Source organism: Rothia sp. HMSC078H08 (assembly GCF_001808955.1).
Lineage (GTDB): Bacteria > Actinomycetota > Actinomycetes > Actinomycetales > Micrococcaceae > Rothia.
Genome location: NZ_KV795254.1, coordinates 264,236 through 321,906, shown reverse-complemented (window position 1 = coordinate 321,906; position 57,671 = coordinate 264,236). Strand labels below are relative to the sequence as shown.

At 61.2% G+C, this 57,671-nt stretch carries 45 protein-coding genes; 5 read left to right on the top strand and 40 right to left on the bottom strand.

Translation table 11 applies throughout. The features are described from left to right. Positions 1–158: 158 nt before the first annotated feature. Positions 159–860 carry a translation initiation factor IF-3 gene (gene infC / locus HMPREF2528_RS04875; RefSeq protein ID WP_005507875.1) on the bottom strand — a complete coding sequence of 234 codons (702 nt, stop codon included), beginning with the start codon at positions 858–860 and terminating at the stop codon, positions 159–161. 293 nt (positions 861–1,153) lie between these two features. Here infC and HMPREF2528_RS04870 point away from each other — a divergent pair, with 293 nt between their 5' ends. Next, complete coding sequence (locus HMPREF2528_RS04870; RefSeq protein ID WP_005507125.1) at positions 1,154–1,576, top strand: DUF1844 domain-containing protein; 423 nt, start codon at positions 1,154–1,156, stop codon at positions 1,574–1,576. 166 nt (positions 1,577–1,742) lie between these two features. Here HMPREF2528_RS04870 and HMPREF2528_RS04865 read toward each other — a convergent pair whose 3' ends face one another. The 3 genes from HMPREF2528_RS04865 to HMPREF2528_RS09025 all read right to left on the bottom strand — a co-directional run bounded on the left by HMPREF2528_RS04865 (position 1,743) and on the right by HMPREF2528_RS09025 (position 4,070). Next, the gene (locus HMPREF2528_RS04865; protein WP_070542787.1) at positions 1,743–2,528 is read right to left on the bottom strand and encodes a HisA/HisF-related TIM barrel protein; all 786 of its coding nucleotides are present in this window, start codon (positions 2,526–2,528) and stop codon (positions 1,743–1,745) included. After that, positions 2,528–3,295 carry a type 1 glutamine amidotransferase family protein gene (locus HMPREF2528_RS04860; protein ID WP_083297873.1) on the bottom strand — a complete coding sequence of 256 codons (768 nt, stop codon included), beginning with the start codon at positions 3,293–3,295 and terminating at the stop codon, positions 2,528–2,530. The genes HMPREF2528_RS04865 and HMPREF2528_RS04860 overlap by 1 nt, the downstream gene beginning before the upstream one ends. Positions 3,296–3,413: 118 nt before the next feature. Continuing rightward, positions 3,414–4,070: a LysM peptidoglycan-binding domain-containing protein gene (locus HMPREF2528_RS09025; RefSeq protein WP_049361758.1), complete on the bottom strand. Its 657-nt coding sequence runs from the start codon at positions 4,068–4,070 to the stop codon at positions 3,414–3,416. 829 nt (positions 4,071–4,899) lie between these two features. Here HMPREF2528_RS09025 and lexA point away from each other — a divergent pair. Then, positions 4,900–5,574: a transcriptional repressor LexA gene (gene lexA, locus HMPREF2528_RS04850; RefSeq protein WP_005507121.1), complete on the top strand. Its 675-nt coding sequence runs from the start codon at positions 4,900–4,902 to the stop codon at positions 5,572–5,574. Positions 5,575–5,819: 245 nt separating this feature from the next. Here the strand turns inward: lexA and HMPREF2528_RS04845 are convergent, their stop codons facing one another. Together HMPREF2528_RS04845 and hflX are read right to left on the bottom strand one after the other, a co-directional pair. Then, positions 5,820–7,892, bottom strand: coding sequence for an ATP-dependent DNA helicase (locus tag HMPREF2528_RS04845; RefSeq protein ID WP_070507689.1), 2,073 nt, complete (start codon positions 7,890–7,892; stop codon positions 5,820–5,822). Between the two features lie 6 nt (positions 7,893–7,898). Beyond that, the gene (gene hflX, locus HMPREF2528_RS04840; RefSeq protein WP_070542785.1) at positions 7,899–9,611 is read right to left on the bottom strand and encodes a GTPase HflX; all 1,713 of its coding nucleotides are present in this window, start codon (positions 9,609–9,611) and stop codon (positions 7,899–7,901) included. Positions 9,612–9,754: 143 nt separating this feature from the next. Here hflX and HMPREF2528_RS04835 point away from each other — a divergent pair, with 143 nt between their 5' ends. Then, complete coding sequence (locus HMPREF2528_RS04835) at positions 9,755–10,378, top strand: class I SAM-dependent methyltransferase (protein ID WP_070542782.1); 624 nt, start codon at positions 9,755–9,757, stop codon at positions 10,376–10,378. Positions 10,379–10,518: 140 nt separating this feature from the next. On the opposite strand, the gene dapF is transcribed toward HMPREF2528_RS04835, so the two are convergent. The 3 genes from dapF to miaB all read right to left on the bottom strand — a co-directional run bounded on the left by dapF (position 10,519) and on the right by miaB (position 14,071). Further along, positions 10,519–11,454 (bottom strand): diaminopimelate epimerase, encoded by a 936-nt coding sequence (gene dapF, locus HMPREF2528_RS04830; protein ID WP_049351775.1) that lies wholly within the window; start codon positions 11,452–11,454, stop codon positions 10,519–10,521. A gap of 96 nt (positions 11,455–11,550) precedes the next feature. Continuing rightward, positions 11,551–12,471, bottom strand: a complete 921-nt coding sequence (miaA, locus tag HMPREF2528_RS04825) for a tRNA (adenosine(37)-N6)-dimethylallyltransferase MiaA (RefSeq protein ID WP_070542778.1) — start codon at positions 12,469–12,471, stop codon at positions 11,551–11,553. A gap of 85 nt (positions 12,472–12,556) precedes the next feature. Continuing rightward, entirely contained in the window at positions 12,557–14,071 is a 1,515-nt protein-coding gene (gene miaB / locus HMPREF2528_RS04820) for a tRNA (N6-isopentenyl adenosine(37)-C2)-methylthiotransferase MiaB (protein ID WP_049351777.1), read from the bottom strand. Positions 14,072–14,106: 35 nt separating this feature from the next. On the opposite strand from miaB, the gene HMPREF2528_RS04815 reads away from it, so the two are divergent. After that, complete coding sequence (locus HMPREF2528_RS04815; RefSeq protein WP_070507700.1) at positions 14,107–15,489, top strand: hemin ABC transporter substrate-binding protein; 1,383 nt, start codon at positions 14,107–14,109, stop codon at positions 15,487–15,489. A 162-nt stretch (positions 15,490–15,651) separates the two neighbouring features. Here HMPREF2528_RS04815 and HMPREF2528_RS04810 read toward each other — a convergent pair whose 3' ends face one another. The 11 genes from HMPREF2528_RS04810 to dapB form a co-directional block, all read right to left on the bottom strand. After that, positions 15,652–17,616 carry a regulatory protein RecX gene (locus HMPREF2528_RS04810; protein WP_070507702.1) on the bottom strand — a complete coding sequence of 655 codons (1,965 nt, stop codon included), beginning with the start codon at positions 17,614–17,616 and terminating at the stop codon, positions 15,652–15,654. Positions 17,617–17,825: 209 nt separating this feature from the next. Next, a complete protein-coding gene (recA, locus tag HMPREF2528_RS04805; RefSeq protein ID WP_049351794.1) occupies positions 17,826–18,929 on the bottom strand; it encodes a recombinase RecA in 1,104 nt (367 codons plus the stop codon). Positions 18,930–19,332: 403 nt separating this feature from the next. Continuing rightward, positions 19,333–19,554 carry a DUF3046 domain-containing protein gene (locus tag HMPREF2528_RS04800; RefSeq protein ID WP_049351797.1) on the bottom strand — a complete coding sequence of 74 codons (222 nt, stop codon included), beginning with the start codon at positions 19,552–19,554 and terminating at the stop codon, positions 19,333–19,335. A gap of 145 nt (positions 19,555–19,699) precedes the next feature. Next, a complete protein-coding gene (locus HMPREF2528_RS04795; protein WP_012903910.1) occupies positions 19,700–20,107 on the bottom strand; it encodes a helix-turn-helix domain-containing protein in 408 nt (135 codons plus the stop codon). Between the two features lie 285 nt (positions 20,108–20,392). Further along, positions 20,393–20,983, bottom strand: a complete 591-nt coding sequence (locus tag HMPREF2528_RS04790) for a CinA family protein (protein WP_070542774.1) — start codon at positions 20,981–20,983, stop codon at positions 20,393–20,395. Between the two features lie 100 nt (positions 20,984–21,083). Then, positions 21,084–21,731 carry a CDP-diacylglycerol--glycerol-3-phosphate 3-phosphatidyltransferase gene (gene pgsA, locus HMPREF2528_RS04785; RefSeq protein WP_049341715.1) on the bottom strand — a complete coding sequence of 216 codons (648 nt, stop codon included), beginning with the start codon at positions 21,729–21,731 and terminating at the stop codon, positions 21,084–21,086. A 199-nt stretch (positions 21,732–21,930) separates the two neighbouring features. After that, positions 21,931–25,140, bottom strand: a complete 3,210-nt coding sequence (locus HMPREF2528_RS04780; RefSeq protein ID WP_070542771.1) for an FtsK/SpoIIIE family DNA translocase — start codon at positions 25,138–25,140, stop codon at positions 21,931–21,933. 266 nt (positions 25,141–25,406) lie between these two features. After that, positions 25,407–27,122 carry a ribonuclease J gene (locus HMPREF2528_RS04775; protein ID WP_049355133.1) on the bottom strand — a complete coding sequence of 572 codons (1,716 nt, stop codon included), beginning with the start codon at positions 27,120–27,122 and terminating at the stop codon, positions 25,407–25,409. A 392-nt stretch (positions 27,123–27,514) separates the two neighbouring features. Continuing rightward, positions 27,515–28,450, bottom strand: coding sequence for a 4-hydroxy-tetrahydrodipicolinate synthase (gene dapA / locus HMPREF2528_RS04770; protein WP_005507104.1), 936 nt, complete (start codon positions 28,448–28,450; stop codon positions 27,515–27,517). Between the two features lie 197 nt (positions 28,451–28,647). Beyond that, on the bottom strand, positions 28,648–29,310 hold the full coding sequence (locus HMPREF2528_RS04765) for a tetratricopeptide repeat protein (RefSeq protein WP_070542766.1): 663 nt from the start codon (positions 29,308–29,310) through the stop codon (positions 28,648–28,650). 9 nt (positions 29,311–29,319) lie between these two features. Next, the gene (dapB, locus tag HMPREF2528_RS04760) at positions 29,320–30,090 is read right to left on the bottom strand and encodes a 4-hydroxy-tetrahydrodipicolinate reductase (RefSeq protein WP_070542762.1); all 771 of its coding nucleotides are present in this window, start codon (positions 30,088–30,090) and stop codon (positions 29,320–29,322) included. A 253-nt stretch (positions 30,091–30,343) separates the two neighbouring features. Between dapB and HMPREF2528_RS04755 the strand changes: the two genes are divergently transcribed. Then, the gene (locus HMPREF2528_RS04755; protein WP_070542759.1) at positions 30,344–32,290 is read left to right on the top strand and encodes an acyltransferase family protein; all 1,947 of its coding nucleotides are present in this window, start codon (positions 30,344–30,346) and stop codon (positions 32,288–32,290) included. 227 nt (positions 32,291–32,517) lie between these two features. On the opposite strand, the gene HMPREF2528_RS04750 is transcribed toward HMPREF2528_RS04755, so the two are convergent. From HMPREF2528_RS04750 to HMPREF2528_RS04655, 20 genes are all read right to left on the bottom strand, one after another. Beyond that, on the bottom strand, positions 32,518–33,849 hold the full coding sequence (locus tag HMPREF2528_RS04750; RefSeq protein ID WP_005507100.1) for a M16 family metallopeptidase: 1,332 nt from the start codon (positions 33,847–33,849) through the stop codon (positions 32,518–32,520). A gap of 22 nt (positions 33,850–33,871) precedes the next feature. Then, positions 33,872–34,918 carry an acyltransferase family protein gene (locus HMPREF2528_RS04745; protein WP_168160859.1) on the bottom strand — a complete coding sequence of 349 codons (1,047 nt, stop codon included), beginning with the start codon at positions 34,916–34,918 and terminating at the stop codon, positions 33,872–33,874. Positions 34,919–35,060: 142 nt separating this feature from the next. After that, positions 35,061–37,280, bottom strand: coding sequence for a polyribonucleotide nucleotidyltransferase (locus HMPREF2528_RS04740; protein ID WP_070542755.1), 2,220 nt, complete (start codon positions 37,278–37,280; stop codon positions 35,061–35,063). Positions 37,281–37,681: 401 nt separating this feature from the next. Next, complete coding sequence (gene rpsO, locus HMPREF2528_RS04735) at positions 37,682–37,951, bottom strand: 30S ribosomal protein S15 (protein ID WP_005507098.1); 270 nt, start codon at positions 37,949–37,951, stop codon at positions 37,682–37,684. Between the two features lie 303 nt (positions 37,952–38,254). Beyond that, entirely contained in the window at positions 38,255–39,661 is a 1,407-nt protein-coding gene (locus tag HMPREF2528_RS04730; protein ID WP_070507720.1) for an amino acid permease, read from the bottom strand. 252 nt (positions 39,662–39,913) lie between these two features. After that, positions 39,914–40,252: a hypothetical protein gene (locus HMPREF2528_RS04725; RefSeq protein WP_070507722.1), complete on the bottom strand. Its 339-nt coding sequence runs from the start codon at positions 40,250–40,252 to the stop codon at positions 39,914–39,916. 210 nt (positions 40,253–40,462) lie between these two features. Next, positions 40,463–41,356 (bottom strand): 5'-methylthioadenosine/S-adenosylhomocysteine nucleosidase, encoded by an 894-nt coding sequence (mtnN, locus tag HMPREF2528_RS04720; RefSeq protein WP_070507724.1) that lies wholly within the window; start codon positions 41,354–41,356, stop codon positions 40,463–40,465. Beyond that, positions 41,356–41,814 (bottom strand): S-ribosylhomocysteine lyase, encoded by a 459-nt coding sequence (locus tag HMPREF2528_RS04715; protein ID WP_005507094.1) that lies wholly within the window; start codon positions 41,812–41,814, stop codon positions 41,356–41,358. The genes mtnN and HMPREF2528_RS04715 overlap by 1 nt, the downstream gene beginning before the upstream one ends. A gap of 179 nt (positions 41,815–41,993) precedes the next feature. Then, positions 41,994–43,010 carry a bifunctional riboflavin kinase/FAD synthetase gene (locus tag HMPREF2528_RS04710; protein ID WP_070542752.1) on the bottom strand — a complete coding sequence of 339 codons (1,017 nt, stop codon included), beginning with the start codon at positions 43,008–43,010 and terminating at the stop codon, positions 41,994–41,996. A 164-nt stretch (positions 43,011–43,174) separates the two neighbouring features. After that, positions 43,175–43,945 carry a DUF4345 domain-containing protein gene (locus HMPREF2528_RS04705; RefSeq protein WP_070542749.1) on the bottom strand — a complete coding sequence of 257 codons (771 nt, stop codon included), beginning with the start codon at positions 43,943–43,945 and terminating at the stop codon, positions 43,175–43,177. A gap of 190 nt (positions 43,946–44,135) precedes the next feature. After that, positions 44,136–45,233 carry a tRNA pseudouridine(55) synthase TruB gene (gene truB, locus HMPREF2528_RS04700; protein ID WP_070542746.1) on the bottom strand — a complete coding sequence of 366 codons (1,098 nt, stop codon included), beginning with the start codon at positions 45,231–45,233 and terminating at the stop codon, positions 44,136–44,138. Further along, positions 45,234–45,674, bottom strand: a complete 441-nt coding sequence (gene rbfA / locus HMPREF2528_RS04695) for a 30S ribosome-binding factor RbfA (RefSeq protein ID WP_005507090.1) — start codon at positions 45,672–45,674, stop codon at positions 45,234–45,236. It lies immediately after the preceding gene. A gap of 172 nt (positions 45,675–45,846) precedes the next feature. Beyond that, entirely contained in the window at positions 45,847–48,711 is a 2,865-nt protein-coding gene (gene infB / locus HMPREF2528_RS04690; RefSeq protein ID WP_070542742.1) for a translation initiation factor IF-2, read from the bottom strand. A 219-nt stretch (positions 48,712–48,930) separates the two neighbouring features. Further along, on the bottom strand, positions 48,931–49,272 hold the full coding sequence (locus HMPREF2528_RS04685; RefSeq protein ID WP_049360583.1) for a YlxR family protein: 342 nt from the start codon (positions 49,270–49,272) through the stop codon (positions 48,931–48,933). A gap of 251 nt (positions 49,273–49,523) precedes the next feature. After that, the gene (gene nusA, locus HMPREF2528_RS04680) at positions 49,524–50,621 is read right to left on the bottom strand and encodes a transcription termination factor NusA (RefSeq protein WP_049328007.1); all 1,098 of its coding nucleotides are present in this window, start codon (positions 50,619–50,621) and stop codon (positions 49,524–49,526) included. Between the two features lie 109 nt (positions 50,622–50,730). Next, positions 50,731–51,402 carry a ribosome maturation factor RimP gene (rimP, locus tag HMPREF2528_RS04675; RefSeq protein WP_012903936.1) on the bottom strand — a complete coding sequence of 224 codons (672 nt, stop codon included), beginning with the start codon at positions 51,400–51,402 and terminating at the stop codon, positions 50,731–50,733. Between the two features lie 100 nt (positions 51,403–51,502). Further along, positions 51,503–53,335: a proline--tRNA ligase gene (locus HMPREF2528_RS04670; protein WP_044150662.1), complete on the bottom strand. Its 1,833-nt coding sequence runs from the start codon at positions 53,333–53,335 to the stop codon at positions 51,503–51,505. A 111-nt stretch (positions 53,336–53,446) separates the two neighbouring features. Next, positions 53,447–54,607 carry a GNAT family N-acetyltransferase gene (locus HMPREF2528_RS04665; RefSeq protein ID WP_246823878.1) on the bottom strand — a complete coding sequence of 387 codons (1,161 nt, stop codon included), beginning with the start codon at positions 54,605–54,607 and terminating at the stop codon, positions 53,447–53,449. A 267-nt stretch (positions 54,608–54,874) separates the two neighbouring features. Next, positions 54,875–56,017 (bottom strand): flavodoxin-dependent (E)-4-hydroxy-3-methylbut-2-enyl-diphosphate synthase, encoded by a 1,143-nt coding sequence (gene ispG, locus HMPREF2528_RS04660; protein ID WP_044142245.1) that lies wholly within the window; start codon positions 56,015–56,017, stop codon positions 54,875–54,877. 139 nt (positions 56,018–56,156) lie between these two features. After that, the gene (locus tag HMPREF2528_RS04655; protein WP_070507738.1) at positions 56,157–57,512 is read right to left on the bottom strand and encodes a M50 family metallopeptidase; all 1,356 of its coding nucleotides are present in this window, start codon (positions 57,510–57,512) and stop codon (positions 56,157–56,159) included. Positions 57,513–57,671 lie beyond the last annotated feature (159 nt).

The window sequence follows — 57,671 nt, the reverse complement described above, 5'->3', positions numbered from 1 at the left end:
CGGGGGAGCTTAGTGGGGTTGAGCGATACACGCATCAGCCCCAAGGACCAAAGGTGAGGCACCCCTGACGAGGTGCCTCGGAACCGGCACCGGGTGAACCCGCAACACCCACCCAACGGTGGAGGCGCGTGCCCATCCTAAAGTGACGACCCGGTTCCCTACTCGGCGGAAGCCTGTGCCTTCAGCTCGGCAGGCATAGCGTCTGCCAGAGAATTAGTTACGGGCTTCGCCTTGGTCGTGTCAATACGCTCGCGACCCTTGCGACCGCCGGCGCCCTGCTCACGGCGAGCCTCTGCCTTACCGCGAAGCGGAGCCAGAACCATCACCATGTTGCGGCCATCCTGACGGGGGCGAGACTCAACGGTGCTCACCTCAGCCAGCTCAGCCGCCAGACGCTCCAGCAGACGCACACCCATCTCGGGGCGCTGCTGCTCACGACCACGGAACTGAATCATTGCCTTGACCTTGTCACCACCGGAAAGGAAACGACGAGCGTGTCCAACCTTGGTTTCGTAGTCGTGGGTATCAATCTTCAGGCGGAAACGGATCTCCTTCAGAACGGCATTAGCCTGCTTCTTGCGGGATTCACGAGCCTTGATCGCGGCTTCGTACTTGTACTTACCGTAATCCATGAGCTTGCACACGGGCGGCTTCGCGTTCGGGGCAACCTCGACCAGGTCGAGTTCGGCGTCCTCAGCCAGACGCAGAGCGTCCTTCAGAGGGACAACGCCTACCTGCTCGCCACCGGGACCGACAAGACGGACCTCGGGAACGCGGATACGATCGTTAATGCGTGGTTCGCTAATGACTAGCTCCTGTGCTCTGTGGGTTTCCCCGTGAATACTATCCGTTGCGGGCACTAAAAAAGCCCCCGCAGTTACACAAGCGGAGGCACAAACCAGCGTACGCCGAAAGCGGCGGACGAACCCGTTCACCTCAAAACTCGCAAACAAACGTCTACGGCGGTCAACCGGGTGGGAGACATGCTCCACTTGCAAACTGCCTACAACCATACCGCAGAATCCCCGACAGACGCAAGGAATTAGACGCAAAACACCATAAAAATTGCGGGGACTCCCCCAGAAAGTCCACAGAAGCACCCACTCTTAAGGACGCATTTACCGAAACAAACGAAATATGAGATTCTAAGACTATGAGCACTGAAAACACGAACTTCCGCTTCACCGCGGAAGAAGAAACCCCCGTACACGGCCACACCGAACTCACCGAAGAGCAGGTCGAAGCCGTCAACGAACAGCTGCGCGACATCGCAGACGTACCCGCCATCGAAATCATCAGCTCCGCAGCCATCCACATGATGAGCGCCGCAGCCGTCAAGTGCGGCCTGGCAGCAGACGAAAACGCCGACGACCTCAAGGACCTCGACGAAGCACGCAAGCTTATCACCGCACTGGCAGGCCTCGTCACCGCCGCAGCGCCCGAAATCGGCTCCCAGCACGCAGCACCCCTGCGCGACGGCCTGCGCACCCTGCAGCTCGCATTCCGCGAAGCATCTCCCTTCCCGGACGAACCCGGCAAGGGCCCCGGTGAAAAGCTCACCGGCCCGGTGTACTAAACCAACTGGTGTACTAAGCCAGGACGTGCGCTAAACCAGCAGGCCTACTATCTGGTGTATGCCATCACGAAGCCCCGCATCCCTCGTATTGAGGAAGACGGGGCTTCGTCATATATAAAACCTATGCGGATAAGAAATCTACGCGGGCTAAAGCAGAGCGGTAGCTTTAGCGGGAGCCAGCGACCTCAAGAGCCTGTTCAAAACTAAAGTTACCCACATACAGCGCCTTGCCAAGCACCACGCCCTCCAAACCATAAGGCACCATAGAACGCAGCTTCACAAGATCAGCCAGCGACGCCACACCACCGGACGCCACCACCCGACAGGCAGTCTGAGCCAGCACCTCATCCAGCAGCTCCGCACCCGGGCCCGCCAGAGAACCGTCCTTACTCACATCCGTGACGATATAGCGGCGCACACCCGCGCTCTCCAGCCACGCCAGCGCCTCCGCCAAATCAGGCCCCGACCAATCGGTACCGCGAGCCACCGTCACCCAGCCCCGCTCGGGGTTATAACGGGCATCGAGGCCAAGAGCCAGAAGATCAGAATCGGCATAATGAGCCAGAACACCTTCAAGCCAGGAAGAATCCGCCAGAGCCGCACTAGTCACGTTCACGCGGTCCGGATTCAGGCTCAGGGCGCGCTCCAGACTCTCAGCATTACGCACACCGCCACTGACCTGAACACGAACCGGAGCGGAGCCGGTTCGGGTGTTCTCGGCACGGACTGCGGCAACCACCTCAGCCAGAACCTCGGTATTCGTGCCGCGACCAAACGCCAGGTCAAGGTCAACCAGGTGAATCCAGCGGGCACCCGCCTTCACCCAGGTCAGAGCCGCCTCAACAGGGTCGAGGCGTTGCTCACCACCGGACAGGGTGCCGCCCACCGGGCGCACCGCGTAGCCTTCAGAAATATCAACGGCGGGCAGAAGTTCAAGAACGGGCACAGACATTAGTTACCTCCCGCAGCAGTAGCGGAGTCGCCAGGAGACAGGCGACCGGTCGCCGCCAGGGACGCAACCCAGCGGCGCATAAACTCCGCCCCCAGCTCGCCAGAACCTACCGGGCAGAACTGCACCGCCGTCAGTGGACCGTTCTCAACCGCCGCGATATAGGCGGGCTCGGTGACAGTCCAAGTCACCGCCGGAGGGGCAATATATTCAATGCTCTGATCAAAAGCCCACTCAAAAACGCCGTGCTCAGATTTGAAGTGAGCCTCACCCTCAAGATCCTTGAGCAACGTACTATCGGAGGAAGAACGCAGGGCAGAAGCACCGGGCGCCAGGTCTCGGGCAGAAAGCTCCACGCTCTCACCGGGCCACTCCCCCATGCACTGCACCTGAACCTGCCCCATCTGCGGATGCTCCACCGTCACCGAGTCGAAGAGGCAGCTCAACGCCGCACCGGCAACCAGCACCGGACGACCGCCAGCAACACGGCGACCAATCACGCGCTCAGCGTCCTTAGCTTTCAGGTCTTCGTACGCCTCGAGAGAGCTCACACCGCCGGTCACCACCATGCCGTCAGCTTCACGCAACTGGTCGGGCACAGCGGTCACGATAACGTCCGCCCCCGCATCCTGAAGAAGCTTCACCAGAGGACCACGAGTTCCGGGATCCCCCAAAACGGCAACCACGGGACGAGCGGGCTGAGTGGTCTGTACAGATTCAGTTTCGACGGGTGTGGTTGCAGCGGGTGTGGGTTCAGCGGGAACAGGCATCGGTGCGCTCCTATTTCATAGGCTCAAGAATTCGACTCAAGCGCTCAGCTTGAGAGATAGCGGGTTCGGAGTCAAGACATCAACCTCATGCAGAAGCCAACCACGTACGTGTCCATGCTTAGCGCTGAGTCTGAGGAATTTCCAGACGCTGACCGGCATCAACAGAGGTGCTGGTCAACGAGTTCAACTCCATAATACGAACCACAGTATCACGGGTGTCACCCTGCGGATCCACCGCCTGAGCAATATCCCACAGGGTCTCGCCATGCTTGACCACAACGACGGTTCGAGTCACCGAAGCGTTCTCCACAGAAGCAGAAGCCGCCGGGCCAAAGAAGCTAATAGCACCGAGCACAATCAGCGCCGCCAAAGTCAGCAGAGGCAGCCCCTTCAGGAAACCGCGCACAGTACCAAGACGACGAATAGAAGCGGGAACCGCGCGCAGAAACTCGCCGCCCTTAGCCAGAAGAACACTCTTCACGCTAGGGGTCTGCGCATCAGAAGCAGTCTGCGCGCCAGAAGCTACAGAGCGAACCGGTGCCTGAATAGAGCCAGCAGGGGCAGAAGCGGCGGGAACACGAGTAGGCTGACCCACCTGAGCGGGGCGAGGCGCATGAGCCGCACGAGAAGAGCGAACAGACTGCGAAGACGCAGGCACACGAGAACGCCCCTGCACGGTGCTGGCGGACGCAGTGCGGGCGGGGTGAAGTACCACCAAACCTGCCGGAAGGTGTGCAGAAGTGTCACGAGAAGCAAGAGGTGTTGCAGTAGTCATTGTGGTTCCTTTCTCTTAGCTCGCCCCGGGGTTACCTCGCGGGTCTAGCAATGCCGAGCGATACCCGCTCGGAGGTCCTAGTTGAGTGATAACTATGGAGTGGTGATTGTTAGGCGATAACTATTGGGTAGCTATTCTCTAGTTAGGTCAGAGCGCCGGATGCACCGGGTTGCGCTGGGTCGCCCCAACACCCCATCCCCTGCGCTCTCTCTTCGCCGGATGCTCCCTAGAGCATCCGGGGTAGATCGTGCGAAGAGAGAGGCAGAGGATTCGAATACATTCGAACACTCCTTCACTCGCCCCTCCTGGAAGACTCCGGGTCGAATCTTCGAATATTTTTCGAACATTCACCCGTAAATCCTGAATTTCAGGAGAGATTCAAGAGTATATACGAACTCTTGTTCTAAAGTCTAGCAGAGATGTACTAAAAATTTCTTCGAGTTTCGAAGAAAAAATCTAGAATATTTGTTTGAGTTTTTCGGTGTAGTGTTCTACACTGGTGTCAAGAGACGTTCCACACGCTCCTGATGAGTCCTACTCACAGCAGGTTTCTGTACCCGTTACAGCTTGGTTCTGTATCTAAATGCAGGTGCTGCTGACTGAGTTTTATAGGGCGGAGGCGCATACTCGTTGCCCGCGTATCGCTCCGGCACGGATAGAATTCCTCCACCCCCTGACGAGATAAGACCAATTTCAGCAGAACCAAAAAATTTTTAGGACACCATCGGAAAACGTGTGAAGCACCCATCCGTGCCCCGACCGGACTGTGTCTCAAACAGACTGCAGAGACCGGAATACAGAAATCGGGGCACAGACCGAAGGAAAAGAAATGGCAACAGCACCCCGTCCGGCGCTGACCGCGCGCCAGCAGAAGATTCTTGACGCGATCCGCACCGAGATTGAACAAAAGGGTTACCCGCCGTCCATGCGCCAGATTGGTGACATGGTGGGTCTTGCGTCCCTGTCTTCGGTCACTCACCAGCTCGGCCGTCTCGAGACCATGGGCTACATTCGCCGCGACCCCAAGCTCCCCCGCGCCATTGAGGTGCTGGATGAGAACGGCGTCGGCATCCACGGTAGCGCTTCCTCTTCCCTGCCCGAGCTGCCGAACTTCGAAGTCGGCGATGAGGACCTCGTACCCGTTCCCCTGGTTGGACGAATTGCAGCGGGCGGCCCCATTACCGCCGAGCAGTCCGTGGAGGATGTGCTTGCCCTGCCCCGCCAGCTGGTCGGTAACGGCAAGCTTTTCATGCTCAAGGTCAAGGGCGATTCCATGATTGACGCCGCAATCTGCGACGGCGACTGGGTGGTTGTCCGCGAGCAGCACACCGCAGACAACGGCGATATCGTTGCTGCTCTGCTCGACGATGAAGCAACCGTAAAGGTGTTCCGTCAGGTTGACGGCCACACCTGGCTCATGCCGCGCAACTCCAACTACGAGCCGATTATGGGTGACCGCGCAACCGTCATGGGTAAGGTCGTCTCCGTGCTGCGTAGTCTCTAGAAAACCACAGCCTCTAGAAGATGCAGTCTCTGAAAGACGCGGGCTCTAAACAGCCACAGCATCTCAAAGAAGCTGTTTTAAACAACACAGCCTCTAAAAGACATAGCTACGAGGCTTTTAGCTCTCTATAGAAATCACCCCGGTGATACGTAAACGTTCACGTATCACCGGGGTGATTTCTATATGTCTAAATTTATATGCCCAAAACGGGGCGGCGGCGCGGCAAGGAATGGATCTCGCCCGAGCTAACGCTCAATACTCGCCGAAAGACGAGCCAGCGCACCAATCACGGCTGCCTTATTCTGCGTCGACCACATCGGCGGCATCGCCTTCATCAAGAAACCGCCGTAACGTTTAGTCGCCACACGAGAATCCAGTACAGCCACCACGCCGCGGTCAGACACCGAACGAATCAGGCGGCCCGCGCCCTGCGCCATACGAATCGCCGCATGGTGAGCAGAAACCGCCATAAAGCCGTTACCGCGGTGACGGTTCACCGCCTCCGTACGAGCCTGCGCAATCGGGTCGTCCGGGCGGGGGAACGGAATGCGGTCCATCACCACCAGGCGGCAAGAGTCACCCGGAACATCCACGCCCTGCCATAGGCTCATCGTTCCGAACAGGCATGAGTCAACGTCCTCGCTGAACTCCTCCACCAGAGCCTTGAGCGAAGACTCACCCTGCAGAAGAATGTTCAGGTCGCTATGCTCACGCATGTACTCGGCGGCACGCTCAGCGGCACGCTTCGAGGAGAACAGGCCCAGGGCGCCGCCCTCCGACGCCTCGCACAGCTCACGCAGACGCTCCAGCTGACCCTCGTGCACACCAAATCCCGGAGGCTTCAAATCTCCGGCAACGTACATGATGCCCTGCTTGCGGTAGTCGAAAGGTGAACCCACATCGATACTCGTCCAGCGCGGCGCACCCTCCCCTTGCAGTCCCAGGGCAGCGGCTGCAACATCAAAAGAGTCACCCACCGTCAGGGTCGCACTCGTCAAAATCACGGTGCGGTCAGCGAACAGGCCGTCACGCAACTGCAGGCCAACGCTCAACGGAGCGATATTCAGGGTCGCCGGGTCGGTATCGGAAGCAGCCACGTAGCGGCCGTTCTCCCAACCGCCCTGACGAGAAATCCACAGAACGTCCTGCTCGCCCGAAGCCTCCAGAATGCGGCTGCTCATATCGTGCACCTCAGAGACACGCGAGCGCGCCATCTGCAGGCCGGCGTCAACGTCCTGACCGTCCGGTTTGGTATCGGACAGGGCGGTGCGGGCGGCATCGTTGACCGCAGAAATAGCGGTCAAAAGGCGACCGTCCAGGCCTTTCAGCAGGCCCTCGGCAAGACCCTCGAACGCGGTCTCCAGGGTGCCGGCTGCCATTTCCAGTGCGCCGGAATCAGCCTTCGAATGCTTCTTCACGCTACGTGCCGCACGGCGAACCATCGCAACCGTCAAAGAACCAGACACGGCACCGGTCACGCGGTCCACCAGCTCATGAGCCTCATCAATAATGACCGTCTCATGTTCGGGCAGAACCTTCATGCCTTCAAAAGCATTAATCGCCAGCAGGGCGTGGTTCGTGATGACAATGTCAGCCTCAGCGGCACGGCTACGCGCCATCTCGCTAAAGCACTCTTCCACCAGCGGGCAACGGCGACCCAAACACTCGGCGGCGCTGACCGATACCTGAGCCCAGGCGCGGTCAGAGACGCCGGGCTTCAGCTCGTCACGGTCTCCGGTCTCCGTGCGGTCAGCCCACTCGCGCAGGCGCACCACTTCCTCACCCACGCGCGAGGTCGAAGAAGGCATGTCGAAGAGAGCATCCGGCTCGTCTTCCGGGTAGCCGCCCTCCAGCTTGTGCAGGCAGAGGTAGTTATTGCGGCCCTTGAGCAGAGCCACCTGCGCCTGCGACTCCGGGCGCGGCTCCAGCGCTTGTAGAAGACGCGGAATATCGCGGTTCACGATCTGCGCCTGCAGGGCAAGAGTCGCCGTCGCAACCACAATCGGCTGGTCCGACTCCCCCACCCGCGCCAGGGCAGGAACCAGGTAGCCCAGGGACTTACCGGTACCGGTACCCGCCTGGACCAACAGGTGACGCTGCAGTTCAAGAGCCTGCGCCACATGCGCCGCCATGATGCGCTGACCGGCACGGTTCTGACCGCCGGTGGCGGCAACCGCCTCGTCCAGCAGGGTCAGGGCATCCTTCGCACCGGGCAGGGTCTCAAGCTCCTGCCCGGTGAATCGGGTGCCGTCGGTTGCCGGTCCGGGTACAGTTCCCGGGGTGTTTTTGGGCGCGTTGATGCTCTCGGTCACGCTCATACGCTCCTAGCGAGCCTCAGAGGTAGAGGGCTGCTCGGGTTCAGATGCGGTCACCTCGGTGAGGGCGCGTGCCTCCGCAAGTTCCTCTTCCAGAACCTCCAGCAGGTCGCCCTCCAGCACATACTCGGACAGTTCGGAGGCGACATCCTCACGCACCAGAGCCACCACGAAGGTGCCGTCCGATACGAAATCGGTGCTCTTAATTTCGGCGTCCCACTCGTGCAGGCGCGAAATAATCTCACCGTGCGAGTACGGAATCAGCAGCTTCACCTCAATGGAGGGGCGCGGAATGGTGTCCGCAATCTTCTGCTTCAGCTCCTCAATACCCTCACCGGTGCGCGCCGAAACAATCACGTGCTCCGGCTCGCGCTGGCGCATACGCTCCAGCACGAACGGGTCGGCGGCATCCGCCTTATTCAGCACAATGATCTCGGGGATATGGCGGGCGTCAACCTCCGCGATGACCTCGCGGACAGCACGAATCTGACCCTCCGGGTCCGGGTGCGAAGCATCCACCACGTGCAGGATGACGTCAGCGTCAGCGACCTCTTCCAGGGTGGAGCGGAACGCCTCGACCAGCTGGGTCGGCAGCGAACGCACGAACCCCACCGTGTCAGAAAGGGTGTAGCCGATACCGTCCGGGGTCTGCGCCTTACGGACGGTCGGGTCCAGGGTCGCAAACAGGGCGTTCTCCACGAGCACGCCGGCGTCGGTCAGACGGTTCAGCAGGGAGGACTTACCCGCGTTCGTGTACCCGGCGATAGCCACCGAAGGCACGCGGTTACGGCGACGGTTCAGACGCTTCGTCTCACGCGCCGGCGCCATCGCAGCGATCTCACGCTTAAGCTTCGCCATGCGAGCGCGCAGGCGGCGGCGGTCCATCTCAATCTTGGTTTCACCGGGACCACGCGAACCGATACCCTCACCGGCTGCGGCACGGCCACCCGCCTGACGGGACAGGGACGCACCCCAACCACGCAGACGCGGCAGCATGTACTCCAGCTGAGCCAGCTCAACCTGCGCCTTACCCTCGCGGGATTTAGCGTGCTGAGCGAAAATGTCGAGAATCAGGGCGGTGCGGTCAATGACCTTGACCTTCACGATGTCTTCGAGGGCACGACGCTGCGAGGGAGCCAATTCGGAGTCGACGATGACGGTGTCGGCGCCGGTCGCCTCCACAATGTCCTTGAGTTCCAGCGCCTTACCGGAGCCGAGGAAGGTGCCGGGGTCCGGCTTGAGGCGGCGCTGAACCAGGCCGTCCAGAACCTCGGAACCTGCGGTTTCAGCCAGTGCCGCGAGCTCACGCAGGGAGTTCTCTGCGTCCTCTACGGTGCCTTCAGTCCACAGACCAGCCAGCACCACGCGCTCCAAGCGCAGCTGGCGGTACTCGACCTCGGTGACGTCTTCAAGTTCGGTTGAGAGGTTCGCGATACGGCGCAGGGCGCGGCGCTCAGCGAGATCTTCCTGATCACCGTCATATTCGGAGTGCTCACGCTGAACGTCAGAAATTTCACGCGCGCGAGTATCCAGCACACGGCGGCTATTGTTGCCGTGAGTGCTGGAAGAGTTGTCGCTGTGGTGCCCAGTACCGGCGGCGTCATAAGTAGTGACGGAGGCGGCCGCCTGGGAGCGCCCCAGAACGCGGTCTACGGTGCGGCGCAGCTGCTCATCGCTGGGCAGCTTTTCGGTATCAGATACGGGGGTGTTCTTAGAATTCATACGATTCTAATTCTACCGCCGTTGCCCCGCTCGGGTAGGGGGTTTGGTCACCTGTGCGCTCAGGGCGTGTAAGCTGCTGACCCGCCCCGTGCATTCTCTGCCCGTGTGCGGCGGGTTCTTGCCCTACCGGTACACTGGATAGCATGAGCGAGCAGCATTATTTCTCTGAAACCCCCGAGACCGAATTCAAGCCCCGCCCGGTGCAGGTGGAGCTTGCCGGCCGCAAGGTCACCGTCATCACAGCTAACGGCATTTTCAGTCCCTCCGGTATTGATAAGGGCACCGCTATTTTGCTGCAGGAAGCACCCGACCCGCAAGGCGAACGCATGCTCGACATCGGCTGTGGTTGGGGCCCTATCACCCTGACTTTGGCGATGCTCGCCCCGCAGGCGCAGGTGCACGCGGTGGATGTGAACTCCCGCTCCATCAGCCTGACCGAACGCAACGCCGCCGCTCTCGGCCTGTCGAACGTCACCGTGGGAACCCCCGAGTCGGTTGACCCCGAACTGCGTTTTGACACCATCTGGTCGAACCCGCCGATTCGCGTGGGCAAGGAGGTTCTGCACGAGATTCTGCTGACTTGGCTGCCGCGCCTGGCGCCCGGTGGTGACGCCTACCTGGTGGTTCAGAAGAACCTGGGCTCCGATTCTTTGCAGAAGTGGATGGACGCGCAGCTTGAGGAGCTGCACCCCGGCGAGTTTGAGGTGTCGCGCTATGCGACCTCGAAGGGCTTCCGTATTCTGCAGGTGCACCGCTACGAGGACTAAAACCTCTGGCGCTAAATCCTCTGGCGCTCATTGCTTAAAAATATAAAAGCGGCGGGTGTTTTCTGAATGTGTTGTCAGAAAACACCCGCCGCTTTTGTCTATAAAATCTCTGGTCTAGGACTGCTCGCTATCGCAGCAGGCTATCGCAGTACGACGGTCGCAACCATCTGCGCCGGACCGGCAAGAACAACATGCTCCAGGTCGTCCGGGCCCAGCACGAAAGTCACCGCGAGGGTACCGCCGGGCACATGCACCAGCCACTCATCCGGTGCTTCCTCGCCGCCCCAGAAACGGGTCGCCGCAGCCGCCGCACACGCACCGGTACCGCACGACAGAGTCTCGCCCACACCGCGTTCGTGCACGCGCATACGGATAGCGCCCACATGCGCGCCGCTCTCAACGTCCAGGTCGACCGGCACCACAAACTCAACGTTCGTACCGTTGACCGGGGCGGGGCTCACCTGAGGCAGGCTGTGCAGGTCCAGGCCGTCCAGCTTACCGTCAGAGCCGAGCATCACCACGGTGTGCGGGTTACCCATCGAAATGGACAGGCCAGCACGCGGAGTCTTCAGGCCGCGAGCAGACACCAGGCAGTCCTCGCCACCCTCGCGGGCAGCCTCACCGTGAATGAAGCTCCACGGACCCATATCAATCGCGTAGCCCTCTTCGGTACGCGCCACAGTCTTCACGCCGGCACGGGTACCAATCTTGACGGTCTCGCCCACCTCAAGCTCAATCAGGCCCTCAGTGCGCAGGTACTCCACGAACGCGCGCACACCGTTGCCGCACATTTCAGCGATAGAGCCATCACCGTTGCGGTAGTCCATGAACCAGACAGCGTCCGGGTGCTCCTCGAGCAGCTTCTGACCCGCGCGGGAGGCGGTGCTGCGGGCAGCGCGAATGAAGCCGTCCGCGCCAATGCCGAAGTGTCGGTCGCAGGCACGGGCTACCAGCTCGGGGGTGAGGGCAATTTCTGCGTTCTCGTCCGTCAGAAAGATGAAGTCGTTACCGGTGCCGTGACCCTTGGTGAGGGTCAGGCCTGCCAGCTCGCCCCAGGTGGAAGGGTTCTCGCTCATATGCTGTCCTTAAGGTTGGTGACCTGTCCGTTTATGATTTTACCGCGCCGACCGACTCGACGAGGTATCGGTTCGGCGACGGCTCGTTATTGTGGCTTATCGGGTGCTTTCGCAGATGATGGCTTCCGCCTCATCGGCAAGGGTGGGTGAGAGCGCATCTAGCCAGTGCACGCGCGGGTCCGCACGGAACCAGGTCAGCTGGCGGCGCGCAAACTGGCGGGTCGCAATGGTCGTATCCTCAATCGCCTGCTCCACGCTGTAGTCTGCATCCTCAAGGGCGCGAGCGAACTGCGCGTAACCAATCGCGCGGGAGGCAGTCTTACCCTCCTGCAGTCCCTGCTCGTTCAGGGTACGAATCTCATCGAGCAGACCCTGCTCGTGCATCAGCTCCACACGGCGGTGCAGACGCTCGTGCAGCAGGGCACGATCCATATCCAGACCAATCTGAATACTCTCCGTCACGTACTCGCGCACCGGCATGAACGCCGAGAACGGGCGGCCCGTCACCTCGAACACCTCCAGGGCTCGAATAATGCGGCGCTCATCCTTCACGCGCGCCGCCGACTCCGGGTCGACCTCCGCCAGGCGGGCGTGCAGAACACCAATACCCTCGGTACGTGCCTGCTCCTCCAGCCGCTCACGCACCCGCGCATCCGTGCCGGGAAACTCCAACTTATCCAGGGCGGCACGCACATACAGACCGGAACCACCCACCAGAATCGGGTAGCGTCCACGGGCACGAATCTGCTCAATCAGCTCACGGCTACGCTCCTGAAACTCCGCCACGGACGCCTCATCCCGCACGTCCATAATGTCGAGCAGGTGGTGCGGAACGCCGCGCATCTCCTCCGCGGTGACCTTCGCGGTACCAATATCCATGCCCCGGTAGAACTGCATAGAGTCAGCGTTAATGCACTCACCGTTCAGGCGCAGAGCCAGCTCAATGGCGAGCGCGCTCTTACCGGTGCCGGTCGGGCCCACAATAGCGATAACGGGCAGAGTTTCGGAGATAGTCATGCGCCCCATTCTACCGGTTCCCTCACCCCCACTCGCGGTGAGGATGAGGGCCCGAAGAACAGGGCGCATGATTCGAATCTAGGTTTTAGGGGCGCAGACCGATGGTCGGCATGCCCAGACCCACCGGCGCACCGGGCACCTGGGTGGTGCCGGTACCGCAGGAATCAGCCTGGGAGCGGTCCCACGCGTCGCCGGCGCGGGTGCGGCGCAGGTGGTACTGCTCGGCGGTCGGGTCAGAAATCAGGTGGAAGGAACCAGCCTCGGTAATCGGCACGGTGACCATGTCGCCGGGGCGGGGAGTCTCGCAGCCCTCGGGCACGGAGAAGTGCACGAGGCGCTGGTCCGGGCCACGACCGGAGAGGCGGTGAGTCTGCTCAGCCTTACGACCGGCCTCCGCAACGACCATCAGTTCAACGGTCTTACCGAGCTGCTTGCGGTTCTCCTCACCGGCGATACGGTCCTGTAGGGCAATCAGACGCTCGTAGCGTTCCTGCACGACCTCCTTCGGAATCTGGTTCTCCATGGTCGCCGCCGGGGTGCCGGGGCGGATCGAGTACTGGAAGGTGAACGCGGAGGAGAAACGAGCCTGCTCCACAACCTTCAGAGTGTCCTGGAAGTCCTCTTCAGTCTCGCCGGGGAAGCCCACAATGATGTCGGTGGTAATCACGGCGTTCGGGATGCGCTCGCGCACCTTGTCCAGAATGTTCAGGAACTTCTTGGAACGGTAGGAGCGGCGCATGTCCTTGAGCACCTTGTCGGAGCCGGACTGCAGCGGCATGTGCAGCACGGGCATGACGTTCGGGGTCTCCGCCATCGCGTCAATCACGTCGTCGGTGAACATTGCCGGGTGCGGGGAGGTGAAGCGTACACGCTCCAGGCCCTCAATCTCACCGCAGGCACGCAGCAGCTTGGAGAACGCCTGGCGGTCGCCGAACTCCACACCGTAGGAGTTCACGTTCTGGCCGAGCAGGGTCACCTCAATAGCGCCATCATCGACCAGCGCCTGAACCTCAGCGAGAATGTCGCCGGGGCGGCGGTCCTTCTCCTTACCGCGCAGAGACGGCACGATGCAGAAGGTGCAGGTGTTGTTACAGCCAACCGAGATGGACACCCAGCCGGAGTACACGTGGTCGCGCTTAGTCGGCAGGGTGGAGGGGAAAACTTCGAGGGATTCGAGCAGTTCTGCCTGCGCCTCGTGGTTGTGGCGGGCACGCTCCAGCAGGGTGGGGAGGGCACCAATGTTGTGGGTACCGAACACGACGTCCACCCAGGGTGCCTTCTCAATGATGGCATCCTGGTCCTTCTGCGCCAGGCAGCCGCCCACAGCGATCTGCATGCCCTTGTGGGCGCGCTTGACCGGTGCCAGCTGACCGAGGTTGCCGTACAGGCGGTTGGAAGCGTTTTCGCGGACCGCGCAGGTGTTGAAAACCACCAGGTCGGGCTGGGTGCCTTCCTCAGCGCGAACGTAGCCGTTAGCCTCCAGCAGGCCGGACATTCGTTCGGAGTCGTGCACGTTCATCTGGCAGCCGAAAGTGCGCACTTCGTAGGTGCGGGGGCTGGTTTCGGGGGTCTGGGCGGAATCGCTGAGGGTCGAAGTCATGCCCTATAGGGTATCCGATAGGGGATAATGGCTCTATGCAGGTTTCCCTTAGTAGTAACTTTCCGGCTCTGTCACCGAACGATTCTTCCGCCCCCGCCCCTGACGGGGAGCTTCTAAACACCCTCATCGAGGAGGCGATTGCCGCCTACTCTCCCGTGCCGCCTCAGGCGAGCGCTGATTCTGCCTCGATGCGTCAGACCCTGATGCAGCTGCTCAGCTGGGCGCATTCTTTGGATCAGGTAGCTGCCCGTGCGGTTGAGCGCGTGCAGATTCTGGGCACCGGCATGCGTTCCGTTGTGGTGCGTGTCGTGTATGAGCCTGCCGCCGAGTCTGCACAGTCTTTCGAGTCTACACAGTCTTTGCCGACCTCGATTATTGTGAAGCGTTACCGCCGTAAGGATTCGACGGTGAACGCGGGCGGTTTCGGGTACCTGCGTGAGCGCTACGGTTTGGAGGCGCTGAACCGGCAGGTTCCGGGTCTGTTCCCGCAGCTCTATGGCGCGGACGCTGAGCTGCGCGTGCTGGCGCTGGAAGATGTGAGCGCCGGAACCGTTGAGGGCGAGCAGTATTCGGTCGCCCACGCCCTACTGGAGGGCACCGAACAGCAGGCGCTGGATGCGCTGAACTACTACATTGAGGCGTACCGTTCCCTTGCCGCCAGCGGCATCATGGGCGAGGCGGTGGAGGATTACCGCCTGAACCTGGCGCGCGCCGACCGCAAGGCGCAGTTCCCGGGTGCTATCGCCTCGCCGGGGCTGGCTGAGCGCGGTTTGAAGAAGCTGTACGGTGTGGCTGACGAGGCGCGCGCCCCCGAGCACGGTGCTGACAGCCCGGCTTCCAGCTCTGCCGCGCATGAGGACGCCCCCGTTCTTCCCGCCGCTGTTGAGGAGCTGTCCTTCCGTTTCCGCCGCGTTCTGCAGCCCTTCTTCACCAAGCGCCCGCCGGTACCCGAGCAGTTCAAGCTCAACCGCGGCAAGGTGTATATGCTCTCTTCGGGCGATTTTTCGCCGCAGAACGTGTTGATTGGTTCGGCGGACGGGGCGCAGGTGCGCATGGTCGATGCGGAGGGCACCTGCCTGCACCACCGCGGCTTCCCCTTCGTTGAGGCGATGTTGGGCTTCCCCTCCTCGCCGGAGTACCCGCGCTACCGGGTGGACCGTAAGAAGGCGCTGCCGGCGCTGTACTCTGCACTGTTCGAGGACGCCCCGCTGGATGAGCACCTGGCGGAGGATTTGGCGGTGTGCACGGCGGTGACCGTGTGCGCCCTGTTGGAGCTGTACTCTTCTTCGGCGCGTGCCGGCTTGTTGCCTCGTATTCGCCGTGAGAGTGCGCAACTGATGCGCCTGCTGCTGGAAATCGCTGGTTCTCAGGATGCAACCCTCGCCGATTTCGCGGACCGTCTGGGAGCGGTCGAGTAACCAGCGGATATGGCCTTCGACAAGGTATTTTATAAATCTCAAAAACGTAAGGGTGAGCCCGCCACAGAGTATGTCTGTAGCGGGCTCACCCTTTGTTGTGCCTATTTTATGGTCACCCCAGCATGGGTCTATCTGTGCGTGCGGACCGTCTTTATTCGCCCTCTACCAGAGCTCGTCCTCTGCACCGTAGGCGGCGAGTTCCTCACGAATCACCGACATCGACACCGAGGAGGAGTACCCGCGGCGAGCCAGCATCCCCAGCAGTCGGCGGGTCACCTTATCCTTTTCGGCGCGGTCACTCAGATCCATGCCGGGGCGCAGCTTCTTACGCACCAGCTCGGCGGCATCCTCACGTTCCTGCTCGTCGGTGCGCTGAGCCAGTGCGTTCTCCGCCTCTTCACCGCGCACCCCGCGTTCGGCGAGCTCACGGCGCAGCGCGGCGCGGGAGAGCTTCTTGGTGCGGCTCTTCTGCGCCACAAAGCTTTGGGCGTATTCGGCGTCGTCAATGAGTTTTGCTGCCTCGAACTTATCGAGTAGCGGCTCAATGAGCTCCGCGTCGAATCCTTCTGTTTGCAGCTTCTTACGCAGCTGACCTCGGGTTTTTGCCGAGTACGCCAGCTGGTTGTACACGATGGTTTTAGCGCGCGTGTAGGGGTCTGTTTCTTTCGCAGCGCGGGCGGCACGCACCTTCTGTTTCCAGGAAGGCACGTTGCTTTCCGGCGGTGAGGAAGCATGTCCCATCTGAGAGCCGCCTGGTTGGGAGACCCGAGCTCGAGAACCACCCTTTGGGGAACCGACCGAAGCGGCACGGCGCTTTCCGGTACCGACGCCCTGCGCCTCTTCCTCAGCGATACCGCGAATGAGTGCTTCTTCGGCGGGGGTGAGTTCTTCGTTCAAGGCGCTTCCCTCCCTAAATAGGTTGCTCCCCGAGCCGCGGCGCGTGGGGCTCTTGCGGATTTCCTCGTCGTCGCTTCGAGCCCCGAAGGCGGGCGCGTAGGGCGAGCGGCTCCGCATTTTCTCTTGCTGCGCCGCGCTCATACGGCGGAACCCACGCTTATAGTCGGTGTTCTTGGAGGCACGCGAAGACTTGCGTTTCTTCTGCTTATCCCGCTGAGCGGCTTGCCTCTCGATCTCTTCCTTCTCTTCGGCAGTGAGCCCCGAGCCGATGGAGGCGGCACCCGCTCGACTCATGCGCCCCGCCGCCATAGGGCGCGGCTCGGCACCGCCGGGGGTGAAGGCACGAGCGGGCGCTTCGTCAATGGAGACGGCGGGCAGGTTCGGGTCAACGAGCAGGCTACGGCGCGGGGATTCGCCGTCTTCCTCAGAACTGCCACCTTCAGAACTGGCGGGCACAGCCTGCAGGGGCAGCTCGGGTACGCGGAACTCCCCGGCGTAGTCACCGCCGTTATCGCGGGCGATGCTTTCTTCAACAAAGCCGTGCGAGGCGGGGTGCCAGTCCGGGAACTCCTCAGCGGCTACCGAATCCGCGGTCCTGTTCCGCACCCATTTTTTGGATGCGTTTTCTGTGGCCGCTGACTTCTTCTGAGGCGCTGGCTTCTTCTTATGCGCGAGCTTTTCAGCCTGCCGTGCTTTCGGCTTAGGTTTCTGGGATGCGGTTTCTTGGCCCCCACGCTGCTCCGCTATCGTTTCTGGGGGTGCCGCTTCGTCCGAGGGTACCCAATATTCCCCCGCGTACTCTGCTTTAGGGTACTCTGTTTCAGGGTACAAAGGCTCTACCGGATACGCAGGTTCGTCCTCGTAGGGAGGCTCATCAGGGTATGGGGGTTCATCAGGGTATGGGGGCTCATCCTCATACGGGGGCTCTTCAACAGAAGGAGGCGCCTCCCAGCTGAGGATGGGCTCCGCCAGGGCGGCAGGCGCCTCAAAATTGAGCGCCTCGAAGCCGCCTACCTCAACCGGCGGGGCGGTAGATTCAAACGAACCAGTAGCTTCAAAGGAAACAGACGCAGAGAAAGTCGAGTCATGGAATGCAGGGTCATGGAAGGCTGACCCCTGCATAGTTGAGGGACCGAAGTGTGGTTCGGTCGCATCCAGCGCCGCAAAACCGGCGTCGCCGTCACGCGCGCTGTTTTGCTCACGCTCTTCATGACCGTTCTGTTCCGTCATGTTCAGTTCCTCCTCTCCCCTGTGTTGGCTCGCTTGATGACCCGTGCGCCCGGCTATACGGCGCTCCCCCATTGTAACGAGGCGTTGTCTCGGCACCCCCGATACGCCCGTTAACGGGCTCCCGTTAACGACAGATTGCCGTGCACCGTGCGGAATGCACAGCACACGGCAATCAGTCGTGGCGTTAGCAAGAAGCTACGCGGGCGGGTTTAGAACTCCTCAGCCAGCTCGTCCAGCGGGTCGTTGCCCTCGGACTCAGCAACTGCCTGCTCCTCAACTTCTTCCTCAATGATGCCCAGCTTCACCAGAACCTTGTACTGCAGTTCCTCGGTGAGCTCGGGGTTGTCCTTGAGCAGCTTACGAACGTTCTCGCGGCCCTGGCCCAGCTGCTCACCGTCGTAGGTGAACCATGCGCCGGACTTCTTGACGATGTCGTTCTCCACCGCCAGGTCCAGGATGCCGCCCTCAACGGAGATGCCCTCACCGTAGAGGATGTCGAACTCAGCCTGCTTGAAGGGCGGAGCCATCTTGTTCTTCACGATCTTGGCGCGGGTGCGGTTACCGATCGGGTTAGCGCCGTCCTTGAGGGTCTCAATGCGGCGGATGTCGATACGGACCGAAGCGTAGAACTTCAGCGCCTTACCACCGGTGGTGGTTTCGGGAGAGCCGAAGAAGACACCAATCTTCTCACGCAGCTGGTTGATGAAGATTGCGGTGGTGCCGGTTGCAGAGAGGCGGCCGGTAATCTTACGCAGCGCCTGGCTCATGAGGCGAGCCTGCAGACCCACGTGGGAGTCACCCATGTCGCCTTCAATTTCGGCGCGGGGTACCAGCGCGGCGACGGAGTCGACGACCACGATATCAACAGCGCCGGAACCAACCAGCATGTCCATGATTTCCAGCGCCTGCTCACCGGTGTCGGGCTGAGAGACCAGCAGCTGGTCGATGTCCACGCCCAGCTTAGCCGCGTAGATTGGGTCCAGTGCGTGCTCGGCATCGATAAACGCCGCCACGCCGCCTGCCTTCTGAACGTTCGCTACAGCGTGCAGCGCAACGGTGGTCTTACCGGAGGACTCGGGACCGTAAATCTCGATGACGCGGCCGCGGGGCAGACCGCCAATACCCAGAGCGGCATCCAGGGCGATAGCGCCGGTGGAGATAACCTCGGTCTTGGTGATTTCCTTATCACCCAGGCGCATGACTGCACCCTTGCCGTAGTTCTTGTCGATCTGTGCCATCACGGCTTCAAGTGCCTTGGCGCGACCCTCTTCGGGAACGCGAGCTACGCTCTGAGACTTGGTGTTCTTAGCCACGGTAGTACCTCGTTCTTTGTGTTGTCAGTGGTTGACGGGAGTAATGTTTCTTCGGAATCGGTGGGACTCGTAATCGAGACCTTGAAGGTTTTGGCCTACCGGTTCCTTCTGAGACTACTCTAGGGTCACAGCCTGACAGGATAAGGCCATTTTTTAAAATCTGTGGAAAACTTTGAAGATTTTTCCGAAAAATTCCTGATGTGGAAAGTCTAGCATGAGTCGAACAAAATTACGACCCGGTTTCGAATAAATCGGATAGGGTTTCGGCATATATTTTCGAAAAACCCCGGATTCTCGGCTAATTATTCGAAAATACCTCCCGCACAGGCGCCAGCACTCGAACAAACGCTAGGGAACAGACGGTGGGCACCGCCCATACGCTAGAACACGCCAGGCTCACTACCTAGCGCAGCGGTTCCTTATCCGGACCCAGGCGGCGCTCCTGCGGAATCTCCTGCTCATCACAGATCGCCAGCCACACATCCCTCGGGTTAACGCCCTGGTCCAGCGCCTCCGCAGCGGTCACATGACCCAGCGAGCCCAGCACCAGGTCCCGCGCAAGTACCGGAGCATACCCGGCACCGAACTCATACTCCATGCACGCCCAAAATTCGCTCAGCTTCACAAGCGCTCCTTCCGCTTCACCGCTAGTTTGCTTCATAATTCGTCACATCGCTCGGTAATAAACCGAGAATAAGCGATGCCGCACACCCACCTTACGGGGATGCACGGCATCGCTTCACGTTTAGCGCGGCATGTGCCGCCTCGCGTTACTTCGAGAGAATGTAGTAATCGCTCTTGTACTGCTCAGACATCTCAGCCGGAACAGTATCCGGGATCTGAACGCCCTCGAGAACCGCCATACGGTCGGCAACCTCACGCAGCATCTGGGACATCGGAATGTCCAGAGCCTGGCAAATCCACGCCAGCAGTTCGGAGGAAGCTTCCTTCTGACCGCGCTCAACTTCGCTCAGGTAACCGAGGGAAACACGGGCACGCTGGGAAACCTCACGCAGGGTGCGGCCCTGACGCTGGCGAACGTCGCGAAGGACCTCACCGATTGCCTGTCGCAGGGGAACAACCTTAGCTTCCTCAACGACCGGGGCGGCCTGTCGGGGGGTCTCCTCGATTTCCTTCCACTTAGTAATGCCATTAATCGATACGCGCTGCTTAGCCATGAGCTTCTATATCACTTTCCTGAGTAGGTATTCCCGACGCGCGGGACTGTACATAGTTAAGCCTAACTGATTTTTGGAGCGTGAGCTAGGAGCCCCGCCATTTTTGTCTTCTTCTTACGGCTTGTATCTATTCAAACAGACGAACCTATGCCTTTATTCCCTCGGAGCTGAAAGAACCCTGTGAATATATTTGAACCGTAAAATTTTTTCTCAGGTAGGCGCTGCACAGACGACTACACAGCCGTTCCAGGCGCCGCACAGCACAGCACAGTCTAGCCCAGCACGCTACGCCTGCTCGTTCTCCAGAACCCCACCGGCACCGCCGCGTACCGCACGCGCCAGCAGAGCAATCGCATCCGCACTCGCCGCCGCACGAATCTGCGCCCGGTCCCCCGAATAGTGCCGCTCAAACACCTCAGAACCGGACGGGGAACACACGCCAATATAGACCGTGCCCACCGGCTGGCCATCCGCAGGATCAGGACCGGCAACACCCGTAGTCGACACCGCATAATCGGCACCGCACACACGCGCCGCACCAACAGCCATCTGCACCGCCACCGCAGGATGCACCGCACCCTCACGCGCCAGCAGCTGAGCATCCACTCCCAGCACCTGCGCCTTCACCTCGTAGGCATAGGAAATCACGCCGCCGCGGTAATACGCGGATGCACCCGGCACCGTACAAATCGCGCCGCCCACGTCCCCGCCGGTCAGCGACTCAGCCGTCGCCACCTGCACCGGGCCCTCCTGGGCGGCGCGCAACTGCACCGCATCACGCAGTAACAGCGCCGCTGCCTCCGGGGTGCCGGAGAAAACCTCAGCGGAAGAAAGCTCAAGGGACAGAGCATCTTCAAGTACGAGGGGAACCATCATTCTCTCCTTTCAGCGGCGCACCGCCGCCCAAAACCTCACGCGGCGTACAACGCACCGCAGGTACAGCGAAGGGGAGCAGCACACGCCACTCCCCTCGCCTCTAGTTACCGCCGCCCTGGGAGGCCTGAGCCTGCAACCAGTTACGACGCAAAATATACGCATCACGCACATACACCAGGCCGGTCCACACGGTAATCGCGGTGACCGCGCCCATCAGAACCCAACCAGGAATCAGCCAGCCAAGACCCAGCTGACCCAGCGGCAGAAGCATCAGCACCAGCGCCACCGTCTGCAGCACGGTCTTAATCTTGCCGCCCTTACTAGCGGCCATCACACCGTACTTAATGACGAACAGGCGCATGATCGTAATGCCCCACTCACGTAGCAGAATCACAATCGTGACCCACCACCACAGCTCGCCCAGCGCCGACAGCACAATAAACGCCGCGCCGGTGAGGAACTTATCGGCAATCGGGTCAGCAATCTTACCGAAGCTCGTAATCAGATTACGCGAGCGCGCCAAGTAGCCGTCCGCCCAGTCCGTGAGCATGGCAAGAATGAAAATAATCCATGCGAGCCAGCGGTGCGTTGGATCAGCGGCACCAAAAGTACCGCCCGCAACCAGGGCAACGATAAAGAAAGGAACCGCAATAATACGCAGAACCGTCAACACATTCGGCACATTCCAGTTCGAAGGTTTCGCTGTGCTGACCGCACCTGCGGGTGCGGAATTGCGAGCTTCACTCATAACGGCTCCTTACGGGTAGATGGCTTTCGACGGTGAGAGACCGCGTACGCACCGACACCTAAACGTATCGGGGGTACGCAAACACCCCGTACCGTCCATTATACGTGTGCCGTAGCAGACATCACAGGGACGATGCGGGGTGCATGTCGCGCGCTCACTCAACTGAGTGGGTCAGCCGAGCGGGCAGGGCGCTGAGGCACTAGCGGCCGGTCAGCTGCCAGGCGTCCTCCGAGCCCTCATCATCAGGCTCATCGAAGTAGTCGGTGACCGCCTCGCCCGGGTCCACCGCATTCGCGTACGGGTCGGCAGCCGGAGGCTCCTCACCGCGAATACGCGCCAGGGTCGCCTGCAGGTCATCCGGGCGGATGAGCACCTCACGTGCCTTCGAACCCTCCGAGGGGCCCACCACGCCCTGCGACTCCAGCAGGTCCATGATGCGGCCAGCCTTCGCGAAGCCCATGCGCAACTTACGCTGCAGCATCGAGGTCGAACCGAACTGGGTCGTAATCACAATCTCCGCCGCCTGCAGCAGATCATCGAGGTCATCACCGATTTCCTCATCAATCTGCTTCTTCGCGGCAGAGACCATCACGTCCTCACGGTAGATGGTCGGCGCCTGCTTCTTCACGTGCTCAACCACGGCGTGAATCTCAGACTCAGACACCCACGCGCCCTGAACACGCATCGGCTTCGAGGCACCCATCGGCAGGAAGAGCGCATCGCCCTGACCGATCAGCTTCTCCGCGCCGGGCTGATCCAGCACCACGCGAGAGTCAGTAACCGAGGAGGTCGCAAACGCCATACGGGACGGAACGTTCGCCTTAATCAGACCGGTCACCACATCCACCGAAGGACGCTGGGTCGCCAGCACCAGGTGAATACCCGCCGCACGCGCCAGCTGGGTAATACGAACAATCGCCTCTTCCACATCGCGCGGAGCGACCATCATCAGGTCGGCGAGCTCGTCAACAATCACCAGCAGGTACGGGTACTCATGCACCGTGCGCTTGCTACCGGGATCGGGCTGAATCTTACCCTCACGCACCGCCTTGTTGAAGTCGTCCACGTGCTTGTAGCCGTAGTGGGCGAGGTCATCGTAGCGGGCGTCCATCTCACGAACTACCCACTGCAGGGCCTCAGCGGCCTTCTTCGGGTTCGTAATGATGGGCGTAATCAGGTGCGGAATACCCTCATAGGCGGTTAGCTCCACACGCTTCGGGTCAACCATCACCAGGCGCACCTGGTCCGGAGTCGAACGCATCAGAATCGAGGTAATCATCGAGTTCACAAACGAAGACTTACCCGCACCGGTCGCACCAGCGACCAGCATATGCGGCATCTTCGCGAGGTTCGCCAGCACGAAACCGCCCTCAACGTCCTTACCCACACCCATGACCATCGGGTGGTGGTTCGCGTGAGCCTGCGGGGAACGCAGCACATCACCCAGGGCAACGGTCTCACGGTCCGTATTCGGAATCTCAATACCAATCGCGGACTTACCCGGAATCGGGGACAGAATACGAACATCCGGGCTCGCCACAGCGTACGCAATGTTCTTGCTCAACGCCGTCACACGCTCAACCTTCGTGGCGGGACCCAGCTCAATCTCATAGCGGGTCACGGTCGGGCCGCGCGAGAAGCCGGTGACCTGCGCATCCACCTTGAACTGCTCCAGCACATTCGTCAGAGCCTCAACCACGTGCTCGTTGACCTCGGAAGATTCCTTGGCGGGAGGACCAGCAACCAGTATCTCCTCCGAGGGCAGCACATAGGTGCCGCGGGAGGACTGCACAACCTGCTCGCCGCGCGCCTGCTCGGTGGTCGCCACCTGAGTGTTGTTCTGCAGCGGGCGGGATGCGCCAGCCTCGGGCGCTCGCGAAGCCGCGGGAGCCGCGTTCTTCGGGTGCGCACCCGGCGAGTGCATGCGGGTCGGAATCGGCGGCTGCGCCGCGGGTGCGGCAGGAGCCTGGGATGCAGAAGCCGAGGCGGCGGGCTGTGCCGCAGACTGTGCAGGGTTCACCACCTGGTGCGGTTTCGTCTGCGGTGAAGCTTCCTCAGAAGCGCCGAATCCGTCATATGCCTCAACGTCAAAGAGAGGCTCCTCGCCAGGAATACGGTTCACGCGGCCGTTCGCCACGGCGGCACGCTGCACCTGATCCAGGCGGGCTGCGGGTGCATCCGACGCCTCAACGTCGAAGAGGTCAGGGCTGCTCGAATAAGCGCCGTTCTGCGCAGAAGCACCCTGGGCGGACACACCCTGCGCAGCCGGTGCCTGATTGAGGCGACCGGGCAGACGGGACAGGCGGTTCGGTTTAGCCGCCGAGCGCGTCTGCTGAGCGAATCCCTGCGCAGAATCCTGTGCAGAGTCCTCCGGCTGTACCGGCATCTGCGTGGTTTCCGGGTGAGTCTCATCCACCACGGCGCTCACGAATGCTTCATCACCGGCGTACTCGTCCAGGGAAGAATCGGTCGACGCAGCGGGAGCAATGCCCAACCAGCCGCGCAGACGAGCGAACAGGCCACCAGACTTCTGAGCCGAGCGCGCCGGCTTCTCATCGTCACCGTACAGGTAGCTGCGGTCGTGCTCCTCAGCGTTCAGGTCCACGGTCTGAGTCGCATCCGAAGGGCTATCCTTCGCGGAGGTTCGAGTCGTGCCGTTCGGCTTCTCCCCCAGAGCCAAACCGACCAGGTGCAAAGTACGCGGCACCACCTGACGAATCGGAGTGTTCGTCAGAACCATCAGACCGGCAATACCCAGTAGCAGGTGGATCAGAATCTCAACGAACGCAATACCGCCGCTCACACGCACAATGGGGGTGCCCAGCAGCACGCCAGCCACACCACCACCAGCCCAGACGGCGTCAAAACCATCCGCGAACGTCGGGTGACCCGCATGGCGTGCAAAGAACAGGGATGCCGCCATCAGCATGATGAAGGACCCCACCGCCACGCGGTTATTACGTTTAATCAGGTCGGGCCCACGGAAAACACACCACGCCATGATGAGGCAGAACACCGGAATCAACAGGGCGCCCTGACCGAAAATACCACCCAGCATGGTGTGCCAGGCGTCCAGGGGCGCGCGCAACAAACCGAGGGAGGTGTGGGCACGCCAGTTGTACCACTCCACTCCGGCGCTAATCATGCCGAACAGCAGGATGGTGAGCGCGCCACCGTCACGGCGGTCTTCGGGCGCAAGGTCGGTGCGCACCGCGCCAATGGAGCGGAAGAGCCCACCGATAGCGTGAGCGATGCTCAGCCAGACGGAGGAGATAGCGCCCGCTACAGGGTTCGCCGCGTTGGCACCGCGCTGGGCACCGCCTCGGGAGGTGGTGCGCTTGCGGGTGGTCTTCTTAGTGTTTGCTTTAGTAGAGGTCGTGTTACGACCCTTCGTGGTCCGTGGAGCCATACCTTTTAGGGTATCAACCTTCCCGTTAATGTACCGATTCTTTCGTTATCAGTGAGCTAAAAAGTGCGCCCCGCCCGGTGCCTATAGAGGTGTTGATAGGGCGCTGATGAGGCGCTTCTCCCCTACTGCGTTCGCTTTCGCCGAGCTTTCACGCAGCTTTCGCGCAGCTTTCACGCGTACGTTGCGCAGATACACGGCAGGCGGGGCCGACACCAAGTATCGACCCCGCCTTTCGCTATGCCAGGCAGTTAGCCTCGCGCAGAGTATTAGTTCTTCGCAGCCTTCGAGGTGTTCTCAACAACCACGGGAACAATCATGGGCTTGCGGCGCAGACGGCGAGAAATCCAGGCACCGATGGTGCGGCGCACAATCTGCTGCAGCTGCTGCACGGTGTGCACCTTCTCGGGTGCGCGGTGCAGAGCATCCTCCAGGGCGGCAGTAATCTTCGGAACGATCTCGTCGAAGACCGAGTCGTCCTCAGCGATACCGCGAGCGTGAATATCCGGGCCGGTCACCACGCGCTTGGTGGCACGATCCACCACGGTCACGATGGACACGAAGCCCTCTTCACCCAGGATGCGGCGGTCCTTCAGGTCGCTCTCGGTAACCTCACCGACGGAGCGGCCGTCAACGTACAGGTACTCGCAGGGAACCTCGCCCACCACGGACGCCACGCCATCGCGCAGATCCACAACGGTGCCGGACTCGCAGAGCAGCACGTTCTTCTTCGGAACGCCGGTCTCCATCGCCAGGTCGCCGCTAGCAATCAGATGGCGAACCTCGCCGTGAACCGGCATAACGTTCTTCGGCTTGAGAATGTTGTAGCAGTACAGCAGCTCACCCGCGGCAGCGTGACCGGAAACGTGAACCTTCGCGTTGCCCTTGTGCACCACGTTAGCGCCCAGCTTCATGAGGGCGTTAATGATGCGGAAGACGCTAGTCTCGTTACCGGGAATCAGCGAGGAGGCGAGCACCACGGTGTCGCCGGGCTCAATCTGAATCTTGTGGTCGCCGTTCGCCATGCGCGACAGTGCCGCCATCGGCTCGCCCTGCGAACCGGTGCACATCATCACGATCTGGTCGGGGCGGTAGTCGTCAACCTTCTTCAGGTCCACCAGCACGTTGGCGGGGACCTTCAGGTAGCCCAGCTTCTCAGCAATGGTCATGTTACGCACCATGGAGCGGCCCACGAGCACGACCTTGCGGCCACGCTCAGCGGCTGCGTCCAGTACCTGCTGCACGCGGTGAACGTGCGAGGAGAAGGACGCCACAATGATGCGGCCGCTTGCGTCACGGAAAACGTTCGACAGCACCGGACCGATGTGCTTCTCGGTCGGGGTGAAGCCGGGAACCTCAGCGTTGGTGGAGTCCGGCAGGAACAAGTCCACGCCCTCCTCGCCCAGGTGAGCGAAGTGGCGCAGGTCGGTGATGCGGCCGTCCAGCGGCAGCTGGTCCATCTTGAAGTCACCGGTGTGCAGAACCTTGCCTGCCTTGGTGCGGATGTAGACAGCCAGCGCATCCGGAATCGAGTGGTTCACAGCAACGAACTCACACTCGAACGGACCGAAACGCTCCACCTGGTGCTCCTTCACCGCGAGGGTGTAGGGCTTGATGCGGTGCTCGGCGAGCTTCGCCTCAACCAGTGCCAGGGTCAGTTCGGAACCGACCAGGGGGATGTCGGGGCGGCGGCGCAGCAGGTAGGGAACCGCGCCGATGTGGTCCTCGTGGCCGTGGGTCAGCACCATGGCGACCACGTCGTCCAGACGGTCGACAATGTAGCTGAAGTCGGGCAGGATCAGGTCCACGCCGGGCTGGGACTCTTCGGGGAAGAGCACGCCGCAGTCAACAATCAGCAGCTTGCCGTTGATTTCGTACACGGTCATGTTACGACCGACTTCGCCCAGGCCGCCCAGGGGCACCACGCGCAGGGTGTCCTTCTTCAGGCGGGGAGGGAGGGGAAGATTCGCTTCAAAGACGCTCATCGTGTGTCTCCTCTTTCTTCTATGTTTTCTTGTGATGTCTGTGATTCGTAGGTGACGCTTCGTACCGCAAGCGCTCCCGCCGGTTCGGCTCTCACATGCCGAGGAGGTGGGGTGCTGCCGGTGCGTCCAAATCACCGAAAGTATTCAAAAGTATTCGGGGGCGTAGTGCGCGGGTGCTTCTACCTAAGCTGGGCCCCTGTCTGAGTGGGTGGGCCGAATCATCGACGGTAAACCGCGGCAATACGCCAGAGCGGACCCCTCACCTAGTGTTAGGTGTGGAGTCCGCGTCCGTTGGCTACATCATGCGCCCCGAAGTCGGGGTGTGACGGTAGCCGAAGTCCTCTATATATACGCGCTCTGTACGATAAGTTGTGCAGGTTCTGCGTTAAAGTTTAGGCGTTCTTTAGGGTGTGAGCGATGCTCGAGGAGAGCAGGTCAGCTCGCATAGCCTGGGCAACCTCCGGTTCGGAGAGTACGTGCGGCAGGCGAACGACAGGCTCATCCAGCACACCCTGCCAGGAGAGAATTTCCTTGGCGGCAACGCAACCGGGGGCACGGCCCATGGTTGCTCGGACAATCGGAGTCAGTTCCAGGTGAAGACGCTGAGCCTCCACCAGGTCCTGTGCAACGACAGCATCAATCAGGGCACGGAAGAGTGCGGGTGCCACATGTGCGGTCACCGAAACGAGGCCGACGGCGCCCATTGCCATCCAGGGAAGGGTCAGTCCGTCGTCGCCGCTGTAGTAGTGCAGGTCGGTGGTTGCCATGACCTCGGTTGCGGCACCGAAGTCTGCCTTGGCGTCTTTCACCGCTACAATACTATCAATTTCTGCAAGGCGACGGTAGGTTTCGGGTGCGATGGGGATGCCCGCACGACCCGGAATATCGTAAAGCATGACGGGGGTCTCAGTTGCCTGCGCAACGGTCGCAAAATGGGCGTAGACACCCGGCTGAGTCGGCTTGTTGTAATAGGGGGTCACAACCAGCAGGCCGTCCACACCAATCTTTTCGGCACGGTGCGCCAGCTCAATAGTATGCGCCGTATCGTTCGAACCAACACCGGCAATAATCTTCGCGCGAGAACCGACGGTATCCTTCACAATCTGGAAGACGCGCTCGTTCTCGTCATCGGTCATGGTGGAGTATTCACCGGTGGTACCGCAGACCACCAGACCATCGTGGCCGTTCTCCACAAGGTAGTTCGCCAGGTCTGCAACCTGCTTTTCATCAACGGAGCCGTCCTTCGCGAAGGGGGTCACCATTGCGGTCAGGAGGCGACCGAAGACAGGTTCAACAAAAGTACCGGGGTTCGAAAGGTTCTCAGACATATGTCCAGAGTACGCCCGAAATGCAGATTTTTGCTACAGGACGCATAAGTTTTCATGCGTGTTCTACTATTCGGACTCTTTCAAACCCGCGGTACTTCCGCGAGAGCCTATGAAACCGGGCACATATCCTCGGTACTATCCATCAACCCCACACCGAAAATAAATGCGGGACTGAGGATGGAGCGCAGCGCTTGCGCCTAACGCATACCCTTCGCCTGACCGCCCGAACGCAACGCCCACGCGTTGCGCATCGCCGCACGGGCACGCTTACGCTCGCCGCCCGCATCGTACATGCACGCCAGGTTGAACCACGCCTTCCAGCTATTCGGCTCCTGCTCAACCGCCGCCGCAAAGCCTTCAAACTCCACCGCCGCCGCCTCACGGTCCACACGACCCGCCGGGGTGCGCGGCAGGGTATCCTCCGCCAGCTCACCCGAAGCAGCCAACTCCTGAGCCATACGCTGAATACGAGCACCGAAAAGCACCTCACGCACCAGCGCCCACGCACCCAGAATCGGCAGCAGAATCATACCCGCGCCAAGCACAATGCCAGCCACCGAACCGGAGGTGAGCATCACGAACCCCTGCTGCGCAATGTGTACCAGGTACAGGGTCAGCAGTGCGCAAGTCAGTGCCGCGAAGGTCTTACCCCAGCCGCCTGCATCCACCGTCACGAAGACGGCGCTAAAAATCAGCACGCCCAGAATAGATGCACGCGCCGCCAGCGGCAGCGGCAGAATCAGCACGGTCAGAACCATCAGCACGCAGGCACAGACGGTCCACAGGCGCAGCGACGTCCACCAGGGGCTAGGAGCCTCGGAAGATACCTGCGAGGCGTCGGGTGAAGTTTGTTCAGACATAACGCTCCCCTACGACAAATCCATGTAGGCGTCCAAGCCCACGCTCAAACCGGGATGCGCCGCCACCTCACGCACACCCAGCAGAACACCGGGCATAAAGGAGGTACGGTCAAAAGAATCATGACGAATCACCAGCTGCTGACCGGGGTCACCCAGCAGAATCTCCTGATGCGCCACCATACCACGCAGACGTACTGCATGTACGTGAATATCGTCGACCACGGCACCGCGCGAGCCCAAAGGATCGGAGGTGGTGGCATCCGGGCTTGCCCCCACGCCAGCCTCCGCGCGGGCGGCAGCCACCTTGCGGGCGGTGTGCACAGCGGTACCGGAGGGGGCGTCCACCTTGTTCGGGTGGTGAATCTCAATGATTTCTACCGATTCGAAGTAGCGTGCCGCCTTCGCCGCGAACTCGGTGGCGAGAATCGAACCAATCGCGAAGTTCGGGGCGATGAGCACACCCACCTCGGGGTGCTCGGTCAGCAGTTCGCGCAGGGAGTCCAGGCGCTCGGGGGTCCAACCGGTCGTACCAACCACCGCGTGCATACCGTGCTCCACCGCGAAACGCACATTCGCCTCGCTGGATTCGGGAACTGTCAGGTCAATAACAATCTCTGCGCCGGCATCGACCAGCTCCTGCAGGTCATCGCCACGGCCCAGTGCCGCCACCAGGTCCATGTCTGCGGAGGTGTTGACGGCGCGCACCGCCTCAGAGCCCATGCGGCCTGCGGCACCGAGTACCGCTACCTTCCAGATTTTTTCGTCGCCCTCGTGGGCCATCTTCTCTCCTCCGTAGCTTTTGTGCACCCCGACTATGGGGCAGACGCTGTGACGTACAGCCTCTATTATCCCCCGTGTGGGCGCGGTGCACGCCATCGCACACGCTGGGTGAGATACCCCGCGGAACCTCAGCGGTCTAAAAAGCGAAGTAATCTAACCGTCATACAAGCCGTTTAATACGCTATCTAAAGTTAGCAACCATATAATTAGGAAGTATTTCTATAATTTCCATCCTACGGAGTGCTTTGACAGTATGAAGTCCCTCTTTACCTCCTCCGTGCGTCCAGATGAGGCTAACCGGCGTTATATTCTGCCGGGTCTGGACGGTCTGCGAGCAATCGCCGTGCTCCTCGTGATGGTGTACCATTTCTGGCCCACCGTACTACCCGGCGGCATGATTGGCGTGGATATTTTCTTCGTCATCTCCGGTTTCCTGATTACCTCCCTGCTTCTGCGTGAAGGTGCTCTCACCGGCAAAATTGCCCTGGGCAATTTCTGGATCCGACGTGCCCGCCGTCTGCTTCCCGCCATTACCCTGCTGATTCTGGTCATGGGACCGGTCAGTCTGCTCATTGGCGGCGATATTCAGGTGAACCTGGGCCGTCAGCTCGCCGGTGCGGCGACCTTCTCGTCCAACTGGATTTCCATTTTTGCCGGTAACGACTACTTCGCGCAGACCTCCCCGGAGCTCTTCACGAACTTCTGGTCCCTGGCGGTGGAAGAACAGTTCTACGTGGTATGGCCGCTGCTGATTGTTGGCGCCGGCGTGCTGCTGCGCCGCCGCTGGCGTCGTTTTAGCGTGGTCATGGTGCTGGGTATTATTGCGTCGCTGAGCACCGCCACCGCACTGCTGATGTCCGGCTCCCCCATTAGCCGCGTCTACTACGGCACCGACACTCACCTGTACGGCCTGCTGCTCGGCGCCCTGCTGGCGTTTGCGCGCCCCTGGTCGCTGTACCCGCCGTTGCAGCAGTCCGTGCTGTACCGCGTGGCTCAGCCCTTCGGCCTGGTTGCCTTCGCCCGCGTCATGATCAGCTGGCTGTCCCTGTTCGCTCTGATTCCCTACGCAATTCTGGTTCCCGAGTCGGCTCCCGGTGCGATTCCCTGGGGTCTGTTCGGCGCCTCCCTGCTGGCGCTGGGCGTGATTCAGGGCATGCTTCCGGACATGCTTGCTGGCGCTTCCGAGGTGCTGCGCCGCCTGCTGAACTTCGCTCCCCTACGCTGGGTGGGTGAGCGCTCCTACGGCCTGTACCTGTGGCACTGGCCGCTCGCCGTGGTCATGCACTACCTGATGGGTGCGGACCGTTCCCCGCTGGTAAATGTGGGCGTTTTGGTGGCGACCTTCGCGATTGCGGAGATGTCGTACCGCTGGGTTGAGACCCCGATTCGCCGCTACGGTTTCCGCGGTAGCGCTAACCGTGTGGTGGCGGCTTTCCAGTCCTCGCGCACTAAGTTCCTGCCGGTTTCGGTGGCTCTTGCCGTTGTTGTGGCTGCTGCTTCGACCGGCCTGGCGGTGCACACCGCTCCGGCAATGACTACCGCCCAGCAGTCCGTTGAGGACGGCAAGCGTGCCGCCGCTGAACGCCTGAAGGCTCGTCAGGAGGCACAGGCTGCGAGCGCATCGGCAAGCCCGAGCGCTGCGGGTAAGGACGCGAAGCCTTCGGCAAGTCCCTCGGAGTCGAAGGCCGCGACCGGTTCGGTGGATTCTTCGCAGGTGACCATTGTGGGTGACTCCATTGTGGTGGCGGTATCCCCCGAGCTGTACGACAAGATGCCCGAGGCATCTATCGATGCGGCTGAGGGACGAACCATTGCTAAGGCCCTGCCGATTATTAAGTCCATGGGTGCCAACGGCCAGATTCGTAAAACCTTCGTGCTGTCGGTGACCGCGAACTCGACCATTCTGGATGGTCAGCTCGACGAGGTTCTGGCGGCTATGCCCGCCGATTCTAAGCTGGTGCTGGTCACCGGTTACGGCCCGCGCAACCTGACCTGGATTGACTACTCGAACGGTAAGATTCGTGAGTTTGCGGCTCAGCATTCTGATCGTGTGATTATTGCGGATTGGAACTCTACGATCCGCCAGGCTCTGCAGACTCAGAGTGGTCTGCTGGCCTCTGACGGTGTTCACCCTGAGGTTGCTGGTCAGGAGCTCTACGCCCAGGTGCTGATGGAGGCTATTGCCAAGGCGCAGAAATAGTAGCTCTCAGCAGTAGCTTTTCGGGTTCTGCCGCTCATGCTGAGCGTCAAGAGCATGGGCAGCAGAGCGCCCGGAAGCACTTCTTGGAGGCATCTCTTTGACTTGGAGGCATCTCTTTGATAGGTGCCGATACATACAAAATACCCGTTCCCTCCCCCGATTTGGTGGGGTGTGGGAACGGGCGTTTTTATGCCTTATCAGCGTTGTGCGTTAGGGATGTTCAGGGGTTAGCGCACGATGGTGGTAATCATCTGCTGCTGCCCCAGGTACGCCGCAAGGTCGCGAACCTCCTCCAGGGAGACCGCGCGGATCTTCTCCAGCAGCTCATCGGTGCTGGTGAACAGTCCCGAATCCAGCTCGGCACGGCCCAGGCGGGACATGCGCGAACCCGAATCCTCGCTACCGAGCACGGTGGAGCCAGCCAGCTGGCCGCGGACCTTCGTCAGCTCTTCCTCGGTAATACCGGCGGTGGCGAGCTTATCGAACTCGTAGCCCATGACCTCGCGCACCTGCTCGGTCTTAGCGGGCAGGCAGCCCGCGTACATGCCGAAGTAGCCGGCGTCCGAGTACGCACCGGAGAACGCAAACGTGCTGTACGCCAGACCGCGCTTCTCACGAATCTCCTGGAACAGACGCGAGGACATGCCCGCACCGAACGCGCTGGTCAGCACGCTCATTGCGTAGCGGCGGTCGTCACCGGCGATAATGCTCGGGCAGCCCATCACAATGTTGGTCTGTTCGAAGCCCTTCTCCACCTCACGCAGCTCGCTCAGCGGAACGATGCCGCTGTCGGTGCGTACGCGACGCGGTGCCGGTGCCACGCCCTCCTGCAGGTTCCAGCCGTAGCGGGTCAGCGCCTCCAGCACGAGGCGGACCATGGTGCTGTGCTCCAGCGAACCGGCGGCAGAAATGACCAGGCGGTCCGGGGTGTAGTAGCGCTTGTAGTGCTCCCACACGGCGTCACGCGGCACCTCGGTAATCTCCTGCGGGGTACCGCCAATGGGGCGGCCCAGCGGGTTCTCGCCCATGAGCTGCTCCACGAAGTTCTCGAAAGCAACGTCGGTCGGGTCGTCCTGGTCCATGGCGATCTCTTCGAGGATCACGCCGCGTTCCTGTTCCAGATGAGCCGGGTCCAGCAGGGCGTTGGTGACCATATCGGTGATGACGTCCACCGCCATGGGTGCGTCATCGTCGAGCACACGCGCGTAGTAGCAGGTGTGCTCCTTAGCGGTCAGGGCGTTGGATTCGCCGCCTACCGCGTCGAAGGAGGATGCGATGTCCAGGGCGGTGCGGGTTCCGGTGCCCTTGAACAGCAGGTGCTCCAGGAAGTGGGTGGAGCCGAGCATGCCGGGGGCTTCGTCGCGGGAGCCGACTCCCACCCAGAACCCGATGGATACGCCGCGGGTACCGGGCATTTTTTCGGTAATCACGCGTACACCACCGGGCAGGATGGAGCGGCGCACCTCGTTACCGCCTACACCCTCGTAGATGAGGCGGCCGTGCTCATAGTTGAGCTCTTCGGCGATGGCCTCAAGCTCGACGGGCAGGGAAATAGACATTCAGCGTCCTTCGATATTTCGATTAGCTAATTTTTCGTTCAAGAGGGCGAGGCAACGCAAACAGCGGAACCCGCAGCTTCTGAGCGCAGTACCCCATCAGGAGCGAGGCGAGGATCGCGAAGATCGTTCCTCCCACCAAGAACAGGGGCACCGAGAAGAAACCGGACTTAATCAGTACGAAACGGAAAGCTGCACCGCACACAATATGCGCGATGAAGATTTCCAGGGAGTGACGGCCCAGGTAGGCGAGCCATCCGCTCCACGGAACCCGCGCCAGCAGGTAGGAGAGCGAAAGCACCGCCAGCGAGGACATCGCCGTTGCAAGAATACCCATAGCTACCGCACCGACATTATTCGTGAAGTAAGGAATGACGGTAGGCGGAGTAGCCTGAAAGTTCATCAGAAGATAGATGTAGTCGAACAGGGCAACAGCAACGATACCCGCGTGAGCAGCCAAAGGAATGGAGCTCATAATGCGCTGGAATCTCTCATAGCCAAGGGCTACACCAACGAGGAAGAAGAAGAGCAGCGAAAGACCCTGCGTGCCGACATATTCGCCGATGTAGCCCCACGAGGCAAGCGCAAGAATCGCTGAACCAGCAATCGTTAGGGCAGCAATAGCGTTCTTCTGCCATACTCGCGTCACCACAGCAATAATGGTGACAATCATGAGCCAAGGGAAGAACCAGAGCTGACCCTCGGGCTTCCACAGCTCGAGCAGGCTCATAACAGTCGTCTTATCGGAAGAATTAGACGGGAGCACAAGCTTCATGCCCACCTGCAGAACCTGCCAAATAACGTAGAGGTATCCGAAGAGGATCAGACGCTTTGTCAGGTATGAGGAGGGGGTAGTCTTCGTGGCTCCTCGTGCGACAAAAAGGCCGCTCAGAAAAGCGAAAACTACCAGGTGCCAAAAATAGACACCGTAGTCAAACACATATTTGTAGGGGCGGAAGGCTTCCGTCCCCAGTCCAGATGCCCACATCCCTCGATGAATGTGCCCAAACACAATTGCAATGATTGCGATGCCTTTAGCAATATCAATTGTGCTGTCACGTCGTGTCTGCATTCGCTCACTTTCTTTCCAGTGCAAGAGAAATATATTAATCTTATCTCTCTTACTCGCGAACAAGGGGCGCCCGGTGCATCCGGCGGGGAATGAACCGCACCGGGTGCGCCGGGCGCCCCTCATCACTTAGCGGGGGTTACGACTACTCGTCGTCGCCACCCTCAACGACCGGTGCCAGCGAGAGCTTGCCGCGGTCATCAATCTTGGTGATTTCCACCTGGACCTTCTGGCCCACGGAGACAACGTCCTCAGCGTCAACAACGCGCTTGCCGCCGTTGAGCTTACGCATCTCGGAGATGTGCAGCAGGCCGTCCTTACCGGGGGTCAGGGAGATGAACGCACCGAAGTCGGTCACCTTCACCACGGTACCCAGGTAGCGTTCGCCAACCTCGGGAACCTGCGGGTTAGCGATAGCGTTCACTGCCGAACGTGCTGCCTCTGCGGAGGGGCCGTCAGCTGCGCCGATGTACACGGTGCCGTCGTCCTCAATGGAGATGTCTGCGCCGGTGTCTTCCTGGATCTGGTTGATCATCTTACCCTTGGGGCCGATGACCTCACCGATCTTGGCAACCGGGATCTTCACGGAAATAATGCGCGGTGCGAACTCGCTCATCTCATCCGGTGCGTCAATCGCGCTGACGAGCACCTCGAGGATGTGCAGGCGAGCCTCACGTGCCTGGGTCAGTGCGCCAGCGAGCACGGATGCGGGGATACCGTCGAGCTTGGTGTCCAGCTGGATAGCGGTCACGAACTCGGAGGTACCTGCAACCTTGAAGTCCATATCGCCCAGTGCGTCTTCCGCGCCAAGGATGTCGGTCAGGGCTGCGTAGCGGGTCTCGCCGTCAACCTCGTCAGAGACCAGGCCCATTGCGATACCTGCAACGGGTGCGCGCAGCGGCACACCGGCGTTCAGCAGGGACAGGGTCGATGCACAGACCGAGCCCATGGAGGTCGAGCCGTTGGAGCCCAGAGCCTCAGAGACCTGACGGATTGCGTAGGGGAACTCTTCGCGGGAGGGCAGCACCGGGGTGATTGCGCGCTCTGCGAGTGCACCGTGGCCGATTTCGCGGCGCTTGGGCGAACCCACGCGGCCGGTCTCACCGGTGGAGTACGGCGGGAAGTTGTAGTGGTGGATGTAGCGCTTGGACTTGAGCGGGTGCAGGGAGTCCAGCTGCTGCTCCATCTTGAGCATGTTCAGGGTGGTGATACCCATGATCTGGGTCTCGCCACGCTCGAAGAGGGAGGAGCCGTGCACGCGGGGCAGGATTTCAACCTCAGCGGTGAGCTGGCGGATGTCGGTCAGGCCGCGGCCGTCAATACGGACCTGCTCGGTGAGGATGCGCTGGCGCACGATGTGCTTGGTCAGGGCGGCGAATGCCACGTCAACCTCGTCGGCGCGCTCTTCGAATTCCTTACCCTCGCCGGTCAGGGCCTCCTTGAGGTCTTCCTTCAGCTCAGCTGCTGCTGCTTCGCGCTCCTGCTTACCAGCGATGGAGTACACCTCGACCAGGCGGTCTGCGGCGAATTCCTTCACGGCTGCGTCCACGTCCTCGCCGTGGCCGCCGAAGAAGGGCAACTCAAGAGCGGGCTTGCCGGCGCGGGAGGCCAGGTCAGCCTGGGCCTTGCACAGGGCGGCGATGAAGGGCTTAGCGGCTTCCAGACCCTGGGCGACGACCTCTTCGGTGGGGGCGGTCTGGCCGTCTTCCTTGATGAGCTTCCAGGAGTTGTCGGTGGCCTCAGCCTCGACCATCATGATCGCGACGTCTTCGGTACCGTCAGCCTTGGTGACGATACGACCGGCAACAGCCATGTCGAACACGGCGTTTTCCAGCTGGGAGTACTTGGGGAAGCAGACCCACTGGCCGTCAATCAGTGCCATGCGCACGCCACCGATGGGGCCGCTGAAGGGCGCGCCGGAGAGCGTGGTCGATGCCGAAGCCGCGTTGATCGCGAAGGTGTTGTAGATTTCGTCCGGGTTGTAGGTCAGGACGGTCACGACGACCTGCACCTCGTTGCGGATGCCCTTGGTGAAGGCGGGGCGCAGCGGGCGGTCAATCAGGCGGGCTGCCAGAATGGCCTCGGTGCTGGGGCGGCCTTCGCGGCGGAAGTAGGATGCCGGGATCTTGCCGGCTGCGTACATGCGCTCTTCCACGTCCACGGTCAGCGGGAAGAAGTCGAAGCCATCGCGGGGAGACTTGCCGACCACGGTTGCGGAGAGCAGGGTGGTCTCGTCATCGATAGTGACGAGCACCGAGCCGTTAGCCTGCTTGGCGAGACGGCCGGTTTCAAAGCGCACGTGGCGCTTACCGTGAATGCCGTTGTCGATTTCGACTTCAGCAAACTTGATTTCGGGACCTTCCACGGTTCCTTCTTTCTTCTTGGCAGGCCGTACGGCGCACGAGTCGGCCTTCGATAGGAAACCACGGCACCTCTCCCCCGCCTTTTCGTGTGCTCGACGTGTGTCGGCACGGTTGTGGGGGTGGTGTTGTTCCGTAATTCGCTACCGAGGACCGCGGCGTGTGTGCCGGTACGGCCCGTGTTCTTTCTTTCAGGTGAGGCGGCATCTTCTCGCGCAGCTTTGGAATCTAGCCCAAAAACCTAGCGCAGGAATCTAGCTAGCGGAAGATGCGCCCCTCAACGCGGCAGTACGGACGCGCTGGCGCTACCCGCCTCCGAAATGGAGGGCTGGTAGTGCTGACAGCACGTCCGCACACACCGCCTAAAGGCGATTAATCACCACAAAAGCGTCAAGACGCTCCTGTTTTATCGGCGCAGACCCAGGCGCTCGATCAGCGAACGGTAACGCTCGATGTCGACGCTCTTCAGGTAGCCGAGCATGTTGCGGCGACGACCAACGAGGATCATCAGGCCACGACGGGAGTGGTGATCGTGCTTGTGGAACTTCAGGTGCTCGGTCAGGTCGGCGATACGACGAGACAGAACTGCAATCTGAACCTCGGGCGAACCGGTGTCGCCCTCGTGGGTTGCGTATTCCTTGATGATTGCCTGCTTGACAGCGGGATCCAGTGCCACTTTTAACTCCTAGAGTTAGTACCGCATACGTCCCGTACGGACGGTTGCCGCCGGGTGGTGGGCTTACGCCCTGTAATACACGTCGTCTACTGCGGACTGCAGACGCGTTCTTCCCATTCTACGCTACCGAGGCGCTTTCGTGGAAGGGTGAGCAGAAGCCCGGCGACAGGTAGCTCATCACACTACCGGTCGCCGGGCTTCACAGCCGGGCTCTCACGCAGGGCTCTCGCACCGGGCTTTACGTTGAGGATTCAGCGTTTATGCTTCTGCTCTCTGTGATTCTGTTCTCTACGCTTCTGTTCTCTATACTTCAACGCGAGCGCGGACCACCACGAGGCGGTAGTAGCCCAGCAGGAACAGGCACCAGATTGCGCCCATCACCAGCGCCAGCTGGGTATCGGCGAAGCAACCGAAGAGCACCACGATAAAGATCATGAACGCCAACGCCAGGTAGCTCAGCCACAGGGGCTGGCGCACCGGCTGCGGGTCAGTATCGGCGCCGCTACGCTTGAACGCAATGTGCGCCAGCAGAATCATGACCCACACGAACACCGTCGCGAAGGTCGCCAGGGAGGCGACCACCTCGAACGCGTTCTCAAAGAGCACGTTCACAATCACGCCGACTGCCATAACCAGCACCATGATGAGGGTGGTCATCCAGGGCGCACCGTTCTTCGTAACCTTCGCAAAGGAAGCCGGCGCCAGGTTCTGCTTCGCCAGGCCGTACATCATGCGGCCGGCACCGTACACGTCCGCGTTCAGCGCAGAGATGGCGGCGGTAATGATGACCACGTTCAGAATCGAAGCGGCAGCCGGAATGCCCAGGCCCTCAAAGATTTGCACGAACGGCGAGTTCGCCTTCGTCACCGAGTACCAGGGGTACAGGGACATGATGACCGACAGGGTCAGAATGTAGAAGATAAGGATGCGGAACGGCACCGTGCGAATCGCCTTGGGAATCGAGGTGCGCGGATCCTTCGCCTCACCGGCGGCAATACCGATGTTCTCGATACCACCGAAGGCAAACATCACCACGGTAAAGCAGGCGAGGAAGCCGGTAAATCCGTTCGCGAAGAAGCCGCCTTCAAGAGCCCAGAGGTTCGTAACGGAGGGCGCCACGGAGTCGTGCGCCTGCACACCCACGAAGAGCAGAACCACGCCGCCAACAATCATGGCGATAATGGCGCTGACCTTCACGAGAGTGAACCAGAATTCGGTTTCGCCGAACGCCTTGACCTTCGCCAGATTAATGGCGAGCAGAATCAGCAGAACCGAGACGATCCAGATCCAGGAGGGGCTGTTCAGGAACCAGAACTTCATGTACACGGCAAAGGCGGTGACGTCCGCAATGGCAACCAGCGCCATTTCCAGGGCGTAGGTCCAGCCGGTCACAAAACCAGCCCAGCGTCCGAGGTAGCGGGTAGCGTATTCGGAGAACGCTCCGGAGACCGGGTGCGCCAGGGCGAGTTCGCCCATTGCGCGCATCACCATGAACACTGCCGCGCCGCCAATAACGTAGGCAAGCAGCACGGAGGGGCCCGCCAGCTGAATGGCGGATGCCGAGCCGTAGAACAGGCCGGTGCCGATGGCGGAGCCGAGGGCGATGAACATGATGTGACGCAGGGAGAGTCCACGCGCTAGCTGCGGGCTCTCGGAGGTAGCCTCAGCTACGCCCTGCTGTACCGGGGATGAGTCCGGAGTGGTATTCATCTTCTTCTTTTCCTTTACCTCGTGGGGTGTACCCGCCGGTGGCGGGGAAACGTATCGGGCGGTGCCGCAGCTCAGCAGGTGACTGAGAGCGGTACCGGTTGATTCACTCCCCATCGAGTGATGGGGCGTTGCGCGGAAGGTGTTGCCTTCGCGCGTCGCCCCGGCGCATCCGCTCCCAACCGGTACGGTGGGAGGGAACGCAAAAGACGGCGGGAAGGCAACGTTGCCTTTCCGCCGTCTTTTCGTCAAAGATTACTTCTGTCGCTTACGTCCAATGACGATAGAGCACAGAGCGGTTGCAGCAGTCACAGTGTAGACTGCAGGCCACGCGCCAAGCTTCTTGGCGAGCGGATGAGCGGCGCCGAACGCGCCGAGGTAGAGAGCGGTGAGGAAGGTGGCACGGCCTGCGCCAGCCTTACGCTTCCAATTCTTGTAAGCCACGGCACCGCACAGTGCCAGGACAGCGCCGCCGAGCGGGCGGATGCCGGTGCTAGATGCAACCTTGTAGCCACCGAGCAGACCGGTGACGGAGGCGAGAGTCGGGCAGAACTTCACGACGTACTCCTCTGTGAGATCGGACAGTTTCCACATTCATAGTACTCCACGACACACAGAATGTATATTCACCGCGGTTAATATTTCTGCGTTTCTCGCGGTTCAGGCGTAAAACCGGGCGCAGAGACCGGTACAAAAAGACCGGGGCGTGAACCCATCGGTTCACGCCCCGGCACTTCCTCCGGCATTTCAAACAGCGGGCTCAGATTCGTATCCCGCCGCAGTCTTACCGCGTGTTCTAGAGGTTTAGAGAGCCAGATCCAGCGCCTCCAGCTGCGCTTCGGTCCACAGCTCAGCAGCCAGCTGCAGAGCGTAACGAGCCGAACGAGGAGCCACTACGTCCATGGAGAGGTGGAAGTCCTGGTCAGCCTCCGGGCCGCACAGATCAGACACGCAACGCACACCGATAAACGGAATCTCGTAGTTGTGGCAGACCTGCGCAATAGCGGTGGTCTCCATGTCGGTGCTGATGGCGCCCTCGAATGCCTCGCGGGTGTCCTTCACGTTGTGGGCGGTCACGAAGGAGTTACCCGCCAGCATCTGGCCGCGGCGCACCTCCCACGCGCTCTCAGCCTGCTCACGCACCGGCTCCAGTGCGGCGAGCGCATGCTCCAGAGCGTCCTGCCACTCATCCGCCTGACCGTCGTAGCTTTCGGGCATGCCGGGAACCTGGCCGCGCGCGTAACCGAACGCGGTCGCGTCGGCGTCAGTGTAGGTGTAGTTCTCGCCAATCAGCACGTCGCCCACGTTGATGCCGCGCGCCAAACCGCCGGCGGTACCTGCGCTAATGACGCCCAGGCAGTTCGAGGAGTAGCTGATTGCCTCGGTGACGGCGCTCGCCGCGTTCACCAGACCAATCTTGGAGCGAACCAACAGTAGCGGAACCTGGTCCTCGCCCACCTGCAGGTAGCGCGGGTGGAATACTGCCGCGCCCTCGGTGAAGGACGGCTGCAGCTCCTCGGTCACCTTCAGGAAGGGTGCGAGCTCCTCATCCATCGCCACCTGAATAATGATGGCGTTGGACATGCCGTCCATCAGCTCAAACATGCTGTTGAACGCCTCAGCCGGGTCGAAAGCGTTCGGGTCAAAGTCCACCGGGTTGAAGGCGGATGCGAAAGCGTCAGGGATCTGTGCGCTCATTACGCCATCACCTGCGCCCACTCATCGCGTGCCGCGAGGAACTCGCGAGCCGCAGCCTGCGCGCCTTCGAGGGTGTGGTTGGCACCCCAACCGCACTGCACCTCGTTCGCTGCCGGAACCTCGGTCGCGTTGAGGATATCGTTGAGGGTTGCTTCCAGGATGGGGAAGAACTCCTCGGGCTCCAGGCCCAGGGTCAGCGCGTAGAAACCGGTCTGGCAGCCCATCGGGGAGAAGTCAATCAGACGGTCGGTGTGGTTGCGCATGTGCTCGGCGCTCAGGTGCTCGATGGAGTGCACAGTCGGCATTTCCAGGTGCGCGGTGTTCGGCTGGGTGAAGCGGATATCGTACTTGATGAGGGTGTCGCCACCGGGCAGGACCTTGCGGTCTGCGATACGCACGTAGGGTGCTGCTACGGCGCGGTGGTCGAGGTTGAAGGATTCGACGTTCATTTTTTCCATGACTCTATCTTCTCTTAAAACGGGGGCGACTAAAACAGGGATGCCTCGCGGGTGGCACATCCGGACGGGTACGCGAAGCCCCGGCGGCAGATCCGAAAATCTACCGCCGGGGCATCACACGTCATCACCGCAGAAAACGCAGGCTGCGGCGCCCTGTGGCTGGGTTACCCGTGGTGGGGTTAGAGCTGGGGATGCTTCACTTCCGCCTGCACCGGGCACTCCGGCGGGCAGTAACTTTTAGCGTCCTCAGCCAGCACCTCGCGGGTCTTGGCCACGTCATCGTTAATCTGCTCGATCAGCGCCTCCACACCGGTGTAGGCCACCATGGGGCGAAGTCGCTTCACGAACTCGATGAGCACGTGCTGACCGTACAGGTTGAAGTCTTCCACGCGTTCCTCGGGGCGGTCAATCACATGCGCCTCCACCTGGCGGTGCTCGATGCCGTCAAAGGTCGGGTTCGTACCCACCGAAATGGCGGAGGGGTGGCGGGTACCCGCCTCATCCACGAGCCAGCCGGCGTACACGCCGTCCGCGGGCAGCAAGCCTCGCGCCTCAAAGTCCAGGTTCGCGGTCGGGAAGCCCAGCTCGCGGCCACGCGCCAGACCGTGCACGACCTCGCCGGCCATCATGTGATGGCGGCCCAGCAGCTCGGTCGCGGCCGGCATGTCGCCCTCCAGCAGCAGCTGGCGGATGCGCGTCGAGGAGCAGCGGGTGTTCTCATCCACCATGAGGTCCTCCACGACCACGACCTCGAAGCCGTACTTCTCCCCCAGCTCACGCATCGTGTTCAGGTCGCCCGAGTTGTTGCGGCCAAAGCGCACGTCGTCGCCAATCACCACGTAGCGGGCGTTGAGGCCGTCCACGAAGGTGGTCTTCACGAACTCCTCGGGGGTCTGCTGCGCGAACTCCAGACTGTAGTGCAGCAGCAGGTAGTCCTCCAGGCCCAGCAGGCACATGTAGTGGCGGCGAGCGCCCTGGCTCATGATGTCGTGGTGGGCCACCTCGGGGCGGTGCACCTGAATGGGATGCGGGTCGAACGAGACCGCGATGGAGCGCAGACCGTGCTCCTCAGCGAGGGACACCACGCGTGAAATCACGCGGGCGTGCCCACGGTGCACGCCGTCAAAGTTGCCGATGGTCACGACCGAGGGGCCATAGCCGGCGGGGACGTCGCTCAAAGCGGTGTAGAGGGTCACGGGCTCTCCTGAAAAGTTAAATGTACCTCTCCATCCTAGACCACGGGCGGCAGGATAAAGAATTAGCGGGCACTCATCGCTAGAGAATGGAACGGGGACTCGGCAAGCGCCCCGAAAAAGCCCGGGACGAGCCCCTCTCGGGGCCCTCCCGGGCGCATACGAGCCTACTTGCGGCCCTTGGCAGCCGCGGCGGGCTGGGTTCGGGATGCGTTAAGCATCTCCTGGCGGATTGCGTTGGACTTGTTGATCCAGCCGTACCACACCAGCAGGCACGGAGGAATCACAAGCTCAGTCACCATCAGCACAATCAGCGACCAGTGCGGGGTACCGAAGAACGCCCACGACAGGATACGACCCACGCCACCCAGGAAAACCACCAGGCAGGAGAACACGAGCATGTTCACCCACTTGAACTTCAGGGCAATGAACACGAAGGACAGACCCACACCCACATAGGCTGCCGCGAAGAACACGTAGTTCGACTGCACCGAGGCATTCGCGAAATCCTGAGGCGCATCCGGAATCACACGGATACCGCCCAAAACCTGCCACACACCGTATGCAATCATGAACAGACCGTACAGCGCCACCGCCGCACGGAACGCCGCACGGTTCTGAGGCTTAGCCGCCTCCTCAATGCTCTTGGGGCGGGCAAACGCCTCGCGGGTTGCCTTCTTCTCAGCCTTCTTATCTGCCTTCTGCGACGCCTTATCGCCGGACGCCGGTGCGGCTACGCGAACACCCGCAGGTGCCTTCGCCGCAGAAATAGGCTCAGCAGTCTTAGCACCGGCAGCCTTCGCGGCACCGCTCTGAGCAGCAGCTCCGGTCGCAGCAGCCCCGGTTACGGTAGCTTCAGCCTGTGCAGACTCCACGCGGGGTACCGGCGCGGTACGAGGCTCACTCGCCTTCTTAGCAGAGCTCTGGTTCTCGCTCATCTTCTCTCCTTCAGCAGGGCCGGGCGGCACCCGCACGAGTAGTCATGTGTGTTCAGGGGTTGTATTACGTTAGCGTGTTGAATGAATAAGGGCTCACGTTCAACAGGCGCTGAATCAATCAGGCGTGAGGAATCAGCTTTGGGTAGGCACAAACACCGAACCCTCTTCGCCCATCATAAGCCCTCAACGCCTAGTTGAAGGAACGATTCGCCTCAAAAACCAGCACCGGGGCAGCCTGAACCTTCCCGCGCTGCTTCTTATTCTCCAGGAGGGCCACCAGGGTACCGTCCGGGGCGAAGCCCGCCACAATACCCTCAACGCTGGCATGCTGCACCGCACCGGACTCATCCGCGCTCGCGTGCACGGAACGCTTCACCACGGAACCGTCACCGCTGGGGCTAATACGGCGCCCGTAGGAAATATCGCTCGCCTCCGCGGCAGATAGCTCACGCGCACCAAAGATGCGGCGTGCCGCCTCCTCCAGGGGAAGCAGCGGCAGATCTTCCAGCGGTGCCTCCGACTCTTCACGGCGCTGCTTCAATTGCGCCAAGTCGGCGGCGTCCTCAAGTACCACCGCACCCACACGGGTACGGCGAAGAGCCGTCAGGTGGCCACCGGTGCCCAGGATCTTGCCCAGATCGCGCGCCAGAGCACGAATGTAGGTGCCCGAAGAGCACGAAACCGTCACGTCGCAGTCAATCACGGGAACCGAGGTTGCCGCGTGCTCGCCCTCGTTCTCGGGGTCCTCAATCACGTACTCGGCAAAACCGGCAGTCACAGAATGCACCGTGAACTCGCTAATCGTCACCGGACGCGCCGCCAACTCAACCTGCTCACCGCTACGCACACGCGCATACGAGCGAACACCGTTGATCTTGATAGCAGACACCGCAGAAGGAACCTGCAGGATATCGCCGCTCAGCTGCGCCACAGCCTCCAGGATGCGCGCACGCATCTGCTCAGCGTTCAAACCGGTCAGCGCCTCAACGGCATCCGGATGCGCGGCTGTGTGCTCACCCTCGGCATCCTCAGTCAGCGTCTCAATGCCCAGGCGAATCGTCGCGTCATAGGTTTTATCCTGACCGACCAGGTAGGTCAGCAGCTTCGTCGCCTTATTGATGCCCAAAATCAGCACACCGGTCGCGGCGGGATCCAGCGTACCGGCGTGACCAACCCGCCGGGTGCCAGCAATACGACGCATCTGAGAGACCGCATCGTGGCTGCTCATCCCGGCGGGCTTATCAATGACCATCAGGCCGGACGGGCCCTGAGGTTGTTTCTTCGCCACTTAGGCGTCCTCACCCTCGGCAGGCTCATCCTTCTTGTAGGGGTCAGCCTCACCAGCGTACTCGGCACCCTCGGCTGCAGCAGCCAGGGCGGCGTCGCGCTCGCGAGTCTCACGCAGAAGCGCCTCAATGTGGAAGGCGTTCTCGGGAACCTCGTCAGCGACGAAAGTCAGGGTGGGGGTCAGGCGGGCAGTGATGTTCTTACCAACCTCGGCGCGCAGAATGCCCTTAGCGGATTCCAGCGCCTTCTTGGTGTTTGCGGCGTCCTCTTCGGAGCCGAACACGGTGTAGTACAGGGTTGCGTGCTGCAGGTCGTTGGTCACGCGGGCATCGGTAATGGTCACAAAACCGAGGCGGGGATCCTTAACACGACGCTCCAGCGCCTTCGCCACAATCACCTTGATGCGGTCGGCAAGTCGTGCCGCGCGGGCTGCATCAGCCATGTGTTTCTCCTTGAAATCTCGTGGTGCTTCCGCGAACACTCGGGGTGTTACGGAGGCGTTCCAGGTAATGCGGAAGCGCCCGCCCCGCCAGCACCCGCCCCGCAGGCTCCAGTTTTAGAAGCCTGCGGGTGCGGGAACACTAGCGGGTGACGGGCGCATCAGCGTGTGAGTCTTAGACACGCGGCTTTTCGCGCATCTCCCAAGTCTCGATAATGTCGCCTTCCTTGATGTCGTTGAAGGAGCCGAGGCCAATACCACACTCGAAACCTTCGCGAACCTCGGTAGCGTCGTCCTTGAAACGACGCAGCGACTCGATGGTGAGGTTGTCTGCCACCACGGAACCGTCGCGCACCAGGCGTGCCTTGGCGTTGCGCTTGATGATGCCGTTCTTGACGATCGAACCTGCGATGTTGCCCCACTTGGAGGAGCGGAAGACCTCGCGGATCTCTGCGGAGCCGAGCTCCACTTCCTCGTACTCGGGCTTGAGCATACCCTTGACGGCCTGCTCAATTTCCTCAATCGCACGGTAGATGACCGAGTAGAACTTCATCTCGACGCCTTCGCGGTCGGCAAGTTCTGCAACGCGCTCTGCCGGGCGGACGTTGAAGCCGATGATGACCGCGTTGTCCACGGTAGCCAGGTTCACGTCATTCTGGGTAATAGCACCCACACCGCGGTGGATGACGCGCAGCTGAACCTCGTCGCCACCGGCGTCGATCTTCATCAGGGACTCTTCCAGTGCTTCCACAGCACCGGAGACGTCACCCTTAATGATCAGGTTCAGGGTGTCCATCTTGCCCTCAGCCACAGCGGCATCGAAGGACTCGAGGGTCACGCGCTTACGACGCTTAGCCAGCTGAGCGTTACGATCAGCAGCCTCACGCTTCTCAGCGATCTGACGAGCGGTGCGCTCTTCCTCGGTGGAGAGGAAGGTGTCGCCTGCACGAGGAACGGTGGACAGACCCAGCACCTGAACGGGGCGGGACGGGCCAGCTTCCTTCACAGCCTGACCGTTCTCATCGAACATTGCACGAACGCGACCGTGAGCAACACCGGCAACGATAGCGTCACCGACGTGCAGGGTACCGGACTGAACCAGGACGGTGGAAACCGCACCGCGGCCCTTGTCCAGGTTTGCTTCAATAGCAACGCCGCGTGCTTCCTTGTTCGGGTTAGCGGTCAGTTCGAGCACGTCAGCGGTCAGGGTGACAGCTTCAAGCAGCTCGTCGATGTTGGTGCCGTTGCGAGCGGAGACGTCCACGAACATGGTGTCGCCACCGTACTCTTCGGGGATCAGACCGTACTCGGTGAGCTGGCCACGGATCTTGTCCGGGGACGCGCCTTCCTTATCGATCTTGTTCACAGCAACCACGATCGGCACGTTAGCTGCCTGTGCATGGTTCAGTGCCTCAACGGTCTGGGGCATAACGCCGTCATCCGCTGCGACCACGAGGATTGCCACGTCGGTGACCTTCGCACCACGGGCACGCATAGCGGTGAACGCCTCGTGACCGGGGGTATCGATGAAGGTAATCGCGCGGTCTTCACCCTCAACGGTGGTGTGGACCTGGTATGCACCAATGTGCTGGGTAATGCCGCCGGCCTCACCCTCAATAACGTTGGTGTTACGGATAGCGTCCAGCAGGCGGGTCTTACCGTGGTCAACGTGACCCATGACGGTAACAACCGGGGGACGAACCTCCAGGACGTCCTCGCCCTCAGCTTCTGCTTCGGCTTCGAGGTTGATGTCGAAGGACTCGAGCAGCTCGCGCTCCTCATCCTCCGGGGAAACAATCTTGATGACGTAACCCAGTTCGGCACCCAACAGTTCGAAGGTCTCCTCGTCCAGGGACTGAGTCTGGGTAGCCATCTCACCCAGGTGGAAGAGAACCGTAATCAGCGATGCCGGGTTTGCGCCAATCTTCTCAGCGAAGTCCATGATGGACGCGCCGCGGCGCAGACGAATCTCGGTCGAGCCGTCGCCGCGAGGAACAACCACGCCACCGGGTGCCGGTGCGTTCAGCTGCTCCTGCTCATGGCGGCGAGCTGCCTTGGACTTGCGGCCCTTACGCTTGGAGCCACCGCGACCGAATGCACCCTGTGCGTTGCCGCGACCGCCGGGGCCGGGACGACCCGGACCGCGGTTGAAGCCGCCGGAACCGCCGCCGCGACGTGCGCCGCCGCCACCGTTACCGCCACCGTTGTTGGAACCGGACGCGCCGCCACCAACGTTGGAAACCTTGGGCATCATCGAGGGGTTCGGGCGTGCGCCGCCGCCACCAGCCGGACGGGGTGCACCGGGACGTGCGCCAGCTGCCGGACGGGGGCCACCGTTACCACCGGGACGTGCGCCACCTGCGGGGCGAGGACCGCCGTTACCGCCGGGGCGTGCGCCACCGTTGCCACCGGGACGACCGTTACGTGCCGGACGGGGACCGCCGGAACGCTGGGAGTCGCCGCCGTTACGCTTCATACCCTGCTGGGATGCGAAGGGGTTGTTACCGGGGCGAGGACCGGGCTTGGGGCCGGGCTTCGGAGCGGCAGGCTTGGGAGCGGCAGGCTTCGGTGCAGCCTCGGGGCGTGCCATGCCCTGCTGGGATGCGAAGGGGTTGTTACCCGGGCGGGGGCCGCCGGGCTTGGGTGCTGCTGCCGGCTTTGCGGCGGGCTTAGCTGCTGCGGGCTTGGGAGCTGCGCTCTCAGCTGCTGCGGGCTTAGCTGCAGGCTTGGGTGCCGGCTTAGCGGCAGGCTTTGCCGCTGCGGGCTTGGGGGTTGCCGCAGGCTTAGCGGCGGGCTTAGCCGCTGCGGGCTTGGGTGCCGGCTTAGCCGCCGACTCCGTTGCTGCCTTTGCAGGTGCTGCCTTTGCGGCAGGCTTAGCGGCTGCGGCGGGGAATTCCGCGCGCAACTTCTTCAGAACCATGGGGTTCAGGGTGGAAGAGGAGCTCTTAACGAACTCGCCCATATCCTTGAGCTTGGCGATAACTTCCTTGGAAGGTACGCCTACTTCTTTAGCAAACTCGTGTACTCGAGGCTGAGCCAAATTTTCTCCATTCCCGGTCCGCACCGGGAATGGTGCGGACACTAATGTTTACGGGGTGCACGCCCGAAGGCGCGCCAATTCGTGAAATTGCCGGTGGGTGAGCACGAAAGGGTACTCATTTCGCGGCACTCATTAGATATCCATCAGTTTTCTGACTCGCTTTCAGATAAGAAGTCGTCAAACTCGTTGACTTACAGAGGGCATATACCCGAAAAGCGTCTACGAGGGGGTCGAGTCCGCAATCACGGCTCGAATCTGCTCGCAGCACGCCTGCAGCTGGGCTGCAGGGACCGCTTTTTTGAAGGCGCGCGCCAGACCGTTCTTTTTCTGCAGAGCGGCTACGCACTTTTCACTCGGATGGATCCAAGCGCCTCGTCCGGGCATAGTTCCCGCCACATCGGGCTGATAGGGCGGAGTGTCCGCCTGCTCGGTAGCAGACGTGACGGGTGTGCGGGCGATGCGCAGCAGGTTGCGCTGTTCATCGCGGGCACGGCATCCGATGCAGGTGCGGACCGGTCCTTCAAACGCTTCGGAGGTTGCGGTGAGGTCGTGATCGCTCATGGTCCTCTCCCCTCTCTAGCGTGTGTAGAACCGCGTTCGCAGTACATTCGTGATGCTCCATCCGGTGTATGCGAGGGCGCGTTAAAGCGCCCGGTTACACACCGGCACATCTTAATAGTGTATCCCGTTTTTAAGAATCATGGGCAAAACTGTGACGCAGGCGCAAGAACACCGGGCACGTTACTGCCCGATCTCTTGCGCCTGCATCAAAAGGATATGCCGCGGGATACGCCCCTCACCGGGGCTAATGCTTATTCAGCGTCCTGTGCGGACTCTTCTGCTGCTTCTTCAATTGCCTTCTCAGCGGAAGCTTCTTCAGCCAGGCTACGAGCCACGCGAGCTGCAACCTCTTCCTCGGCACGAACCTGAGCGTACTTGGACTCGGAAAGAATATCGATACGCCAGCCGGTCAGCTTCGCTGCAAGACGTGCGTTCTGACCCTCACGGCCGATAGCCAGAGACAGCTGGTCATCCGGAACCACGGCACGAGCAGAGTACTCACGCGGGTTCGCGATAATGACCTCGGTGACCTTCGCCGGGGACAGCGCCGCAGCGATGAAGGTTGCCGGATCGGTCGAGTAGTCGACAATGTCAATCTTCTCGTCATTCAGCTCGGCAGCAACCGCACGCACGCGGGCACCCATATCGCCGATGCACGCACCCTTAGCGTTAATGGTCGGGTTCTTCGCGGACACCGCAATCTTGGAGCGGTGACCAGCTTCACGGGCGATGGAGTTAATGGAAACCAGGCCCTCAGAAATCTCGGGAACCTCGTGCTCGAACAGGCGCAGAACCAGGTTCGGGTGCGAACGAGAAACCACAATCGAGGGGCCCTTGGGGCCGCGGCGAGCCTCAACCAGGTAGGCGCGCAGGCGGGAGCCGTGCGGGTACTTCTCGCCCGGAACCTGCTCGTTGCTGGGCAGAACAGCTTCAACGGTGCCCAGGTCAACCTGAACCATACGCGGGTTGTTGCCCTGCTGAATCACGCCGGACACCAGGGTGCCCTCACGGTCCTTGAACTCACCCAGAACGGATGCGTCCTCAGCGTCACGCAGACGCTGCGAAAGCACCTGACGGACGGTTGCGGCAGCGATACGGCCAAAGTTGTTCGGGGTATCGTCGAACTCGTCAATCTTCTGGTTATCCTCATCAAGCTCAGGAGCCAGAATGACGAACTCGCCGGTGGTGTGGTCGATGACGGCACGAGAACCCTTAATGGCGCCGGGCTGCTTCATGTACGCGAGCAGCAGGGCGTTCTCAACCAGGGTGAAGAGCTCCTCCATGACGAGAGAGCGCTGCTTCGCCAATGCGCGCAGTGCGCCCAGGTCAATAGTTTTAATATCCTCCACGCTTTTCAGCCTTTCCCAGTTAGCACGGCGCCGGGACGCTCAATGCGCCCCGGCTCCCGAACGGTATATACCTGGCACGGAACACCCCGTGCCTGAAGCTTTAATAACTCTATTCTACCGGCTCAGCGGGCGAATTGAAGTCAATCTCGACGTGAGCAGAAGCAATATTTTCCCACGGGAGCAAGCTCGGCTCGTGGTACGACTCCTTCTGGCCCTTCTTCGTGTTCTTCTTACGAGCCAGCACCGGGCCGTCATCCTGCACCTCGTGCAGACGCGCCAGGTACTCGGTGCCATCGGGTGCGGTGACCGCAATCAGGCGGGTGCGGGCACGCTCCCAGTGGCGGCGCTCGGTCAGGGCGCGGGTAGCGCCGGGCGAGGACACCTCCAGCTCGTAGGGGAAGAACTCGTCGTTTTCATCCGCACGGTCCAGGGCGCTCGAAATCGCACCGGAAATCTCCGCGAGGGAATCCAGCGACAGCGAATCGGTACGCTCAGCGGTGTAGTCCACCGTAATCTTCACGGTGCGGTTCGCCGCCGGACCCGAAATCTTCAGGCCCTCCAGCACCAGCGAGAACTCGGAGATAACCGGGGCAATCGCCTCGGCAACCTCTTCCTCACGAATTGCGCGGGTACCCACGCGCACCGGTGCCTCCACCACGGGCTCGCTCTCAACGCGAGTGCGGGGAGTGTTCACACCATTCGCCACGCGGGATGCGGCACGGCGCGCGCGCGCATTCGGGGCGCTCTTCTTAGAGCCAGAACGCTTCGGCTTGTATGCCATAGTTCTCTTCTTTCATTCTTCCGCCGCCTACCCTGCCCCACCTCTTAGGAGGCGGGGCAGGTGGCAACGGTTATACGTCTCTGCGGGCTAGTGGCGCACCTTAGGCGCCGCGCACCTCTGCGATGACCTCAGCCACCGCGTTCTCGACGGACACCTCGCGAGCCTCACCGCTGCGGCGGTCCTTCAGTTCCAGCACGCCGTCCTTGAAGCCGCGACCAATCACCAGGATGGTGGGCACACCCAGCAGCTCGGCGTCGCCGAACTTCACGCCGGGGCTGGTCTTCGGGCGGTCGTCCAGCATGACCTGCAGGCCGGCGGATTCCAGGGATGCGCTGAGCTCTTCAGCGTACTCGTGGGATGCTGCGTCCTTGCCGGTGATGACGATGTGCACGTCTGCCGGTGCCAGGTTACGCGGCCAGATCAGGCCCTTCTCGTCGTGGTTGCCCTCGGCGATGGCAGCCAGTGCGCGGGTCACGCCCACGCCGTAGGAGCCCATGGTCACGGTCTGCAGCTTGCCGTTCTGGTCCAGGACCTTCAGGCCCAGTGCCTCAGCGTACTTGCGGCCCAGGGCGAAGATGTGGCCCATCTCGATGCCGCGGGCTGCGACCAGCTCGCCGGAGCCGTCCGGTGCCGGGTCGCCTTCGCGCACCTCGCACGCCTCAATCACGCCGTCGGCGGTGAAGTCGCGGCCGAAGACCAGGTTCGCCACGTGCTTGCCCTCTTCGTTTGCGCCGGTCACCCAGCGGGTACCGCGCACCACGCGGGGGTCAACGAAGAAGGGAATGCCGGTTGCGGAAGCTACCGCGTCCTCGTCCTCGGTGTGCGCACCGAGCAGGGGCGCGTCCAGGCTCAGGCCGGGGCCAATGTAGCCCTTGACCAGCTGCGGGTATGCTTTCAGGTCCTCTTCGCTGGCTGCCTCAACCTCAACCTCGCCGCCGATGCCCAGAAGGGCGCCGATGTTGACCTCAACGCGGCCCAGGTCCACGGCACGGTCGCCGGGAACGCCCACTGCGAAGACCTTACGCTCGCCGGAGGGGGTGATGACGGTGCCCAGGAAGCACTTGAGGGTCTGCGAAGCCTCGATGGCGCCGCCGGTCACCTCGGTGTGCAGCTCGTTCATGCGCTCCACCAGGGTCTCAATGGTGGCGGAGTCGGGGGTGTCCACAAGGATTGCCGCCGGGGTGTCCTCGGTGATCTCGATTTCCTCGGGAACCACGGTGGTCACGGCCTCAACGTTTGCCGCGTAACCGCCAGCCGAACGCACGAAAGTATCCTCACCGATGGGGGTCGGGTGCAGGAACTCTTCACTGCGGGAGCCGCCCATCGCGCCGGACTGTGCGGTCACAATGACAATCTCCAGGCCCAGGCGCTCAAAGATGCGCTGGTAGGCGGCACGGTGAGCCATGTACGCCTCGTTCAGGCCCTCATCGTCAATGTTGAAGGAGTAGGAGTCCTTCATGACGAACTCGCGACCGCGCAGCAGACCCGCGCGGGGGCGCGCCTCATCGCGGTACTTGGTCTGAATCTGGTACAGGTAAACCGGCAAATCCTTGTAGGAGGAGTACAGGTCCTTCACCAGCAGGGTGAACATTTCCTCGTGGGTGGGTGCCAGCAGCATGTCTGCACCCTTGCGGTCCTTGAGGCGGAAGAGGTTATCGCCGTACTCGTCCCAGCGGTTGGTTGCCTCGTAGGGTTCGCGGGGCAGCAGTGCGGGGAAGTGAACTTCCTGCGCGCCGATGGCGTCCATCTCTTCACGGATGATGTTCTCGACCTTGCGCAGTACCTTCAGGCCCAGGGGCAGCCAGGTGTACACGCCGGGGGCTGCGCGGCGGATATAACCGGCACGGACCAGCAGCTTGTGGCTGGCGACCTCAGCGTCTACGGGGTCCTCGCGCAGAGTGCGCACGAAGAGGTTGGAAAGGCGAAGTACCACGATTCTCCTTGAAAGGTCGATAGGTTTAGGTAGGGTGCCCGAGGCTCACCGGGTGAGCCGTAAATAGGCACAGTCGTCTTTAATTTTATAGCGTTTTAGGATTCGGCGTGTTTAGCGCTCAAAAATGATGGTCGAGAACTGCCCAATCTGCTCCCAACCGGTCCCCCGGTACATGGCAAGAGCACGGGCATTGTAGTCGTTCACGTACAGGCTCAGGTGCGAGTAGCGGCGCTGCAGAATCTGCGCGGCGGCGGCAAAGAACGGCTTAGCCAGCCCGTAGCCGCGGTAATCCGGGTGCAGCCACACGCCCTGCACCTGCGCGGCATCCAGGTTCACGATGCCCGCATCCGCCTTGAAGATAACCCGCCCATTCACATCGGTGACAATGGCGCTGCGCTGACCGGCAATGAGCGTGCGCAGGCGCGCCGCATAGCCGTCACCGTAGCGAGCAACCGGGTCGAAGCCGACCTCCTCGGTGAACATGGCGGCTGCGGCGGGCAGAAGCTCCCCCAGGTCCGCGGAGGTGGCGAGGCGCGCATACCCGGCAGCCTCACCACTGAGTTGAAAAGCGCCGGCGGGACTCTCCCCCGACTTGAGGGGCTCGGGTTTGATGGGCACGGGTTTGAGAGGCGCGGGCAGGTGCGCCGGCAGCTCAGGAAGCTCCACGGCGTAGAAGCGGGCGAGGTCCTTCTCCGGCGGCAGATACAGTAGCGGCTGATTGGGACGCTCCGACAGAACCCGCGCACGGTGATCGCAACCGTCACCCAGGCTTGGCTGCAGCATCTGCAGTAGCGGGCTCTTATCGCCGCGAGTCTGCTCGCACAGCTCCTGCATGCGCGTCCACAGGGGCATTACGAAGACGCTCTCACCGAACATGGAATCCAGGCGAGAACCCACCTGCAGCAGCAGCTGAGCCAGCGCATCACGATGCGCGAGCGCCGTAGCATCCAGGGTGGTGGCATCAGAGGTTTCTACACGTTCGGCAACATCATGTTCAACCGCGACACCGCACAGCCGCACCGGCACCACATTCGAACCCAACAGCAGCACACAGCACAACTGCCCGTCACGCTCACAACCCACAAAACCCTGATAGTAGTGCAGCGGAATACGCGGGGACCTCACCGGAAGAGGGCACGCCAAATAATGCTCAATGGAGTACAGATTCGGGACCGGGTCACTGAACAGGACCTCCTCCAGCTCATCGCACCACCGAGCATCCAGAGCAAAAACGTGTTCCTTCACGCGATCAAGCATAGGGGAAGAATCCATCGATGAAGCAGCCCGCCTGCCGCGCTTGGATTTAGAGCGGAAAGAACTTGGGCGAAGAGAAGATAAAAGATTAAGCATGCTGTGTTGAGTGATAGAGAATGAGCGATAGACAGATGAGTGACGATACGGGGCGTGCCCCGAAAAGTAGCCGAATTATGCGGCCACAGCCGGCGGCGACAAGCACCGGACCTGCCACCACCATAACCGGACATAACCGGAAAAGCGCGGAGGCGCCCTCAGCAGGGCGCCTCCGCGCACAAAAGCTAACTAGCTCACCGAAACAGCCGGGGAACCCTCGGGAACGTACTCGCCCGAAGCCTCCATCTCGGCGGCAATGCGGGTTGCCTCCTCAATCAGAGTCTCAACGATCTGATCCTCGGGCACGGTCTTAATGACCTCACCCTTCACGAAAATCTGGCCCTTACCGTTACCGGACGCCACACCCAGGTCAGCCTCACGAGCCTCACCCGGACCGTTCACCACGCAACCCATCACGGCAACACGCAGCGGAACCTTCATGTGCTCCAGGCCCTTAGTCACGTTCTCGGCAAGCTCCCACACGTTCACCTGCGCACGACCACAGGACGGGCACGAAACGATGTCCAGCTTGCGGGGGCGAAGGTTCAGCGACTCCAGGATCTTGGTGCCCACCTTCACCTCCTCAACCGGAGGAGCAGACAGCGACACGCGAATAGTATCGCCAATACCCTGAGACAGCAGAGTACCGAACGCCACCGAGCTCTTAATAGTGCCCTGGAACGCCGGACCAGCCTCAGTCACACCCAGGTGCAGGGGCCAGTCACCGCGCTCAGCCAGCTGACGGTACGCCTCCACCATCACCACAGGGTCGTTATGCTTCACAGAAATCTTGAAATCACGGAAACCGTGCTCCTCAAAGAGCGAAGCCTCCCATACAGCAGACTCAACCAGAGCCTCCGGAGTAGCCTTACCGTACTTCTCCAGCAGACGCTTATCCAGCGAACCGGCGTTCACACCAATACGCAGAGAAACGCCGTGGTCCGAAGCCATCTGAGCGATTTCCTTCACCTGGTCGTCGAACTTACGGATATTACCCGGGTTCACACGCACAGCACCGCAACCAGCCTGAATAGCCGCATACACGTACTTCGGCTGGAAGTGGATGTCAGCAATCACCGGAATGCGGGACTGCTTCGCAATGATCGGCAGAGCCTCCGCGTCCTTATCGGTCGGGCACGCCACACGCACAATATCGCAACCGGCAGCGGTCAACTCAGCAATCTGCTGCAGAGTCGCACCAATGTCGTGGGTCTTAGTGGTCGTCATCGACTGCACCGAAATCGGAGATTCAGAACCAACACCGACAGAACCCACCTTGAACTGGCGGGTTTTACGACGCGGCGACAGAACCGCAGGAGCGGGCTTCGGCATACCAAGGCTGACCGACAAGGTTTTCCTCCATACATGGGTTGTGAAGGACGTACGACGCATCCTTCGTTCAACTTTTTATTGTGCCACTGACGCGAAAGAAAGCACTAATACGGGTACCCTTACCGCGCGTGACAACACACTAAAACAGGGTGATGGGCTTAACAATATCCGCCACAATTAGGATGACAGACATCACAATGAATGCGCCCGCAACCACATACGTCAACGGCAGCAACTTCACCGGATCAAACGGACCCGGATCCTTACGCCCAGTCAGACGTGCAAAGAAGCGACGCACACCCTCCCAGAGAGCACCCAACACGTGGCCACCATCCAGCGGCAACAGCGGAATCAGGTTGAACGCAAAAAGCATCAGATTCATATTCGCCACCAGCGAGACCAACATCGCAGCCTTCGCCTTCACATCAATACGGTCAGTAGCCGTCACCTCACCGGCAATACGGCTCACACCCACCACAGACACCGGCGACTCAGCACTACGCTCGCCACCGGTCACCAGGGTCACCGTCAACTCCCACACACGCTGCGGCAACGAAAGCATCGACGAACCCACACGCGAAAGCGTATCGCCCACCATCGCGGGCACCTCAGTAATAGAACCGGGTACCAACTCACTCGACGGGGAAACACCCACAAAACCGCCGCGAGTCGTCGCAATCGAACCATCAGCGGCACGCGCATACTGGCCCTTACCGTCAGAAACCGGGCGGATCATCTCAACCGGAGTCACCGACAAATTCAGACGCTGACCATCACGCTCCACCGTCAGGGTGCTCGGGTGAGAACCCGCCGCACGAATCGCCGAAGACACAGCCTCCCACGAACCCGTCGACGCACCATTCACAGCAACCACACGGTCACCCACCTGCACACCAGCAGCCTTCGCAGGCGACGGAGTGGACTTATCCGTACACTCGCCATAGCTAATCGAATCATGAGTGACATTCACGCTCGGCACGCACTCAGACACCGCCGACACCTTATTCGTCACCTGCGCCGTACCAAAACCACAAATCAGCACAGCAGTACACACCACACCAATCAGCAGGTTCATCGTCGGGCCGCCCAGCATAATCACCATGCGCTTGAGCACCGGCAACTTATAGAACAGGCGGTCCTCATCACCGGGCTTCAGACGCTCAGCATCCGCCGCACGCGCCTCCTCAGCCATGGACGCAAACGGGCTGGTACTGCCCGAATGGCCCTCCTCATGGTGCTCCTTCACCTCAGCAGGGCTCGGCGGGTACATACCAATCATCGAAATGTAACCACCCAACGGGATCGCCTTGAAACCGTACTCAGTCTCGCCGCGGCGGAAAGAGAATACGGTCTTACCGAAGCCAATCATGTACTGCGGAACGCGCACATTGAACAGCTTCGCGGGCACCAGATGCCCCACCTCGTGCAGGGCAATCGAGACGGCAATAGCAATTGCCATGAGGATAATGCCCACAGCGTACAGCAGGATTTCCACGCTTTTTCTCGTTTCGGTTCGGGGATACGAAGCTTCTAGGATACTCGCTTAGCCTGTGAAGGCGCCCTCCCCCGCCTCATGTGACTATGCAGGACGGTGTGGGTGGGTACGCTATACCCTTCCTCCGCTCCTGCAGGGGAACCCACCCTCTCGGGTGCT

Excerpts from the sequence above, each read along its gene's own strand:
- HMPREF2528_RS04870 (WP_005507125.1), top strand. The coding sequence starts at position 1,154 with ATGAGCACTGAAAACACGAACTTCCGCTTCACCGCGGAAGAAGAAACC.
- HMPREF2528_RS04865 (WP_070542787.1), bottom strand. The coding sequence starts at position 2,528 with ATGTCTGTGCCCGTTCTTGAACTTCTGCCCGCCGTTGATATTTCTGAA.
- HMPREF2528_RS04860 (WP_083297873.1), bottom strand. The coding sequence starts at position 3,295 with ATGCCTGTTCCCGCTGAACCCACACCCGCTGCAACCACACCCGTCGAA.
- HMPREF2528_RS09025 (WP_049361758.1), bottom strand. The coding sequence starts at position 4,070 with ATGACTACTGCAACACCTCTTGCTTCTCGTGACACTTCTGCACACCTT.
- lexA (WP_005507121.1), top strand. The coding sequence starts at position 4,900 with ATGGCAACAGCACCCCGTCCGGCGCTGACCGCGCGCCAGCAGAAGATT.
- HMPREF2528_RS04845 (WP_070507689.1), bottom strand. The coding sequence starts at position 7,892 with ATGAGCGTGACCGAGAGCATCAACGCGCCCAAAAACACCCCGGGAACT.
- hflX (WP_070542785.1), bottom strand. The coding sequence starts at position 9,611 with ATGAATTCTAAGAACACCCCCGTATCTGATACCGAAAAGCTGCCCAGC.
- HMPREF2528_RS04835 (WP_070542782.1), top strand. The coding sequence starts at position 9,755 with ATGAGCGAGCAGCATTATTTCTCTGAAACCCCCGAGACCGAATTCAAG.
- dapF (WP_049351775.1), bottom strand. The coding sequence starts at position 11,454 with ATGAGCGAGAACCCTTCCACCTGGGGCGAGCTGGCAGGCCTGACCCTC.
- miaA (WP_070542778.1), bottom strand. The coding sequence starts at position 12,471 with ATGACTATCTCCGAAACTCTGCCCGTTATCGCTATTGTGGGCCCGACC.
- miaB (WP_049351777.1), bottom strand. The coding sequence starts at position 14,071 with ATGACTTCGACCCTCAGCGATTCCGCCCAGACCCCCGAAACCAGCCCC.
- HMPREF2528_RS04815 (WP_070507700.1), top strand. The coding sequence starts at position 14,107 with ATGCAGGTTTCCCTTAGTAGTAACTTTCCGGCTCTGTCACCGAACGAT.
- HMPREF2528_RS04810 (WP_070507702.1), bottom strand. The coding sequence starts at position 17,616 with ATGACGGAACAGAACGGTCATGAAGAGCGTGAGCAAAACAGCGCGCGT.
- HMPREF2528_RS04795 (WP_012903910.1), bottom strand. The coding sequence starts at position 20,107 with ATGGCTAAGCAGCGCGTATCGATTAATGGCATTACTAAGTGGAAGGAA.
- HMPREF2528_RS04790 (WP_070542774.1), bottom strand. The coding sequence starts at position 20,983 with ATGATGGTTCCCCTCGTACTTGAAGATGCTCTGTCCCTTGAGCTTTCT.
- pgsA (WP_049341715.1), bottom strand. The coding sequence starts at position 21,731 with ATGAGTGAAGCTCGCAATTCCGCACCCGCAGGTGCGGTCAGCACAGCG.
- HMPREF2528_RS04780 (WP_070542771.1), bottom strand. The coding sequence starts at position 25,140 with ATGGCTCCACGGACCACGAAGGGTCGTAACACGACCTCTACTAAAGCA.
- HMPREF2528_RS04775 (WP_049355133.1), bottom strand. The coding sequence starts at position 27,122 with ATGAGCGTCTTTGAAGCGAATCTTCCCCTCCCTCCCCGCCTGAAGAAG.
- dapA (WP_005507104.1), bottom strand. The coding sequence starts at position 28,450 with ATGTCTGAGAACCTTTCGAACCCCGGTACTTTTGTTGAACCTGTCTTC.
- HMPREF2528_RS04765 (WP_070542766.1), bottom strand. The coding sequence starts at position 29,310 with ATGTCTGAACAAACTTCACCCGACGCCTCGCAGGTATCTTCCGAGGCT.
- dapB (WP_070542762.1), bottom strand. The coding sequence starts at position 30,090 with ATGGCCCACGAGGGCGACGAAAAAATCTGGAAGGTAGCGGTACTCGGT.
- HMPREF2528_RS04755 (WP_070542759.1), top strand. The coding sequence starts at position 30,344 with ATGAAGTCCCTCTTTACCTCCTCCGTGCGTCCAGATGAGGCTAACCGG.
- HMPREF2528_RS04750 (WP_005507100.1), bottom strand. The coding sequence starts at position 33,849 with ATGTCTATTTCCCTGCCCGTCGAGCTTGAGGCCATCGCCGAAGAGCTC.
- HMPREF2528_RS04745 (WP_168160859.1), bottom strand. The coding sequence starts at position 34,918 with ATGCAGACACGACGTGACAGCACAATTGATATTGCTAAAGGCATCGCA.
- HMPREF2528_RS04730 (WP_070507720.1), bottom strand. The coding sequence starts at position 39,661 with ATGAATACCACTCCGGACTCATCCCCGGTACAGCAGGGCGTAGCTGAG.
- HMPREF2528_RS04725 (WP_070507722.1), bottom strand. The coding sequence starts at position 40,252 with ATGTGGAAACTGTCCGATCTCACAGAGGAGTACGTCGTGAAGTTCTGC.
- mtnN (WP_070507724.1), bottom strand. The coding sequence starts at position 41,356 with ATGAGCGCACAGATCCCTGACGCTTTCGCATCCGCCTTCAACCCGGTG.
- HMPREF2528_RS04715 (WP_005507094.1), bottom strand. The coding sequence starts at position 41,814 with ATGGAAAAAATGAACGTCGAATCCTTCAACCTCGACCACCGCGCCGTA.
- HMPREF2528_RS04705 (WP_070542749.1), bottom strand. The coding sequence starts at position 43,945 with ATGAGCGAGAACCAGAGCTCTGCTAAGAAGGCGAGTGAGCCTCGTACC.
- rbfA (WP_005507090.1), bottom strand. The coding sequence starts at position 45,674 with ATGGCTGATGCAGCCCGCGCGGCACGACTTGCCGACCGCATCAAGGTG.
- HMPREF2528_RS04685 (WP_049360583.1), bottom strand. The coding sequence starts at position 49,272 with ATGAGCGATCACGACCTCACCGCAACCTCCGAAGCGTTTGAAGGACCG.
- rimP (WP_012903936.1), bottom strand. The coding sequence starts at position 51,402 with ATGGCATACAAGCCGAAGCGTTCTGGCTCTAAGAAGAGCGCCCCGAAT.
- HMPREF2528_RS04665 (WP_246823878.1), bottom strand. The coding sequence starts at position 54,607 with ATGGATTCTTCCCCTATGCTTGATCGCGTGAAGGAACACGTTTTTGCT.
- ispG (WP_044142245.1), bottom strand. The coding sequence starts at position 56,017 with ATGCCGAAGCCCGCTCCTGCGGTTCTGTCGCCGCGTCGTAAAACCCGC.